This is a genomic window from Sphingobacterium sp. HMA12 (assembly GCF_002933815.1).
Taxonomy (GTDB): Bacteria; Bacteroidota; Bacteroidia; order Sphingobacteriales; family Sphingobacteriaceae; genus Sphingobacterium.
In genome coordinates, this window is sequence record NZ_BEYR01000003.1 from 230687 (window position 1) to 288357 (window position 57671).

Here is a 57671-nt window from a genome sequence, read left to right on the forward strand (position 1 = left end):
TTCATAACGGACTCCACCTTTGAAAATTAGATTTTCGAGGAAATCAATTTTTACCTGGGCATAGGGAGCAATATTGAGCATATTCATATAAGGAATATAAACCCTACCATCGGTCAGATTTTGATCTGTGACATCATTCAGCAAATCAATTCCATAGGTGATATCAGCGTTGGAACCCAATATTTGAAATGGCGTATTGAGATTGATGCGTAATCCTTTTTTCTCTGAGTTGATCTGTGTCTGGCCTGGACCATACCATGCTGATGCTTTCTCCACGTAACGATTCATGGATCGGAATGTGTTATAATAGGCGGATGCAACCAATGAAGTCGATGAAAAAAGATCATTTTTTGTATAGGTTAACATCGCATTGTGGTTGTAGGGAGTGCCGGCTGGTTTACCCGGGTCTTCGCCTTTCACACCGATGGTTGGCGTTTGTCCATAAAGGCCGGTTTGACTTATGTATCTATTGTGCTGGTTGCTTCGATAAAAATTGTACACAGCCGATAGATTTGAGCTGCTATCGATGGTATAACCGAGTTTGAGAAATGCGTTGTATTGATAGGTGTTGGACAGACCGTCGGTTTGACCGAGCGCTGTTCCATCGCCATCGCGTTGAAGACCCACATAATCCGCTGATCCGCTAACGGTGTAATCCCAGCTGTTTTTTCGGCCATACAATGTTTGAACGGCACGATAACCCAGCGTTCCGGCACTGTTTATGGGATTGAAGGTTGTTCTCAGACTGGTAATTCCTTGAATAGGAGCTGAATCTTTTGCGGGTTTGCGTGTGATGTAGTTGATGATCCCGCCAGCTGAGCCATTTCCATAGATGGAGGTTGCTCCTTTGATTACTTCCACGCGTTCGATAACACTAGGGTCGATGGTGCGTAGATCGCGCTGTCCATTCATCAATGGTGTAGATTGTGGGATTCCATCTATTAAAACCAATACAGATCGCCCGCGTAAAGTCTGACCTGAATTGGTTGCTTTATTGGTAGCTGTACCCAACCCCGGAATTGTATTGCCAAGTATGGTCGAAAGATTGGTGCTGATCTGGCTTTGCGCTTCGATCTCTTTTGTTGTTAAAATGGATACCGAGGAAGGGACCGTAGAGATACTTTCGGCTTTACGACTGGCGGTAACAATGATCTCGTCTAAAGTCTGTGTTGCATTTAACTGAAATAGGATAGGACCACGGACCGTATCTAAACGCACCATTTTTTCAAGGGGCGAGAAACCGGTATAGGAAACACGAAATTGAAGCGGGGTATTCGTCGGTACTTTAGGGAGATGAAATTGCCCCTGCTGATTTGAGTAGCCAATGTTTTTTCCATTGAGTTTGATATTGGCTTGGGCCACGGGTTGATTTTCTATATTTTTTACAAGGAGAGATAACTCCTGTGCATGTAACTGAGTCCCGAGAAGGGCAATGGTTCCTGCTGCGAACATCGTATATCGTGTTCTATTCTTCATGGTAGTTTATTTAGATCAAATATAAATTGATGCAAATATAGAATATTTAATTTTTCTTCATCTAAAAAAAGCTGTTTTTTTCGCTTATTAATCTATTATAGTGGGCTATTTCCCTCACACAATCTCCGACGATAAATCGCAATTCAATTTAGAGCGTCTTTCTTGATCACTGTGAATATGGATAAAAAAGTAGTCTATTTTCTTTTCTTTATTTTGAGTATATATTTTGTTTACAATTTATTGATATAGGATGGTTATTTTAGCACTTCATATTTCTATAATCACATAGGTCGATGGCAGCTTCAGAATACAATTTTATACAGTTAAAAACGATTTCTGTATTTCTATTATTATTTTTCTCTGGTTTATCATATGCTAACGTTTTAGCGCAAAGCAATCATGGATTGAAGTTCGAATCTGTAGAAGCCATGCGTGCGTATTTTAGATATGTCAAAGGAAAAAAAATCATCAGCGGTCACCGTGGAACGATAGAAAATGGCCTTCCTGAAAATTCTATTGCGGCATTTGAGGCCGTGTTACGAAAAACTCCGGCAATTTTTGAAATAGATCCGCGCTATACGAAAGATAGTGTTGCGGTACTGCTCCATGATGCAAACTTGGAACGGGTGACTAATGGGACAGGAAAAGTATCAGATTATACTTGGGCTGAACTGCGTAAACTTCGTCTGAAAGATCATGCTGGAAATATTACCGATTATCCTATAAATACCCTAGATGAAGTTATTGAATGGGCAAAGGGAAAAACCATTTTAAATCTCGATAAGAAAGATCTACCGCTGTCGGCAACCGCAGCTATGTTGCGAAAATACAATGCTTATTGTTGGGTTTGGGTAACCGTACATAATGTTGAGCAGGCGGCCTACTATTTGGCTCAGAATCCGGATCAGTATATGTCTATGCATATCAAAGATCAGTCAGCCTTAGCTGAATTTAAAGCTTCGGGATTACCCTATGACAGGATGATTGTCTATATAGGCCCTGAGCTAAAAGAATCGAATGCAGAAATGTACCGCTTTTTTAATGAAAAGGGAGTCATGTGCATGATTTCGTCAGCTTCTACCTACGACAAGCTGACGAGAAAGGATGAACGGCAGCAAAAATATCGGGCCATATTTGCCGAGGGAGCATCTATTCTTGAATCTGATTTACCCATGGAGGTAGCAGATGCAATTGATTAATCTAATTCGACATTATCAGCTAAAAAACGAAAATAGCTTGGTGATTCCTCTTCAAAAATTTCCTTTCCTTCCATCATATATGCTCGGAGCAGATATTCTTGTGCAGATTCGGTATTCGCTGTTTCGAGGTAACACTGCCCTAACCGTAGCATGATAAATGGATTTTCATAAGCATTTTCTATGATATTGCTCTTGGCATTTTCAAAGTGGGTAAGTGCATTTTCGAAGTCGTCCTCCAAGAAATAAGCATCCCCAATAGAGGCTTCGAGCCAAAGACTTTCAGCGTGGACATTTTGTGGGCTAGGGATTAGATTGAGTGCTTCAGTCCATACCCTAATCGCTTCACGAAAATTCTCTTCGTCGCAAAAGGCATTGCCTTCTTCACTCAATTGGTCGATTTTATCTAATGTTTGGTCATCCATGGGATTACTTCTTAATGGTCTTTACGAAGTTATGAAATAAATGGAAAAAAAAACACCTGAAATCTTAAACTTCAGGTGTTCGAACGGTTAAAAAATACTTTTTTATTTATTCCACCATACTTTGGTGTTGATCACATCATCTCCTTGTTGTGCAAGGGCTGCTTGATAATTTGATTTATTTGTACTTTGTTCCTTTAGTGGATATACCAAACGACTTGGTATGGCTTCTCCAACTTCGGGATTAAAGGTATAGGTGACCGGTTTGCCATCGACAGTTCCGCTCCAAGTAACATCTCCTTTTTTTATGAGAAATAATGGATAGCCTGTTCTTCTGATTTCTGACCAAGCTTCTATGCTTTGATTGAAAAGTGCCAGATATTTTTGAGAGAGTACATGCTCTTTGGTGGCGGTTGGAAGTTTGCTGATGTAGCCATTAATATCCTCTTGCGATACCCCCCATTTTTCCAGGGAAGCTCTGGTACCTTTCTCATAATTAGCTTGATCCCAATTGTTGTTTTCTGCTAAGATAAATGTTACTTCGGCGTATTCCAGAAGGACTTCGCCATAGTCAGCCGCATTAATCGCGTCACCAGGTAAAGATATTTTATCTACCGGGAAGAGATTTCCGGCAGATAAGGGCAGTCCGTATGGCTGGCCGAAATAGGTATTTCCTGATGATGTTGGTTTTGCGAATTTAGACAAGCGCGGGTCTGCAATTTTAAAGGGACCGCGTGTACCTTGAAGGGTTTCAATAAGTACATTTGAAACGGCAAAATCTTTCCGGTTGGCCGTCACGGTGGCCCGGAAAAGTGGAGCTTCATTGGGTGAGGTCTTCGAGTATTTAAATACTGCATTGTCATTATTGGAAGTGAAGACTCCTTTTGCGATCGCATCGGCAATATGTGTGGCTGCCAAAGCCGCATCCTTTGATTTAATGCGATTGGCTACCCGCAATCGTAGTGAATTGGCAAATTTTGCCCAGCTAGCATTATATCCTTGGTAGATAATATCTGCGGATCCAAAAGTCTTAACAGTTGGGGATTTAAGAAGCGTATCTGCGGCTTGCTGTAGTTCGTTGAGAATATCTTTATAGATTTTCTCTTGACTTGCATATTTGGGGGTTAAGTTGTCAGGATCTTGTTGTAAGGCTTCAAAATCAGGATCTTTATTTCCGTAAGACTCATAAGGAATATTTCCAAATACATCGGTCAACGATTGAAATGCATAAGATTTAAGAATTCTTACAATCGCGATCTGATTAGCATTGGTGCCAGCTGTTCCTGCCGCTGCGATCGCTTTGGTGCTTTCGTTGGTATTGAGTTTGATAATATCATTTAAGTTGTTCAGGGATTTGTATGTTGCAGTCCAGTAGTTATCAGAATAAGCCGTCGGTATCTGGTAGCGGGACTGATCACTATAGATATTTTGGCTGAAATACTGCGCAAACAGTTGTGCACCGCGAAGACTTACCTCCTCGCTACGTAGCGCATTGACCAATTGTTTTTCAGCTGTAACCAATAAGGTGGGCGTGGGGACCGAAGCTGGACGATTGGGATCGGTATTAATATCAGCAAACTTAGACTTGGAACATGAAGATGCAACAAGGGAAATTCCAATTACTGTTGTATATAGTATATTTAATATTTTCATTTTTTTAGAATTTTAGATTCACATTAAAACCATAGGTAACTGGCAACGGAATTGCTCCGCCTTCGATGCCTTGTACATTACCACCGCTAGATGTGAATTCAGGGTCGATGTATTTACTTTTGGTATAGATATTCCAAAGGTTACGTCCATATGCATTGACGCCAATGTTTTTAACAATTTTTGAATTTGTTAATTTAAAATTATAACCCAAGGTTACTTCTCTTAATTTTACATATGTTGCATCGAAGATTGAAAATGTCGTTGGGCCATTGTACTCATTGCGCGCCCATTGCTGTGCTGTGATATTGGTCGTGTTTTGTTGAACGTTCTCAACGGTATATGTACCATCGCTGTGGAATGTCACATCGCCTTTGACACCATCCAACACAGCACCTGTTTCACGAATGTTATTGGCCGCAGTTTTGTCCAAGATGCCGGAATACATACCAACTTTATAGGTTTGGGAGAAGAATTTTCCACCAACGCGACCTGAGACCAAAAATCCTAAGCTAAAGTTCTTGTAGCGGAAGCTGTTTTGGATACCAAAGGTGAAATCAGGCAGAATGGAACCTAAAGGAACCAATTGTGAGGTTTTCATGTAAGTTCCATCTGCTTGCACAATGCGTTGTCCATTTGCAGCGTACACAAAGTCATAGCCTAAAAATTGTCCATAAGATTCGCCTTCACGTGCTACTAATTCAACTAACGAATTACTTAAACTCAATGTATTTACCTGATCGTCTAATTTGATTACTTTATTTTTGTTTTTGGCCCAGTTAATTGTGGCATCCCAAGTGAAGTTTTCATTTTTGATTGGTGTACCATTAAGAACAATTTCAAGACCTTTATTATTAATTTTTCCAGCATTAAATACTTTGCTTGCGTATCCAAAAGACGAAGATACAGGGACAGGAAGGATTTGATTTCTTGAATTATTGTTGTAGTAGGTTATATCAAATCCTAAACGATTTTTGAACAATTGCAAGTTCAGACCTGTTTCCCAAGAGCTGGTAATTTCGGGTTTTAAATTAGCATTTGGTTTAATGCTCGGCAGGCCATAGGAAGCTTGTCCTTCATACGATTGCTCCGGTTCATAGACCTTATACAGTTGATAAGGATCTGTGTCATTCCCAACTTGAGCCCATCCCAAACGTATCTTTCCGAAACTTAGCCAATCCAATTGTTTAAATGCTTCTAATTGGCTGAAAACAAAACTACTTGTTAAGGACGGATATATAAATGAGTTGTTATCTGTTGGTAATGTTGAAGACCAGTCATTGCGCACTGTTCCATCCAAGTATAGCAAATCATTATAGCCCAAAGAAAAGCTTCCATAGACAGATGCAATGCGTCTGTGATATTTAAAGTTGTCAATTTTGACTGAATTGGCATTTTTTAAATTATAATAATTTGGAATAATCAGACCACCCTGTGTAATGGCGTAGTCTTGCTTGCGCTGTTGATCACGAAGATTGGCTCCGATATTTCCAACCAGAGAGAATTGATTCCAATTTTTTTTGGCAGTAGCTAAAAATTCGTAATTGTATTCGTTCAGTTTATTACTTGTCTCTTCATATTGTGAAGCGCTGCGAGAGTATACAGCGATGCGGTCCTGGGATTGAAACGAATAAATATCGCCATGTACTTTAGCTCCTAAGGAAAGCCAGCTGTTCAAATCATATTGTAATCCAATATTACCATAAAAGCGATCTCTGTTATCCTCCATATATGATTCATAAGCTGACCAATATGGGTTGTCAATAAAACGTGTAGCTTCATCTGTTGGTATATTTTGCCAGCCTGTACGGTTCCAAGCTAAGGGAGTTCCATCCTCACGCTTGTAATTTTCCAATATTTTGTAATCCACTTGCACTGCTCCCCATTGGAATGCCTCGAGAATAATATTTCTGTTGGATGCACCTGTCCATGGGCGGCCTATAGATGCGTTACGGATGTAGTTAAAATTAGAATTAATTTTCAATTTGCCTAGCTGTGTGCCTCCCGAAAAGTTAAACGTATTACGACCTAAGCTAGAATTCGGAGTTGTTCCTTTTACATTTTTGTTGGTATAGGAAAATCGGTAATTTGTATTTCCACTATTTCCGGCGATAGCGAAATTATTGGTATTCGCTACACCAGTCCGAAAGAAATAGCTTACATCATTTTTTGGATAAAGCCATGGCGATGGATTAAGATAATTGGCTTCGTCTTCAGGGTTTAAATTATACCACTGTAGGACAGGTGTACCGTCGAGTTTGGGTCCCCAGCTTTCATCTGCAGCATAGTCTACAATTTTATAGTCTGTGCCATTGATATTTTGAGTTTGAAAAACAGTGGAGTAACCCTGACCGTATAAATGTTGTCTTTTTGGAAGTCGGACAATGTTTTCAAAATCAACGCCGGTATTTAACGATATATCTATCTTCTCCCCCTTTGATGCACGCTTTGTGGTAATTAATATAACACCATTAGCAGCTCTGGAACCATACAAGGCGGCAGCTGACGGACCCTTTAATACGGAGATGTTATCGATATCGTCAGGATTGATATCTTGTATCATATTACCAACATCTTTACCTGCGCTACCATTGATTGTAGATGAAGAGTTTAAATCGGTGTTGTCAATTGGAGTGCCATCAACAACATACAACGGTTGGTTATTGCCCGCAATTGAATTTATACCTCGAAGCAAAACATGAGATGATCCGCCCATGTTACCGCCGGATGTAGTCACTTGAAGACCAGCAACTTTTCCAGAGAGTGCACTGAGCGCATTAGTGGGACGAGTTTGAAGTTCAACAGATTTGACTTCTTGGACTGCATATCCTAATGATTTCTTTTCACGAGAAATACCTAGGGCTGTTACAACAACTTCATCTAGTTGGGAACTTGTCGGTGAAAGTTGAATAGTGGTAAGTCCACCCGGATTGGTTTGAACAGTTTTAGAATCAAAACCAATAAATTGAACTTGGATACTGATGGAACTTCCGTTTGAAGATAATTCAAATAGACCATTTGTATCCGTTTGCACCTGTTTTTTGCTTATTGTTTCTGTAATAGTCGCGCCCTGAATAGGATTATTGTTATTATCGACTACTTTACCTTTTATGGTGGATTGTGCGTATAGTGTGCTAGAGCTTAAACAAAGCGCAGCCATTACGACAAAATCTATGTTATTTTTTGCCATATTAAATAATTAATAATGAGTTATTATTGTCTGGTTGGAAGGGTTATCGGAGACATTTAATAATTACCTGGAAAACATCTCCTTGTGACATTCGTTTTTCAAGCATTGGTAGATAGTTTAGTTTCATGTGTTAAAAAAAGTTAATGCAAATATATAAAATCCACCTGATAACTATACTTTATTTTTCGAATTTTTGTAATAAAAAGGTCAGAATGCTTGAACCGAATTCATAGGCATGGAAAATACATTCAGTATAATGATTGAACACCAGCGAAGTACCATTATTGTATAGGCTACGTATGGATTAAGTATTGACTAAGTATTCCTAAAGTATCTCTATGGCTAGCTTGGGTAGTGAGAAGCTTCTACCTGATTCATGTTAAAATTGTATTCATATGCCCCTTCAACTATGGATAACCCATAATGCAGCGGGATGAAGTGGCCAATCTCTTGCTTCTCAAGGGGGAGAAAAAGTTCCAAAACAAGAACGGGTATCCATCAACGAGATACCCTGTTCTTGTTTAATGATCGATGTTTACCTTATAAATCGCTTCGGCCTCTTTATCATCAAATTTACGCATCTGTGTGACAAGTTTCTTTTTCATCATTTTGAGAACACTTTTATAAGCTGGATCCCGGTATACATTGTGGAGCTCATGGGGATCTTTTTCAAGATCGAAAAGTTCCCAGTTTTCGACACGTTTGTAATAGCGGATCAGTTTATACCGATCATCCCGGACGCCAAAATGAGGACTCACAGCGTGTTCTCCATTTTCAAAATAATGATAAAATAGGTCTTTGCGGTGCTCTTCTTTTGTATTTTTTAGCACGTGAACAAAGGATTCTCCTTGCATATCTTTCGGTTTTTTAACAGATGCGAGTTCCAACAAAGTGGGGGCGATATCGGCGTTGACAACTTTAGCATCGATGGTTGAATGTGCGCGCAATAATGTTGGGTATCGCATGACCATTGGTGTACGAAACGATTCTTCATACATCCAGCGTTTATCAAACCAGCCATGTTCACCCATATAAAACCCTTGATCTGATAGGTAGATAACGATTGTATTTTCACTGAGCGATTTTTGGTCCAGATAATCCAATACTTTACCAATATTGCGATCCATAGACTGTGCAGTATTGAGATAGTCTATCATGTAACGCTTAAACTTCCACTCAGCAAGCTGTTTGCCCGTCAGGTGACGTTGTTTTAGCTGTTCGTAAATTGGTCGGTAATAGATAGTGTAACTGTCTTTTTGTGCTTGATCCATTCGTTTAAAATTATCATCAGTCATCATATCTTCCAATGAGTTGAACATCTTGAGATCATAACCCATTTTCATATCCTTGTCGATTGACATTTCTTGTTGCTTGGCTGCGTCGCGGGTGTCGTAGTTGTCGTAGAAAGTTGATGGTAGATCAAAGCTGATGCTGTCATAAGTGCCGAAATCCTTCGGGTCTGGCATCCATGTTCGATGAGTTGCTTTATGGCCGATGACCAAACAAAAGGGTCTGTTGGAATCTACCGTATCCAACCAGTTAATCGCTTTTTCGGTTACGATATCAGATACATAGCCTTCGGTACGGTTACGTCCCTGTTTACTAATAAAATCCGGATTGAAATAGGTGCCTTGACCTACCAGGATATCATAATAATTGAACCCCTGTAATTTGTCGCCTAGATGGATTTTACCTACCCAAGCCGTATTGTAACCTACATTTTGCAGCTGCTTGACAAAAAGGTCCTGACTAAAGTCGAATTCAGAGGTTTCATTGTCCTTAAACCCATTTTTATGGCTGTATTTACCGGTTAACAACGTTGCGCGGGATGGACCACAGATGGAATTGTTGACAAATGCATTTTTAAATATAGCCCCCTGATCTGCTATGCGGTCTATCTGTGGTGTTTTTCCGTATTCGGAACCATAGGCGCCAATCGCTTGATAGGCGTGGTCGTCCGATATAATAATAAGGATATTGGGTCTTTTCTGCGCTGGAGCATATTTATACAATGACAGCGTAAGTAAAGTGAATAAGAGTTTTTTCAGCATTGACAGATTTATAAGGGTTAGGGTTACCTCATAAAGGTAATGATTATTATGTATTACATAAAATAATTTAATAAAAAACCATAGCCTATACTGAGGTATCCGTAGATGGATCTCTTATTTCTTAAAATAGGAAGAAAGTAGTTTATCCAACAGATTTTTTATATAGAAAAAGCCTTTGGTAATGGTTATCCAGATGCTTGCGCATCGCATTGCGAAAAACCTCAGCATTGCCAACTTTCAGTATATCCACTAATCCGCGGTGTGAGATAAAACTTTTTGATTCACTCGGACTGGTTAATAAGCCACTAATGTGTACATATTGAAAAACAGGTAATAACATGTTCTGGAAATCTTTGAGAATAGTATTACCGGTTATTTCATAGAGCTTTCCATGGAAGGCAACTTCTGTTTCAATATCAAAAATTGTATTATCTGCATTGACGGGTTCTTTTGCTACGATAGCTTCCAGCTCCTCAATATCTTTTTCCTGTATATGTTCAAATAATATATCGGCCATGCCCACCTCTAAAATCATACGCATTTCAAAAAGATCCTGTAAAGTCTTATTCCCCATAATCGTAGGATAAAGGGATTTCCGCAATGGCTTTATAAGATCAGGACTCGTGAGCACCGCACCCCGATGTTTCTTGGAGTCTACTAATCCAACCATACGCAATCTCAGCATCGCTTCACGAACAACTGTACGGCTTACGCCAAGTGTTTCTGCTAATTCGATTTCCTTGGGCAATGCATCCCCAACTTTTAAACCTTGGTTTACAAAGAGATTGATAATCTCTTTCTCTGCACGGTCTACTAAGGAAGAGGTATCGAGCGTGTTAAGATGATCTATGAGTGAAGAGTTTGATTCCATATGTAATTTATGACGCATTAGGCGCCTTTAGACAAAGATAATTAATAAAAATCAATAATATGTAATACATAATTATATTAAAATTTGTTTTTGATGTTTTTTAATCTATATATTTGCATATATGTAATACTTAATACAAAACCAATATGTATTCAAACCTAAAATTACGATCCCTTCTAGCCTTGTCTATATTGACAGGTAATCTGCTCTTGGCGCAAGCACAAGACCATGCGGTAAAAGGGAGAATCACTGATGCCAAGACAGGAGAACTTTTGGGGAAAGTCACTGTTAAAGTCAAAGGAACAAGTCAATCCTTGCAAACAAATGCTGATGGAACGTTCGCTGTTAGCACAAATCCTAACACAGTCTTAATAATTACATCAACAGGTTATAAGTCCTTTGAGGTGAAAGTTGGGCAAACAAATTTACTGGACATTAAATTAGAGCCCAGTACGGAGCTGATGGATGAAGTCGTCGTGGTGGGCTACGGTAAAATGAAAAAATCCAATTTGACTGGTTCTGTAAGTAGGCTAGATAAGAAGGTTCTGGAAACTGGTGTTCGTTCCAATCCTGCCTCTGCTTTAGCCGGTACCGTACCCGGTATCAGGGTGCAACAAACTTCCGGAAGACCGGGGGCTGTTCCTAAGATTGTCTTACGTGGTGGAACAGATTACGATGGTAGTGGTACTCCTTTAGTCATTGTCGATGGTATCATCCGGGATGGGTTTAATGATATCAACCAAAATGATATTGAATCAATAGATGTGCTCAAAGATGCTTCTGCAACGGCTATATATGGTGCAAGAGCTTCAAATGGGGTGATTCTTATCACGACAAAACGTGGAAAAGAGGGGGCATCCAATATTGTTGTTCAGTCAAAAATTGGCATCAATAAACTGAATAACCCTTTTAATTTTCTAAATGCCAAAGATTATCTATACTGGTCTAGAAAAGGAGTGCAAACTTCCGGGATTTACCAGCCAAATCAGCTGAATCAATTGTCAGCTGTGGGGCCTTTTGGAACGGGTAACAAGTTTAAGGATGATCAAGGAAATTATCTTGACGGTAATGTTAGCAGTAATGCCGTATGGAGTACAATGTATCTGGATGATAGCAATCGTGAATTGCTACAGCAGGGCTGGCAGACAATGATTGATCCCATAACAGGTAAAGAGTTGATTTTTAAAAATTTTGACTATGAGGATTATGCGTTACGGAAAAATAGTTTAACGCAAGACTACAATGTTGCTTTACAAGGAGGGACACAAAAGGGGAGTTATTATGCCAGCGTAGGAAAGTATAATGAAAAAGGATTACCAATCAATACGTTTTATGATCGAACAACCTTCGTTTTAAATGGCGACTACAAAATCAAACCTTGGTTGCAATCTAATTCGAATGTGAATTTTGCGTATACAAAATGGAGAGACGCAATCAACGGTGAAGCGAATTATATGACCAGGGCATTGGGGGCTCCTCCCACGATGCGAGGTACCAATATGAACGGAGATTTGTTGGTGGGTCGTGATTGGCAAGATGGTAACCCTCTCGTCAATGATGACAAATTTATTCGCAAGAATATCAATCAAAAACTGACCTTGGGACAGGCTTTCACGGTTGATTTTTTGGATAACCTGAGTTTAAGGGTCAGCGGTAACTGGTTCTTTAATCAAGAAACAAATGAATCGTTTAATAGAGATTATCTGGCGAGCCCCGGCAATTATGTTAGAACGCGCAATTCGGGCGCATCTTATTACAAAAATTTTAATCAAACGTACAACGCGGTATTGAACTACAATACGACGATTGGTGAAGACCACCATATTAATGCAATGTTGGGCTCTGAATTTTTTGATTCGTATCGCACTAGTTTTTCCGCTTCGGGGACAGGCGCGCCAACAGATGATTTTATGGATTTGGGATTGACCAGTCCGGAGGCGAATAAGCGAAGTATAGATTCTTATCATGATCGTCAGCGTATCACATCGTTTTTTGGTCGTGTCAATTATGATTATCAACAAAAATATCTGATGACGTTGACAGCACGCCGCGATGGATATTCCACCCTTTTGAATAACCGATGGGGAACATTCCCGGGAATCTCCGTAGGCTGGAATTTGCATAACGAAGAATTTCTGAAGGATTACATTGGTTCGGGTAAGCCAGTTAATACCTTGAAATTAAAAGCGAGCTATGGTGAAAATGGTAATGTGGATGCTGTATTCAAAGGTCAAACAACAAGAGATTCGTATATTTTACAAGGTGCCTACGGTAGTTCAAAATACGATGGTGCGGTAGGTTATACGATGACATCCTTGTCCATTCCCAACCTGAAATGGGAAAGTTTGAAGACGAAAGAGATCGGTTTGGAAACCAGATTGTTTGACCGTTTGGATCTAACCTTAGCCTATTACCATAGAACGACAAAGGATAAAATTGCGACATTGACCTTGCCACAATCGGCAGGTTTCCGTACAATTCGAACCAATAATGGAGATATGTCCAACCAAGGTGTTGAAGTAGATTTAAATTATCAAATACTACGTAACCATGACTGGAATTTGAGTTTTAATTGGAATATCGCTTATAATAAAAATAAAGTATTAAAGCTTCCTTACAATGGTGTGGCTAATAATCGTCAAGGCGGAATCCAGGTTTATGACCCGGTTTCAAAGGAGTTGACTTGGGTGGGTGGAACCCAGGAAGGTCAAGATCCAAACGTTGCCTATGCTTACGAAGCGGTTGGAATCATTCGGAACCAAGCAGACTTAGATCGTTACGCAGGTCAATTGAAAGATTTGATCGGCGCGAGAACACTGGTTCATCCGGATGCTTATAATGCATTGTCAGAAGATCAGAAGAAACTGTATTATCCGCTTGCGTTGGGTGATGTCATGTGGAAAGATGTCAATGGGGATGGAATAATAAATTCGTATGACCGTGTATATATGGGCAATACTGTACCGCGTTGGACAGGAGGTTTTGGAGCAACACTAAGCTACAAGGACTTTAGCCTATATACACGATTGGATTATGCTCTAGGTTTTGTTGCTTATGATGGGCCTAGAGCCTGGTTTTTGGGCATGATGCAAGGAACCTTTAATACGACAGATGCGGTTTTCGATACCTGGACAGCAGATAATCCAAATGCTAAATATCCAACCTATTATTGGGCGGATCAACTATTCAAGAACAATACCAGCCGTGAAAGCAGTATGTTTTATAATAAGGGGGATTATTTGGCATTGCGTGAGATTTCTGTAGGATATAAACTGCCAAATACCATTGCGCAAAGGATCAAAATGGAGGGAATGCGAGTTTCACTGACAGGCCAAAATCTCCATTATTGGACAAAAAACACACTGTTCTCGGCGGAAAGCGGTAGAGTAGACCAAAACAGCGGTGGATATCCTCTGCCCAAGACGTTTATTTTTAGCCTTCAATTAACCTTTTAATCGTTAAATTATGAAAAAGATATTTTTTTATTGCTGTGTTATCATTGCGGCAATTACATCTTGTAAAGAAATTGATCTGGACATTACCCCGGAAGATTATTTTGCAAATGGAAGTTTCTGGAAAAGTAATGATCAAGTTGCCGGAGCGATGTTAGGACTGCATAGTCAATTGCGTGGCCAACAGCAGAACTTGTGGAGCTTGGGTGAACTGCGGGCTGGAACGTTAAGGGATGGTACCAGTTTTACTGGAACTGCGTCCCTGAACTCGGCCGGGATAATTACGCAAGATATTCGGGAAAGCGCACCTGGTATAACCGGATGGGCGGGCTTATATAGCACGATATTTCAAGTCAATAATTTTATTTATCAGGTAGAGAAAGCTGATTATTTGACTGATGCTCAAAAAGGGTATTATTTGGGGCAGGCTTATGGCATGCGCGCATTTTACTATTTTTATCTGTTCAGAACTTATGGACGGGTACCGCTGGTGACGGAACCTCAAGCTGCGGTAAATACGCCAACATCAGCAGATCAGGCGTATAAAGCGAGGACAGGCACGGAAAAAGAAACCTTTGATTTTATCAAATCAGAGATAGATAAATCTGAAAAATCATTTTCAGGAAATTATGAGACAAAAAATCAAAAAGCGCAATGGTCTCTTGCAGCAACAAAAATGCTGAAAACGGAGGTTTATCTTTGGTCAGCAAAAGTGAGCATAGATGGACAATCTCCAAAAAATACCAATTCAGATTTGCAGCTGGCAAAAGCTGCCGTGGAAGAGGTCATACCTAAATATAATCTGATCAACAATTTTGCTGATCAGTTTAAGTCTGCCAGTATGCCTACGATGAAGGGAAATGCTGAGATGATTTTTGTCATTCGATATTTAAATGGTGAGGCTACTTCCTTTTTTAATAATTTTATTTATGCTGCCAGTGACGATATTACCGGATATATGGATGATAACGGCCAAGTAATTCCTAAAGATCCGCTGCAAACGGGATCCACCGGATTGATCCGTTACGAATATAAAATGGATTTGTACAAATTATATGAAAAGAAGGACAGTAGAGCCAATGCTACATTTCTAAACTTTAATAAAGGAAATACATCGGCAGTTGTATTTATAAAGTTCATGGGGACCTTAATTGATGGAGTACGCAATTATTCGGATGATTATCCTGTTTATCGTGTGGCGGAAGCATATTTATTATTGGCAGAGATCAAGAATAAATTAGGTGAGGATCCCACCGCTGAAATTATGGCGGTTCGAAACCGTGCTTATGGAGGGTTGGCCCCTGCGTTTATCAATGGCGGTTTTGAAGCAAATGAGCTCGCAATTTTCTACGAGCGTACCAAGGAATTTGTGTCGGAAGGTAAACGATGGTTTGATTTAAGGAGAATGCAGGATGGAAATGGACTGCCACTGGTATTTCGTAAAAATCTGAATCTGGTCGGCGTTTTAGATAATAATGATAACCAAAAACATAAAATTTTGTGGCCGATTGATTTACAGACTTTAACAGAGGACCCTCAGTTAAACGATCAGCAAAACCCCGGATATAAAGGAACTTAAACCAATAATGGACCGTCTTAATTTTAAACGGATTAATTGAAGTAAGGTATTTACAACTATTCACATAAATTATCATATGCTAAATCAAAAAATATCGGGATTAATTGCAGCGCCATTTACTCCTTTTGACGAAAACGGTGAGCTGAATCTTGAGCTGATTCCACACTATTATGAAATGCTAAAGAGAAATAGCGTATCGGGTGCGTTTATTTGTGGCTCGACCGGAGAGGGTGTATCACTGACATTTGACGAAAAAGTCTCGGTAATGGCAGCTTGGGCCAAGCTGACAAAGAGAGATCCGGCGTTCACATTAATGATGCTGTTGGGGGGGACGAATATCAAAGAATGTCAACAACTAGCCGAACTTGCCGAGCAGGTAGGCGTAGATGTCGTTTCCTTTACATCGCCGTCGTATTTTAAACCTGCAAACGTGGATCAGCTGGCAAAGTGCTGCATTGAAATCGCGAGCGCTGCACCCAATACTGCTTTCTATTATTATCATATTCCTGTATTGACCGGTGGAAATTTTCAAATGATCGACCTATTGAAAAAAGTACATGGCGTAATACCCAATTTTAGGGGAATTAAATATACCCATGAGGATTTTATGGATTTTCTGACCTGCATGAATTATGCTGATCGACAATATGACATGCTCTGGGGCAGAGACGAGAATATGTTATCTGCGCTAGTATTAGGGAATAAAGGCGCTGTCGGAAGTACGTATAACTATGCCGCACCTTTGTATCTTGATCTCATGGAAGCTTATGATGGGGGGGATTTTGAAAAGGCAAATGCCCTGCAGCAGCAATCAATTGATATGATCGCATTGTTAGGTAAGTATGGGGGGATTTCTGTTGGAAAGGCATATATGAATTTAATCGGTCTAAATTGTGGCAAATTTAGGTTACCTGTAAGCAATATGTCTGCGGAACAAGTTGAAGCTTTCAAAGCTGATGTGAACAAAATTGGTTTTGAAACGTTTTGCGCACATTAATCGCATCATCAGTTTGGTTTCCATCTCGTTTTAAGCACTTTGTTTATAGAGCTGTAAATCCTGTAAGATAGAAATGATGTCAAGAATGAATAGATATGACAAAACAAAATTGGCTAGGAATTATCGTGGGAATGCTGTTTGCAAGTAATGTTAACGGACAGGCAGGTCGTTTGGAATGGCATAGATCCGTCGAGTTGCCATCTCCGCAGGGTGGGAAAGTGCACGCCGGAATCGCTGGTCCCATTGTGGGGCTCTCAAATGGCTATCTGCTGATCGGTGGAGGAGCCAATTTTCCAGATTTACCTCCTTGGAAAGGTGGCGTAAAAAAGATTCAAAAGGAAATCTTCGCTTATGTAAAAGACGGAAAAACACTTCGATGTGTAGCAAAAGATAGCCTTTCTGAGCCGATTGCATATGGTGCGAGCCTAAGCCTGCCAATAGGATTGTTCATTGTGGGTGGAGAGACTTCAAAGGGTAAATCAAATGCTTGTAGGCTGATTCAATGTAATGCTGATACCAAGCAGATTTCAACGGCGAACTATCCGGATCTTCCATGGCCGCTATCCAATACTGGAGCGACATATATCGGAAATAAAATTTTTATTGCAGGGGGCGAAGGACAGGATACTGTATCGGATCGAGTGTTGCAATTGGACCTTGATGATCTTGAAAAAGGATGGATCTGCACGGGGCATCTTCCCTATGCAGTCTCACACGTGCAATTGTTGGCTGACAAACAAGGCAACCTTTATTTGGTCGGCGGAAGGAAAGCGAACAAAGATGAACCTTCGACTTTGTATCAAGGATTATTAAGTTCTTCAGACGGAGGGAAACATTGGCGGAAACTGGAGGATATTCCTTTCAAAGCTGCGGCTGCCGTGGCCTGTATCCTCCCTGACAATGGATTGTGGTTATTGAGTGCAGATCGTGGTGATACCTTTCATCGTGTGGAGACGCTTATTTCAGAAGCAAAAAAGACAACCGATCCACAGAAAGCACAGCAGCTGATCGCATCTAAAAATCAACTCCAAGTAAAACATCCGGGCTTCGGCAGAGCGGTATGGCGCTATGATTTGAAATTGGGGGAATGGAATCGGATGGGAGATCTACCTGCCGAAGGGCCGGTGACTACCACAGCAGTTGTCTGGGATGATATGGTCATTTTACCTAGCGGAGAAATAAAGGCTGGCATTCGTACTCCTGATATTTTAGTGGCAACATTTTCTAAGAAATAGGATGTAGAACAAATAAGAGATAAATAACACACTATAAATCTGACAACATTCGAAATGATATCTTCTTTACGATATAAGTCTTTTTACCCATGGCTCGTTGTAGCCCTTCTTTGGGGGGTAGCCTTACTGAATTATATGGATCGGCAGATGCTGTCGACGATGCGTGATGCCATGCAAATCGATATTCCTGAATTACAGAAGGCCGAAACATTTGGTGTACTAATGGCCGTTTTTCTCTATATCTATGGTGTAATGAGTCCAGTAGCTGGCGTTGTGGCTGATCGCAGTAGCAGAAAATGGCTAATCGTAGGAAGTTTATTTGTCTGGTCAGCAGTAACCTATGGTATGGGGATGGCAAATGGCTATACCACACTATTGATATTAAGGGCTATTATGGGATTTAGTGAAGCCTTATATATTCCTACAGCACTTTCGTTGATCGCAGATTATCATACGGGGAAAAATCGGTCGCTAGCTATTGGGTTGCATATGACGGGACTGTATACCGGACAAGCACTGGGTGGCTTTGGTGCGACTTTGGCCGCTACAAAGGGATGGCATACCGCCTTTCATTGGTTTGGGATAGTGGGTATTTGTTATGCATTCGTCCTCGCTCTGCTGTTGATAGAGAAAAAGCAGGAACCAACAGCAGAAGAGAAAAGCTCGGAAAGTCGACTGTCACTATTCAAAAGTCTATCGCTCATATTTTCCAACCTGGCATTTTGGATTCTGCTGTTTTATTTTGCTGCCCCAAGTTTGCCGGGCTGGGCAATTAAGAATTGGCTACCAACTTTATTTGCGGAAAGCTTGGATATCCCGATGTCAAGTGCGGGGCCTCTTTCGACGATTACGATCGCGCTATCATCCTTCATTGGTGTCATTGTTGGCGGAATCGCAAGTGATCGATGGGTGCAAAAGCATATTCGGGGCCGCATCTATACCAGTGCTCTTGGCCTTGGATTAACGATACCCGCGTTAGTGCTGTTGGGCGTAGGGCAGACGCTGCCAGCAGTATTGGGGGCAGCAATTTGTTTTGGAATTGGTTTCGGAATATTTGATGCCAATAATATGCCTATCCTCTGTCAAATTGTACCCAAAAACTTACGTGCGACAGCCTATGGCTTTATGAATATGGTAGGTGTATTTGCTGGAGCTGCCGTCACTCAATGGTTAGGAAAATTTAAAGATGAAGGGCATTTTGGACTCGGGTTCGCGGTATTGGGCGGAGCCGTATTGTTTGCACTTTTATTACAACTTCTATTTCTTAAACCAAGATCGGCCGCACAGACAGACTGAATTTATGAACACTAACGGGGGCTTATGTATAGCACCTGCTGTATAAAGCATCTACTGAGGTTTTGCTTTTACTTTAGAAATGCATTTGGATCAGGTATAAATAACTGAGGTTAAATAAAAAGTAAAATATAAATCAAATGAATACAACAAATACAGACCAAGGATTGGATATCGTATACTTGAATGAACTGGAAAAATTCTATGAAAATCAACTATTAAATGATACGGTTCCATTTTGGTTTCCCCGCTCAGTTGATCCTGAAAATGGGGGATACCTATTTATGCGTGATCATGATGGTACCTTGATTGACACAGATAAAGCAGTATGGATTCAGGGACGGGCATGCTGGTTGTTGGCTACACTTTACAATACTGTTGAACAAAAAGAAGAATGGTTGGAAGCCGCTCGTATCGGATATGAGTTTTTGAAGAAATATTGTTTTGATGCAAAAGGCAAAATGTATTTTCATGTGGACCGTCTTGGAAATCCAATTCGTATGCGTCGTTATTTCTTTTCCGAGACTTTTGCCGCAATCGCCTTTGCAGCTTATGCAAAAGCCACAGGAGATGCCGATATTGCAGCAGAAGCGCGCGAGCTGTTTAGTATCTGCCTCGCTTATGCGCATGGAGAAAGATTGGTGGAACCAAAATATGAACAGACCAGGCCAATGAAGGGAATCGGTGTGCCCATGATCATGATCAATACAGCACAACAAATTCGTGAGACAATTGGTGACACACGTTGTGATGCCGTTATTAGTGGTTTTATTGCGCAGATTGAGCGCGATTTTGTCAAAGATGACATCCGCTGCGTGATGGAGCAAGTTGGCCCTAAGGGAGAAATAATTGATCATATCGACGGACGTACCCTCAATCCTGGTCATGCTATTGAGGGCGCTTGGTTTATCTTGCATGAAGCGAGATACCGGAACAACGACCCGAAGCTAATTGATCTTGGCTGTCGTATGCTGGATTATATGTGGGAACGCGGTTGGGATAAAGAATATGGCGGTATACTATATTTTAGAGACGTTTATGGGAAGCCAGTACAGGAATACTGGCAGGATATGAAGTTTTGGTGGCCTCAGAATGAAACGATTATAGCCACATTGCTTGCCTATGTCATGACCGGGGATACGAAATATAAGCATTGGCATCAACTAATCAGTCAATACGCCTATGACCATTTTCATGATAAAATCAATGGCGAGTGGTATGGCTATCTGCATCGCGATGGGAAGATTGCGCAAACAGCAAAGGGCAATTTATTTAAAGGGCCTTTCCATCTCCCGCGTCAGGAGTGGTATTGTATGCAAATACTAAAGGAATTCAACAGGATTAAGGGATAAATTTATGCAACAAACCGTGACGATAATTAAGTTCCTCCAAAGACTGATTATTATGATCATGATGATCACTCCGCTATATTGTATGTCCGAAACAATCAGGCCTTTGCTTCCTATGCCCCGGTCGGTGACCTGGAAAGTCGGGTATTATCAGGTCAAAGATGTTGTTCGTGTGGGCATCAAGGGAGAGGTATCAACCTTAGAGAAGCAGACGCTAGTGGGATTGTTAAAAGACTGGAATGTAAGTCAAATAGACTTCGGTAGCGAAAAAAATACAGCTATTGCTATCAACTGCAGTAAAAAAGTGAAACTACCGTCACCTTCTTTGGAAGGCTATCGCATCGTTGTGGACAAAGGTGGGGCGTATATTGAAGCCAGAGACAGCAAAGGGGTTTTCTATGCCTTACAGACCTTGCGTCAACTGGGTGGCAGCGATGGAAGGTTACCCTATTGCTCCATCACCGATTTTCCCTCTTTTCGTTGGCGGGGATATCTGGTAGACGTAGGACGAAATTTTCAGCACATGGATATGCTTAAGGAGCAGATCAATCAGATGGGACGCTATAAACTGAACGTTTTTCATTTTCATTTTACCGAGGATATTGCTTGGCGACTGATCAGTAAAAAATATCCCGGATTGACTGATTCATCGAATATGGATCGCTGGAAGGGAAAATATTATACTGTCGAGGATATGCAGGAGCTGATTCGGTATTGTCATGATCGACATATCCAGCTTGTGCCCGAGATTGATATGCCGGGACATTCAGCTGCATTCCGTCGTTATTTTAAAATAGATATGCAAAGTGACAGCGGATTGACTTTTATAAAAGAACTGGTTAAGGAATTTGCAACGACTTATCCGGGATTGCCTTATTTGCATATTGGTGGGGATGAGGTAAAAATTCATAACCAAGAATTTTTACCGATGATGACAAGATGGACCGAAAGTCTTGGTATGAAAACCATTGGCTGGGAACCCGGCGGCAATCTACAGCCACAGACAATACGCCAGCTCTGGATGGGAGGACCACAGGCAGTTACGGCAGGTTTTCCTTACTCGGTGATTGATTCAAAGCATTTGTATATCAATCATATGGATCCTTTGGAAACTGTGACAACCTTGTTCTATAGACAATTGGGTGGGCAATCTTCTGAAAATAAAAAGTTGATGGGCGCAACGCTATGTTCGTGGCCCGATCGTGCAATTGCGAATCAAAGCGACATATTTCGTCAAAATGGAGTATACCCCGCTTTATTGACATTTGCCGAACGAAGCTGGCGCGGAGGAGGAGATTTTGAATGGCGTAGCAATATCAAAACGGATGCGAAAGGGCTTGCTGAATTTACTGAATTTGAAGAGCGTCTGATCCAACATAAACAGCTGTATTTTAAAAATCTTATTTTTCCTTACTACCGGCAAAATAGGCAGAAATGGGTGTTATATGGACCTGTGGAAAATAAAGGTGATCTAACGATGGCCTTAAGTAACGAAGCCAGCGCTGATTTTCACGCCTTGAAAAAGATTGGTGAATATTATGGTGGTACAGTTGTATTAAGGCATTGGTGGTCTGATATTGTAAAGGGGGCTATTGATCGACCGCTTGAAAATAGTACTGTATATGCAGTAAGCAAAGTGTGGAGTGAAAACGATGGAAACAAAGGCTTTTGGATTGGTTTTAATGATCTTTCACGCTCATATGCCAGCGATTCGCCAAATTTGGGTACCTGGGACGATAGAATGAGCAAACTTTGGGTGAATGGGAATGAAGTGCTCCCTCCGAACTGGCGACATCCAGGAAAAAAGGGAAACTTAGAGTTTCCATTGGTTGATGAAGGCTACAGTTACCGAAGCCCTAGCATTGTCCCACTACAGAAGGGATGGAATACGATTGTGGTAAAACTTCCTGTGGGGAGACTAAAAGGGAAAGATTGGCAAAATCCATTAAAATGGATGTTCACCTGTCTTCCGATTGAAGATGAGTGATCACAGCAACGAATAAGAAAATAAATAGAAGTAACAATAAATTTAAAGAGTTATGAAGAGAATATGGATCATGTTTGCATTTGCGATGCTAGCCGGAATTTGTCAGGCGCAGGAAGTCAATGTATTTGTTTCTGGCGAAGATGGCTATAAAAGCTATCGTATACCCGCTATTGTAAAGGATAAAAGTGGACAATTAATTGCTTTTGCCGAAGGGAGGGTCGACCATGCCGGTGATTTCGGTAATGTAGATATCGTTTATAAAATCAGCGCGGACAATGGTAAAACCTGGGGATCATTGCATATAGCCGTTGACAATGATAATTTGCAAGTTGGAAATCCTGCGCCCGTGGTCGATTTATTGGATCCCAGATATCCTCAGGGGCGTTTATTACTTTTTTATAATACAGGTAACAATCATGAGGGGGAGGTACGTAAGGGCAATGGTTTACGTGAGTGTTGGTCAATTAGTTCGACCGACGCTGGCAAGACATGGTCTCATCCAGAAAATATTACCCTTGAGACCCATCGTCCCAATCAACCTTTAGTAAATACACAGTATAACTTTCAGGAGGACTGGCGAACTTACGCGAATACACCAGGGCATGCGCTTCAATTTGATTCCGGTAAATATAAAGGACGTATTTATATTCCTGCAAATCATTCCGAAGGAAATCCCAAGGCAAATGGCAAAGACTATTTTGCCCATTCGTATTACTCGGACGATCATGGAAAGACATTTAAGATAGGGGCGAGTGTCAAATTTGAGGGATCAAATGAGACAATGGCTGCACAAATATCGAATACAGGACTGTATATGAATTCCCGTAACCAGCAAGGTAATGTAAAATCAAGGATCGTATCGTATTCAAATGATGGTGGCGTTACTTGGGATACAACATATTATGATAAAAATCTGCCGGACCCGGTTAATCAAGGTTCCGTGCTTTCCTGGAGAAGAAAAGGAAGATATCTGTTAGCTGTTTGCAATGCCGCAACAGCTAACAGAAGAGATAATTTGACGCTCCGAATAAGTAGGGATCAAGGAAAAACTTGGTTCTTCAATCAGGTCGTTTCAAAAGCGCCCGAGGGTGTAAAAGGTGACTATGCAGCCTACTCTGATCTAGTGCTTTTGGATAAAAATAGAATCGGTGTTTTATTCGAGAAGGAGAATTATAGCAAGATTGTGTTTGTGCCCGTAAACCTCAAATAGGTATTATTGGTTTAGTACATTATGCCCCTCTTTCTTTCTGGTCTAAGGGAAGAAAGGGGGGCATCTGTTTTCGGTGTCGAGAACTATTTTTTCAGGATAAGTGTTTGCCCATTTTGATAGAGCGTCATCTTATTCTCACTGCGATCAAAAACTATTTTTACACCATATTGAGGCTGCACTAACGTGTTTTTATCCTTTGGTTTCAATTGAAATGTGGGTTGCCCCACAACCTGTCCAAATATTTTGGTGCCATCTCTGGTAATATTGATCTGAATTGGAGGCTGTTCGCTTTTATATTCACCAAGTATGCTTGTGGTTTCCTCATTTGTCAATTGTATTTCTGAAAGGTCAGGAAGAGGAAAAGGCTTTTGATACAGTTCACCAAAGCTGAATTTTAGTATTTCATTATTATTATAATTATTACCGTTACTGATGAGTGCAACAGTATAATTGCCATCATCAAAATGGCTCGCTACAGAAGAATAACCGTCGATACCCCCTGTATGACCGAATCCCTGGCGGTCATAAAATGGCATGGGGAATAGCCCCAATCCATAGCCGCCATTAATTTTTTTCATCTCTTCGAGGCTGGTCGAATTGATCAGTTTATGGTCAAATAAACCATTAAAAAACTTGACCAGATCTGTTGGGGTAGACCATATTGCTCCGGCGCCGAGTGGAATTGAATTATCTGTGTGTGGCTCAAGGCCCCAATCTTGTGTGAATCTGTACGACTCGCTGACATCTTTGGGGCTATTTTGTGGTCGGCCAAATGTTGTCTGTTCCAATTTTAACGGTTGGCAGATCTGCTGGTTCAATAAAAAAGCATAGTCTTTTTTCCAAACTTTTTCTAAGATGTAAGTCAGCAAAATGTAGTTTGAGTTACTATATTCATGTTTACTGCCCGGATCAAACTCAGCTCCACCTTTGATCATACGCTCAACAAGTTCTTTTTCAGTTTGCGCTTTGGTGTTCCATGTTAAATAATCTTTATCATCAGTGACACTGTGTACCCCGCTACTATGATCAAGCAATTGACGTATCGTTATTTTATCAGCATTTGGAATATCTTTATAAAAGGTAGATAGGGCTTGATTCATTTGCAGTTTCCCTAACTCGATTGTTTTTAATACAAGGGTTGCCGTGAAAGTTTTGGAGATGGAACCGATACCATATCGTGTATTGGTCGTGGCATGTTTTTGCTGTGCTCTATCAGCGTAACCTATAGCCTTTTGATAAAGTAATTTATCGCCTTTTGCTATCGCAATACTTCCCATCCAAGCGTTGTTTTTATCCATAGTGGACATTAAGCTATCCATTCGGCTAGGATTAAATTCTTGTGCCCGTAGGACAGGAACGGAAAGGCCGCTTAGTAGGAACAATAAAATTGATGTTCTTTTCATAATTTGTGTCAAGTTAATTTTTTGCGCTTCAGAATCAAATTTGATGAATAATAAATAGGTTATAATCATGATAAAGATCGGAATGAACGATTGACATGGTATATAGTCCGAACTGACATTTTTTTTGATAATGGTTTATGCCGCATATTGCTGCTATAAAAACATTTCCTTTTTGAGTGGAGCCCGGCATTTGCCAATAAATTCTTTATCCATGAACTTAAATATATGACAAAAAATAAAGTAATACAATGAAATCGATATTTCATTCGGCAAAATCAGATGTGAGTCCATAAAAAAATAATTGGATCATACCGAAAGTTTGGGGGGATAGTAAATTTTTTGTACCACCGTGCTGCGCCCTAGTTCATCTCCATCCCAAAATGATCTATTACCGAACCACAGCGATCTATTTGTTACTTAAGTGCAGCTCCCGCCCCTTTTTCTCTTTTAATTTTTAGTTACAGCAAATTAGGATCAAAGCGAGACTAAATTTTAGCTTTTGACAGTACTTGTACAGTGTTTGTTCAGTGCTTACTCAGTGATCACTCAGTGTAAACTGAATAACTAATGACTAATTACTGTCTAAAAATTGATTGAAAATTGTTATTAGGTATAAGTTGGTATTTGGATGTATCAGTTTTAATGTTTATCTTAATTCCTTATAATCAGGAAATTCTGGTAATCATCAGAAATGGGGGCATACCTAAAGTTGGGGGTGAGTGATTTTTTAAGCATAAATTTTCATCACGCTGTGTAAGAAAATGTGGTATTCCTTACCACGTGGAACAGGGTCACTTTATTTACCTTATTCCTTGAGCGTAATGAAATTCGTTCAAGAACAGTAATATTATCTTTGGCCTTGTGCCTTCTAGTTCCAATCATGAAAATTACTGAGATGCTTCTTGTAGTGATCCTGTAGATGCTTGCCATCCATTTTAAAGAATAAACCTACCAAATGAACGCTTAGAGGGTGATGATCCAAATTCTATTGCCATTCGGGCTTCCTCACTACTAGGTTCCAATCTCTTGCGATAATCTGTCCGGTATCCAGCAGGGTTCTACGACGAATATGTAACGTAACTTTCTGTCTTCGGATAGGGAAGTTTGAAATCTCGGTGGAAGACATAAAGCCTTTGACCCCAGCTTGCTATTCTCATAGCCCGCTGGAGCAAGATTAAGCTCTTGTAAATAAATGTCGCGCCTATTGTATACCTGATCGACTTCTAAAATCTGGAAAACATGTCGACCGTCCTTCGGACATCAACAGGAAGAGTAATTTACGTTCGGCGTTTTGTAAGAGATATCGGTCGTAAAGATGCTGAACTAAGAAATTTTTATTACTCCCCCAAAGAATTCTAATTGGTCCGAATAATTATCTAGTTTAGAGCGGGCTCCGAAGAGAAAATACGGAATATAATACCAGCAATAGCGGTCATCCATAAAAAACACCTGAAGCGGGGAACCTCAGGTGTTTAACCTAACCAATTATTAACCTAAATTTATGAAAAGTATACTTTTTAAAGTATAGAAAATTATGTTCAATATTCATGCCATTTCGATTGCTGGTCTTTTGTTATTTTTCTTTTGTGTTATTTTTGTTACTTAAATAATGGCATAGGTTTGTTTTATTTGTATGTATAGGTATACCTGTTGTTTTTTTTACAATTACTAAATATATTGTTTGCTTGTGAACAACTTGTAGATAAAATTTAGGACAAATATACTAGAGAAGACGAGGACGCCAGCATAGGGATGATTATCCTATTGGAAATATAGTTTGAATAACTCAGCCCATTCAGCATCCAGACTACCTGTATGCACCGCTTGTTTGGCTCGATTATACCAATAACGGGCATTCCAGGGGTCTCCTTCTTTGCGGTGTAGATAGGCATGAACATGGGCGGCATCTAATCCGTCGAGCTGATCAATGAGATCATGTGCTGTTTTCCAATCTCCCTTTTTGTCATACCACAATGATTTTTGTATGGCAGACCAATGATGAATAGGACTGTCTAATGATTGAAATTCTTCTATTGTCATCTTGTTAATTTGCTAATTCTTTACTCCAGATTTCATAAATATCATCTCCCTTGGAGCTTTTTCCACTGTGGTGCCATTCGTTATCTTCCAGTTTTCCGGTAAAGTCGAGCTCTTGACCCACTCTCGTATTATCCCTAGAAAAGAAAAGTATTTTTTCTGTGTAAAGATTGTTTTTGAAACTATAATATCCACCTCCTGTTCCATAAAATCCTTTTTGCGCCGGGTTAATGGCAATCCATTGGAAATAACCGTCTACCAAGATCTTTATTGTCTTGCGGTCCGTTTTTGGGATCGTATGCATTTTAGCCTCTTGTTTTCTACCCGTAATCCGCCACAGGTCATCTAAGTCCTGAGCGATGGTTTGCTGTCTGGTGAAAACTTTTTCGGAATATGGGGTCTTTATTTGGATAGAGCCATTCAGTATTTTAAAGTAGAGGTCAGCTGTTTTGCCAATATGAGTTGAATCTTTTGTGTCATATTCGATAGTTATGGTCACATTATTCCCCTGCTGCTGAATTGGGCCGCCCCAGGTATAACCAAAATGCTTATTGCTATCATCATAATTGATGAAGGAGAGGTAATGATTTTTGACCAAAATTAAGTTTTTAGTTGTGCCTGTCTGAGAAATATAGGCCCCATCAGTAAGTTGTGCTTTTGCTTGAAATTGTATAGTTACAAGCGAGAGGCACAATAGAATAATACAGTTTCTCATATCAAATCAAAGCATGTTGTCTTTTAAATATACAAAAATTAAAACCTTGAAAAGAATGCGGAAAATTGTGAATTAGTAAAACGGTCTATTCTTCAACAAAGAATAGACCGTTTTACTAATAAAGAACCTTATTTGAATTTGCTTGCCAGAGCAGCGAGTTTACTCGCCATATCTGTTTCTGGCTCGTGCTGTTTTCGGCCTTCATTTCTCTTATTTTTAGGAAGAACTGACTTTTCTTCTGTCTTCATGGACAGTGCAATACGGTTACGTTTCTCATCTACTTCCGTAACGGTGACTGTGACATGTTGTTGAACCTTAACCACCTCATGTGGATCAGAGATATATCTATTGGACAATTGGCTTAAGTGTACCAACCCATCTTGATGTACACCGATATCGACAAAAGCACCGAAGTTTGTAATGTTGGTAACGATACCGGGAAGTTTCATGCCAATGCGTAGATCGCTAATGCTATTGACGCCTTCAGTAAATGAAAAAGCTTCAAACTTTTCCCGTGGGTCAAGCCCTGGTTTAGCAAGCTCATGCAGGATATCATTTAAAGTTGGTAACCCCACTTCCGAAGAGATATAATTTTTTAATGGGATAGATTTTCTTAATTCAGCATCTGTGAGTAGATCCTCTACCTTTTTACCCAGGTCTTTTGCCATTTGTTCAACAAGGGCATAACGCTCGGGGTGTACTGCTGAAGAATCCAGGGGATTGGATGCATGTCTTATTCGAAGAAAACCTGCGGCCTGTTCGAATGCTTTATCCCCAAGGCGCGGTACTTTTTTCAGTTCGCGACGCGACGCAAAAGGACCATTTTCATTTCTGTATTTGATTATCTGTTGTGCAAGAGACGGCCCTAGTCCAGAAACGTACGATAAAATCTGTTTTGAGGCTGTATTTAGTTCCACACCGACGGCATTTACACAGCTGATGACTGTATCATCCAGAGAAGTCTGTAATTTATTTTGGTCTACATCATGTTGATACTGACCTACGCCAATTGATTTAGGATCAATTTTGACAAGTTCAGCCAGTGGATCCATTAATCTCCTCCCGATTGATACAGCACCACGTACTGTAATATCGTGGTCAGGAAATTCCTCGCGGGCAGTTTCTGATGCTGAATAGATCGAGGCCCCGCTCTCATTGACCATGACGATGGTGACATTATTGAGCCCCAGTTTTTTTACAAAATCTTCAGTCTCACGTCCTGCGGTTCCATTACCGATCGCAATGGCCTGTATATCATGCTTCGAGACTAAATAATTGATTGTCTTCTGAGCTTCTGCAAGTCCATTTGCACCAGTGTGCGGAAAAATAGCTGTATTTTCTTTGAGTTGACCTTGTTCATCCAATACAACTGTTTTACATCCTGTTCGGAAACCGGGATCTATTGCAAGTAGCCTTTTCTGTCCCAATGGTGCTGCTAAAAGCAGTTGGCGAACATTGTCCGCAAAAACTTTGATCGCTTCTTCATCTGCTTTTTGACGGGTCAGCACGCGAATTTCTGTCTCCATGGATGGTTTCAATAATCGCTTATAGCTGTCTGTCAATGCTAATTTTACTTGTGAGGCGGCCTCGTTGGAAGCTTTGATATAAATAGATTCAATGGTTGGAAGAATATCTTCTTCATTGATGTCAATATCCAGATAAAGCAATTCTTCTTTTTCACCACGACGCATCGCCAAAACACGATGGGAGGGAGCATCTTTTAACGACTCTGACCATTCGTAATAATCTTTATATTTAATCGCTGCTTCTTCTTTCCCGGGAACTACTCTTGATACAAATTCTCCTTTTTCCAGGAATATTGCTCTTGATTTAGACCGTACGTTGGCATCTTCAGCAATAATTTCAGCAATGATATCACGTGCTCCAGCTAAAGCCTCTTCCGTATTTTTAACTCCTTTTTCCTCGTCGACCAACGAATTTGCAAGTTCCAGAAAATCTGTCTTGTCTTGGGACAAAAGAAGATCTGCCAAAGGCTGCAATCCTTTTTCGCGGGCAACACTGGCTCTTGTTTTGCGCTTTGGCTTATAGGGTAGATAAATATCTTCCAGATTTGCCATAGTCTCGGCAGCTATGACTTGTTGTTCAAGTTCTGCTGTCAATTTTCCTTGATCATTGATGGATTTTAATACGGCTTCTTTGCGCTTGTCCAGTTCCTTTAACTGTTGAGAACGATCTCTGATATTGGTAATTTGAACTTCATCTAGGCTACCGGTCATTTCTTTTCGATAACGGGAAATAAATGGTACGGTGGCACCCTCGTCTAATAGTTCAATTGTCGTGCGAACTTGTTTTTCGCTTATGGATAGCTCGTTAGCAATAGTAATTTCGTGTGATAATAAGCTCATTATTGGTTTACTTTAAAAAGGAAAGCTGTTGAATAATGATTCAACAGCTCTATTAAATATCTATTTGTAAATTAATGTAATAAGGTTACGCAGGTTTGTTGGTGTTGTCCTGTTCTGAAGGTTTCTTCTCTTCACCTTCGTTATTTTTGCCCTCAGCAAAGTGGTCATTATATCCGTAGGTGATATGAGAAGGTTCTTCTCCGTAATCTAATTGCTTATGTGGATTGTGCTCCACGACTCCTGCCGGAGTTGAAAATTCATATTTTTTCTTTGCTGGTTCAGATTCTGTGTTTTCAGCTGTTTCCAAAGCTTGGGTCTCTTGTTCAGCTTTCGCTTGCTCTTCTGCAACTTTTACTTCATTTGGAACGGTCTCCTCTTTGACTTCTGTCTTAACGTCTATGTCTTTTTCGAAATTATTGATCTGATCTGAAATCTCACGCTTGATGCCTTCTGATGCATCTTTGAATTCACGTATCCCTCTTCCTAAACCTCTGGCCAATTCAGGAAGCTTCTTGCCACCGAAAAGTAACAAGATCGCAAACACGATTAAAATCATCTCCTGTGTTCCGATGTTTAGGAATGTTATTACTGGATTGTACATACTCTTTTCCTCTTCTTTTGATTACTAACTAGATGCTAAGTTACATTTATATTTCTATAGTTCTTAGACTAAGGGGTAAATTTAAGATAATTTTAAGGTATTTGAAACATAAAAATTACTTAACAAAGGGCAGGTACTTGTCGAGTAAATTTTGTTATATTTTTGCTAAATATTTTTTAATATGACGATAGAGCGAAAATATCTTTGTATTTTTGTGCCTATTTTTTGAGGAATTGATTATGTTGGGAAAATTTAAAACATTCAAGCCGTATTATAAAAGTACAATTGTATTGGCAGGGCCGGTTGTCATTTCACAGCTGGGACATACATTGGTACATACCGCCGATAGCGTTATTGTCGGACATTTTGCTGGAACGATTCCATTGGCTGCAGTGTCCTTGGTGAATGCCGTGTTTATGATCGTTATGGTGGTTGGATTAGGAATTGCTTATGGTATCACACCATTGATTGCGCAGGAAAATGGCCGTGATAACAAGAAGGAGTGTGCGGTATTATTATCAAATAGCTTCTGGTTGAATATCATTACAGGAATATTATTGTTCTGTTTAGTTTATTTTGGCTCAATGCTCGCAATAGATCATTTGAACCAGGATCCGGCTGTTGTCAAAGAAGCAAAACCTTATTTGCTTATCTTGAGTCTTTCCATGTTACCTTTAATGGTATTCAGTACATTTAAGCAATTTGCTGAAGGTTTGGGATTTACTAAACAGGCTATGAACGTAACCATATGGGGTAATGTTCTCAATATTATCTTAGCTATCATCTTCGTCAAGGGGATGTTCGGTATTACGCCAATGGGCGTGAAAGGTGTTGGATACAGTACGTTGATTGACCGTATTTTGATGATGTCAGTGATGATGACCTACGTATTGCGCTCAAAGAAGTTCAATGGTTATATACAACATTTTAAAATTACAGTCATAGATCGGGTAAGATTGGGGAAAATATTGCGGATCGGTGCTCCGGTCGCGATGCAATACGTTTTTGAAATCGGTGCGTTTGCCGGAGCGTCATTATTGGCAGGAACAATTAGTGCTACCGCACAGGCTTCTCATCAGGTCGCTATTCAGCTCGCCGCGATGACCTATATGATGGCAAGTGGTATTGCTGCTGCGGCAACAATTAAAGTGGGCAATAGCTATGGGAATAGAAATCTGTTCCGCTTGGAGCGCTTTGCAATCACGTCTTATCAGTTGGTTTTGCTTTTTATGTTGATTACCGCTTCCTTGTTTGCCATTTTTAATAATTACTTGCCATACATTTTTACCTCAGATAAAGCAGTGGTTGTCATCGCAGCTCAATTGCTGATCATTGCTGGTCTTTTTCAGCTATTTGATGGTACACAAGTCGTTGGATTGGGGGTTTTAAGAGGGATGGGCGACGTTAATATTCCAACGATCATCACTTTTATCGCCTATTGGATTATCGGATTGCCTAGTGGTTATGTGATGGGGATACTCTTTGATTGGGGTATTAAGGGCATTTGGTATGGACTTACCTTAGGCTTATTGACTTCGTCACTTTTACTTTATTTACGCTTCCAATTGGTGATCAAGAAAAAGAAACTCCAATTTGAAACTAGTAGGCTATAAAAACGTAACATCGGAGAAGTCTCTACAAGTAGGTGGAGGATACCTAACCTCGAAATATTTGAGGTATAGCTGTCTACAAATAGGTTTAAAGTAGAAAGGTGGCTGCCAAAGGTTTTTGTATAACTTTCGGACAGCCACTTTTTTATAACGACGTTGCCGTCCTTAAATTTCTCTGTTACTATCCCAATTTTCGAGATAGTCCGCAACCCGTTTTAGGAATGTGCCGCCCAAGGCGCCATCTATTGCACGATGATCGTAAGATAGGGAAAGATACATCATGTGTCGGATTCCAATCATATCGCCGTATTCCGTTTCAATCACCGCGGGTTTTTTTGTGATAGTTCCGACTGCCAATATCGCAGCTTGAGGTTGATTGATAATTGGCGTTCCCATAATATTGCCAAAGGCACCTATATTAGTAAATGTAAATGTTCCGTCTTGGGTATCATCAGGTTTTAATTTATTGGCGCGTGAGCGTTGTGCAAGGTCATTAACCGATTTGCTCAGTCCCACTAAACTCAGTTGATCGGCATTTTTTATTACCGGGACAATAAGATTACCATTGGGCAACGCTGCCGCCATACCGATATTGATATTTTTCTTTTTGATAATATTATAACCGTCTATCGATATATTAACCAAAGGGAAGTCTTTTAGCGCCTTGGTAATTGCTTCAATAAACAGTGGTGTGAACGTTATATTTTCTCCCTCACGTTTTTTATAGGCGTCTTTTACCTTATTGCGCCACAGAACGAGGTTAGTTACATCCGCTTCCACAAATGAACAGACATGTGGGGATACTTGAACGCTCTTGACCATGTGGTCAGCGATCAGGCGACGCATACGGTCCATTTCAATAATTTCGTCATGACCATTTACCACCGTATGAACAGTTGTCGTGGAGACAGTTTGTACTGGTTCATTCTTGATAACAGGAGCGTTCTCCGGTTTTGAATAATCTATATTTTGGTGAGTTCCTCGATTGGAGACGTAAGATAGAATGTCCTCTTTCGTCACCCGACCTTCAGCTCCGGTACCTTGGATGCGATCAAGCTCTTCGAGAGATAGTCCTTCGTGACGGGCTATGTTTTTTACCAACGGTGAATAAAAACGAGTCGTGTGCTCGTAATGAACTGGAGTAATGTCTTCTTTAGGATTCTCTAATTGATCTATACCCGGTATTTCCAGATCGGCAGCTTCATCAGAGCCGGTAGCTTGATCCCTTGGATTTTCCTCCGCTTGAACAGCTGACTCACTCGTTTCGTTGTCCCCTTCTACTTCTATAATTGCAACGACATCTCCAACCTGGACGATTTGGTCTGTGCTATAGAGTTGTTCCTTCAAAATACCTTTGACAGGAGAAGGTACTTCCGAATCAACTTTATCTGTTGCGATTTCCAATAAAGTGTCATCTTCTTCAATCAGGTCACCTGGTTGTTTTAACCATTTGGTAATTGTTGCTTCCGATACACTTTCTCCCATTTTTGGAAGTAAGAGTTTATATAAAGCCATATTTTTTAGCAATCTCGTTATAGAAAAACGAAGTTAATTAAATTGTGGTTTACTTTCAACAATTTAAAATATTATTCCTTAAAAAACGATTTTATTGAAATATTATTTTACATTCATCCAATTCTTATACTTCTTCTTTTATAAGCAGTTTCCAAAGTAGGTGAAGGGCATTCATGCGTGTGCGCTCGATATTGACGAGTCTATCATTGTTGAATTGAAACTTCTTTGTGATAATTTCTTTTTTTCCGGCTACTGCAACCCATACAGTTCCCACAGGTTTCTCTGTGGATCCTCCTCCAGGACCTGCTATCCCAGTTGTTGAAATGGCATAATCGGTACTGAATTTTGCTTTTGCTCCAGCTGCCATTTCGATGGCAGTTTGTTCACTGACTGCTCCGAATTGATTTAAAGTCGTTTCTTTGACGCCCAATAATTGTTGTTTTAGCTGATTGGAATAGGGGATAGTACCACCGACGAAAATCTCGCTGCTACCCGGATTGGCAGTTAATGAGGCCGCCAAACTACCTCCTGTACAGCTTTCCGCAGTAGTCAACGTAAGCCCCTGATGCGTAAACTCCTTGATTAGAAATGCTTCAATGCTGGTGTCGTAATCCGCAATAACATATTTTTTTAAGCGATGCAGAAGCTTGCCCTTGAAGAGTTTTACCTCTTGAATAATATCTGCGTTGTTTTTACTTTTTCCGGAAAGCCGTAAGCGGATGAAGGCTAATGTGGGCAAATAAGCTAATTTAATGGTTGAGGGAAGTTCTTCTTCAATATCTTTTATTTCTTCTGCAAGATAGGATTCTCCGATACCACCTACGAGTATCGTCTCGTGGTGGATGAATATATCTTTACTTTGCTGTTCGATCAATGGAAAGACACGTTTTTCCATCAAATGTTTCATTTCAAATGGAACACCGGGCATAAAGATATAGTGTTTTTTTTCTTGCGAAACCAACATGCCCGGAGCTGTGCCGTAGTCGTTGAACAATATTTCACAGTTTGCTAACACATCGGCTTGCTGTCTGTTGATCTCAAGCATTTCCAGGTTACGTGCTTCAAAGAAACTGGTGACATGCTGTAGTACTTTTTCATTGCGAATTAAGGTTGTACCAAAATATTTCGCAGCGGTATTTTTAGTAACATCGTCTTTTGTCGGGCCCAGTCCGCCTGTAATTAAAATCAAATCGGCTCTTGTGGAAGCACTTTTTAATGTATTGAAAATAGCTTCCTCGGTATCTGGAATGGATGTCATCTGGACAATATCAATTTCGAATTTTCCTAATTGTTGTGCAATCCAGCTGGAATTGGTATCGATAATCTGGCCTATAAGAATCTCGTCTCCAATGGTGATAATTTCTGCTTTCATAATATAAACTTACATAAAATTACGGATCAACTACAGGTCAAAATTGTTTTGATATTAAGGATTTGAGGATGAGTCGTTTCGAGAGGTAAAGGATGTGAATCTAGCATAGAAACTTAGACCGGTGAAATAAAAAAAGCGGTTATTTTAAAAATAACCGCCTCCAGAACTTGCTCTTTTTGTCAGTTTGAGGTCTTGCAAGATAGATGCCTTCGCTCGAATAGTGACATTATAACTTCGATATCGCCCGAATGGCATCCAACCGAAGGACATATCCCAACAGTGTAAATCTCGATAGATATTGAATGAAGTCATGACGACTTCCTTTTGTTTGAAATCGTAACCGGATTGAAAGGTGACTTTCCATTTAGGTGTCACACTGAAATCGCCATGCAAATTCAATGTGCTCGTAATCTGATTGTCCATGCGCCTAGTACTTGAATTAAAGAACTTGGACATGTTGAAACTAAATGAAGCAGCCAGATTCCAAGGGATATTAAAATCCACAAAAGCATTCGGATCGGAACTGATCCGGGCTAAAGCCTGTGCCTGCTCCGGAGTCATTCCGGCACCAGACATTTCTTTCCGCAGTGAATCAATATTATTATTACGTGATTTGGCTGCTTTTGGATTTAAACTATAGTCAAAGGACAATCCGAAGTTCGTCAGGCGTGCCAAACTTCCATCTTTGATCGCGTATCTGTTGATACGCACACCATTATCGTCAATAGTGTAAGGATCAAAGGTACCGTTGAAATTGACGTTCATCTTTTGGTCGAAAAACGCAGTCCGGCCGGAAAAAGTTATCGGAGACAGTTTCAATGAATCTGCTACGAAATTGTAATTCCCGCTAAAGGTTAACCCCTGAAGAATAGGAATCTTTTTGAAACCACCGTCGGTGGTGTCCGACTTGCTTTTTATTTTAGCCTCAATATTATTGTCAATCGAGAAGCCTATACCTGCTGATTTTCCGGCCGAAGGCGAACCATACACACCCTGAGCAAAGATAGAGTACACATTACGGTTGCCGTATTGATCATTATAATGTTGATAGAATCCATAGCGTGGGTCGGAGAAATCCGGCCTATAATTCAGATTGATTGACGGGGTAACAACGTGTCTGATCGCTTGAATTTTTCCGATCTTTGGATACATACCATAGATTTTTGTTGAAAGGCCCGTAGATACGGAGTAATCATAAGCACGATTAAATCCCTGTAGCGTATCGAGCCGCTGTTTATAACCTGATGGAGTGTTATCAATACGCTGTCTCGTGCTTTGGAAATACCAGCGCTCAGTATAGTTTACACTTGTGTTGAACTGAAAATATTTAAAAGCATTGAGCGATAAACTGATCGGAATATTGTGCTGGAAGCCATTTTGAAACTTTTTAAAGCCACCTGGCTTAAACAGCATGGTATCAATGGTGTTTACTGTATTTTGCGCTTGAAAACTATAGCCAACATTAATTCGTTGATACCACTTTTGTTCGCCAACGCGATCCTTACTGTCAAAAGGATTGAATGAGGATACGTTTAAACTAATATTTGGTAAGCTTAATTGAATACTTCTCGTTGCCATATCCTGGCTATGGGTTAAACTTGCCGTTAAGTTTACTTTTCCGTCAGCAAATACTTTTCCATAACTGATGGACGAACCCATTCTGTTACGGGCTAAGTTTTCATAACTATTTTGTACACTCCCTGTACCCGTATTTTGGAAGAACGATGTTGTACCAAAGTTTACGCTGGCAGAGAATGATGTTCCAGGATTGGCTTCCTGACGTTGGGTATGGTTCCAGGTAACGTTGAAATCTTTATTTGATCCATAATTATCGGTGCCTTCTATCCCTGTTTTTGTATTCGCATACCGGATATTAAATCCACCGTTATATTTATAATTCACCGTATAACGGGTGTTTATGGACGCTTCCCATGAACCCTTTGAGTATAATGATCCTCTGATTTCGCTATCCCAATAATCGTTGAAGGCTAAATACCAACCAATGTCACGCATGGAAAAGCCTCGTGTATAATCTTCACCAAAAGAAGGAAAGAGAAATCCGGATGCTCTCTTATCGGGCTTCGGAAAAAATGCAAAAGGGAAGGCTACGGGCATAGGTACCCCCATTACTACCAAGTATGCGGGGCCAGAGATAATTTGATTTTTGGTTACGATCCCTTTCGTTATATGTATACCGAAATGGGTATGCGGGTAAGGTAAATTACAGGTACTGTATAGTCCTTTGTAGATTGACATCTCATCATAGATATTCTTTCGGACCGTATTGGCCTGGATAAAGCCTCCATCGACCTCGGTCATTATACCATAGGTGTTTCCCTCCTGCTTTTCATAATCATAATAGAGAGAATCTACTGTTTTGGGTGATTCACCATTGCCCATAATGACAATAGGACGTCCTACATATTTACCGCTTTTATCATATATCCCTGACGCAAAGATCTTTTTCTGATTACGGTCGAGACGGATGTAATCAGCCGAAAGTTCAAAATCCTGATACTTTACTTTTGCTCCGCGATATAAATGACTAATATTCTTTGCGACTTCCGATTTTTGAGAATCAACTGCAATAATGCTGACTTCCGCCTGTAGCCCACTGCCTTTTTTCTTGGTGGTGTCCTGAACAGATTTAGTAGAATCTCCCGGCTTAATTTTTGTTGTATCCTGCAGTTTATTGGTCACCGAGACAGCATCCTTACTTTGAAGTCCGTTCTGTTTTAATGGGATATTGCTCTGAGCCAACGTTGAATTGCTCGTTGCAAGAATGATAAATAGTGTTAAAATGTTGATTAACGACTTCAAAATTAAAGACAAATGTTATTTTTGTGAAATAATGTTAAACTTCGAAGGACAAAATTAGTCAAAAAACAAATAGAAAATATGTTAAATATCGTTATCTATTAAAGAAATAATATTGACTCATTTTGTTTCGTTTATAGTAGAGCAAATAATTATTCAATGAAATCAGATTTAAGAATTAGAAAATGGTGTAGCATTATAGTTGCTACTTTGGGATTTTTTTTATTGAATTCTTTCAAATTAAACAACGGTCAACCCGAGCCACCCGACTATCAGATCAAGACTATTGTTATTGATGCCGGACATGGCGGGAAAGATACCGGAGCACAGGGAAGGCGATCCCTTGAAAAGAATGTAGCTTTGGATGTCGCGCTAAAACTCGGAAGGCAAATTCAAAAAGATATTCCGGGGGTTAAGATTATTTATACTCGGACTACTGATGAATTTGTGGAATTGTATAAACGTATTCGTTTGGCAAATGCCAATAAAGCAGATTTATTTATTTCTATACACTGTAATTCAAGTGGAGCAAGTGCCCACGGTACCGAAACATTGGTGTCGGGCTCGCATCGTTTAGGACAACAAGATGCTGCAGTACGTGAAAACGCTTCGCTATTACTGGAATCAAACTATAAGGAAAACTATCAAGGTTTTGATCCCAAGGATCCTGAAAGCGCAATTATTTTTTCTTTGATGAAAAACAGATTCCGTGAGAAAAGCATTCGTTTGGCACAGATGATCGAAGGAGAATATGTTAAAGCCGGGAGATACAGCCGTGGATTTTGGGAAAAGGGTCTAGCGGTACTTGCGGAGGCTGGAATGCCAGCTGTTCTGACAGAAATTGGATTTATCAGCAATAGGGAAGAAGAGAGCTATCTATTGTCAGAGGAAGGACAACAGGAAATTGTCGATAATTTGGTTTCAGCTTTAAAAATTTATAAAAATTCAGTAGAACGCTAAACAGATTTGCTTTTGTACTGTTTTAAACTTATATTAATGATGCATTACAAAAGAAATAATCTGTGAAAATATCAAACGAAACAAAAGTCGGCATATTAGCAAGCGTTGCAATCGCGCTATTATTTATAGGATACAGTTTTCTAAAAGGAAACGACGTTTTCAGTAGCGATAATACATTTTATACGACTTATAGCACAGTCGATGGATTGACACCTTCCAAACCGGTTCTAGTAAATGGTTATCAAATCGGTAGGGTATCAAAAATGACCTTGCAGCCAGATGGTAAAATAAAAACGGAATTTAAGATCCATTCCCATTATCATATTCCTAAAAATACCATCGCCCGGATTTCAAGCACAGATTTATTGGGTAGCAAAGCGATTGTATTTGAAATGGGGAATAGCACTGATATGGCTAAGGATGGTGATTTTCTTAATTCGGGTGTGCAGCCCAATATTATGGACAAAGTTGAGCCAATTCAAAAGCGTATAGAGACCATTACGATTAAGTTGGATTCTACCCTTTCCGTGGTAAATACCGTTCTGGATAAGCAATTTCAGGACGATTTTAAAAGCAGTATCCATAGCATTTCAACATCGTTGAAGAATGTCGAGGGTATTACAAAAGATGTGGAAGGCTTGGTTGGAAATGAGAAAGGACGATTGAATAGGATCATGGCAAACCTGGAATCCATCACATCCAATTTCTCGCAAAATGGCGAAAAGATCAATTCGATAATGGCTAATCTCAACAATATAACAGATAAGGCCGCACGATTGGATTTTGAACAAACCATGAATAAGGTGAATGCAACGATGTCTGATTTTCAAAATATTACCAGTAAGATTAACAGTGGTAAGGGATCTATAGGTCTATTGCTCAATGATGAGGAGTTATATAACAATTTGAATAATGCCTCTAAAGAAATGGATAATCTGATGAAGGATGTCAAAGAGAAACCCGGAAAATATATTAAGCTTTCTATTTTTGGAAAAAAGGGCGAAAAATAGTTTTTAAAACGGGTTGTACTTATAACAACAGAAAGCCTGCTATACACATAGCAGGCTTTCTGTTGTTATAAGGTTTCTTTAAGCCAGGTAAAGAATTCTCTTTGCCAAACCTGAGCATTCTGTCCGGACAGCACCCAGTGGTTTTCGTCAGGCAGATAAACCAGTCTACTTTTTATCTTCTTTAACTGCGCCAGTTGAAAGGCGGCCAAACCTTGGCCAATAGGGACACGGTAATCTTTTCCGCCTTGAAAAATCAGAATAGGCGTGTGCCAGTTATTTGCTTTTTCAATCGGATTAAATTCAGTATAGGATTTTTCATTTTTGTTATCCCAATATGCTCCGCCTAATTCATGATTTGCAAAGAATAGCTCTTCAGTGGTGCCATACCAACTTCTCATATCGAACAAACCATTGTGTGCAATGAAAGTTTTAAAACGGTTTTGATGTACGCCGGCCAATTGATAAACCGAATAACCACCGTAACTGGCTCCGATTGCTGCACGGCGAGCTGTGTCAACATAAGACTCCTTGGAAATATCGTCTATCGCGGCTAAATAATCCCTGATCGGCTGACCGCCCCAGTCCTGGGAGATGGCTTCATTCCATTTGACTCCCCAGCCTGGCATACCTCTACGATTTGGTGCGATAACAATGTAACCTTGGGATGCGATCAACTGTAGATTCCAGCGAAAAGAATAAAACTGGGTCAGTGCCGATTGTGGACCGCCTTCACAGTAAAGTATTGTTGGGTATTTTTTTGCAGGATCAAAATTTGGCGGATAGATTACCCATGAAAATAAATCTGCGCCATCAGATGCTTTTGTAATTCGTTTCTCAATTTTGTTTTCAGCAACTGTTGCATACTTGTCATCATTGACCTTGGTGACGGCTGTCAGGGACTTGTTTTTGAGATCGAAGCTGAAAATTTCAGTCGCACGTGTAAACTTTGTCAACGTAACGATAAGTTTATCCCCAGTTTGCCCTACAATACCTGTAATATCAAAATCTCCCGTTGAAATTTGCTGGATCTTTGGAAGGCTTTTTGATTTGACATTCGAAGGTACTTCCAGTTCGAATAACTGTACGGTGCCTTTGGTTGCAGCAGTAAAGTAAATTTTACGATTGTCGTTGCTCCAGATAAAACTGTTGACTGTGCCGTCCCAATGTGAAGTCAGATTTAAACGGATAGCGTTGTTTTTATCAAATAAGATGATGTCATTTTTATCAGATTCGTAGCCATCGGTTTTCATGCTGAGCCAAGTCAGACTTTTTCCGTCCGGAGAATAAGCTGGTGCAATGTCATAACCATTCATGCCCTCGGTGAGGTTAGTCGTGGCTCCGGAAGAAATCTCATAGCGGTAGATATCCGTATTCGTGCTCACGGCATAATCTGTTCCGAAGTTTTTCTTACAAACATACAATACCGCTTTGCTGTCAGGAGACCAGATGAAATCTTCTGCACCGCCGAAAGGAGCCTGTGGACTATAATAGGGCTGATCTTTTAATAAGTCTATCGGTTCTCCTATTTCACCGTCGCTGTAACTAGCAATAAAAGGATGATTGAATTTACCATCATTGAAGGTATCCCAATGACGGTAATCTAAATTATCATAGATATAGGCATCGGACTTCGGTAATTCTGGATATTTGTCGGTACTATGGTATTTTTTGATCAATACAGGCCGGCTAAAAAGAATATGCGTTCCATCTGGAGAAAATTTAACATTCTCCAAGGTCAACTCACCGGATGTCAGTTGTACTGCTTCGCCTTTGGTCAGATTCTTTTTCCACAAATGACCTTTTGATAGGTAGATCACATCGCCATTGTTTTCGATTTGAACCACAGTTTCCCCTCCCTTTTGATCAGTTAATTGGTTAGCTGTACCATTGGTCAATGAAACTGTAAAAAGATTCTTCTCACTTGCATTGCTCTCCAGGTTGTAATTGGATACACCGTATACCAACGTTTTACCGTCTGAGGAAAGTCCTTCAGCAGATACCCGTCCGAGATCCCAAAGCTTACTGGGGGTAATAGGTTGTGGGTTTTCTGTAACCATTTTAAAACTGGATTTTCCACCTTTGCTTTCTTGTGCATTGCTAAGGTTGCATGCCATAATCGCTAATGTAAATATTGTAAGTTTTTTCATATATATAATGCTGAAAAATATGCCTGCAAGTTACAGATTTTGCTAATAAATGCTGCTTAAAGCATAAAAATAGCCGCCTGATTTGTGAAAAGGCAGCTATTAGGAACGCTATGTTTATTTTTTGATTAATATTCGGATAATAACCCAGTAGATTTTGAGATGTTGTCTATTGATCAGCATGATTATTGTCAAATTGATACCAGTTAATTTTTGTAGAAACACGCATCAGGATTGCCAGAATGATGAAAATACCAATTGTTCCAGCAATAAGTGAGTAGTCCCGAAGTTGCATAAGCACGTAGATGAACAGATAAAAAGTGCTTAAGATAGCTCCGAACAAAAGGGCTGTTTTACGATCTTTGGTAATCGCCTTGATAAAACTTCCTATGAGCAATACAGTTGCGATCGAAGCAATTAGATAGGCCAGATTAAATCCAATGTGCTCTGATAATGCTAACAATAGGGTATAAAAGAGTACCATGGCGGCTCCGATTAATACATATTGAATAATATGTATTCTTTTTTTCTTGATTATTTCAGTGAATAGAAGTGAAGTAAAGGTCAATAGGATGATCAATATACCATATTTAGCAACTCTGGTTGTTTTTTGGTAATTGTTGATGTCTGGTAAAAAATTTATAGTAATCATATCCGAATTCACCAAGATGTCGCTGGGTATAATGGTGTCGGATGTAGTACTCGTAGCCGCTTGCGTAAGTTCGACTTCATCTGTTAAACTTCCTTTATTTTTTTCGAAATGATAGATCGGAAGGATATCCCCTGACCACTGTTGTGGTAACTTTCGGCTAAAAGAAGGAATTTCCCAAGATGCAGAGAAATTAGTTTTGTCAATCGTTCGTTTGCTTGGTAAGAACGCGCCGGCAAAGCTTGGATTAGCCCAATTCCCTTTGGCTGAAATATTTGTTTGATCGCCAAGCGGGACAAAATTCAATGATTTAGATCCTTTGAGGTTTAGTGTGATTTTGAAGTGGTTTTCATTTTCCTTGGGGCTGACAGAAACAGGGCAAACTAAATTTTGACTGAATAGTTTGAGGTTATTAAAATCAGGATCAAAAGTCGAATCTTGTCCATTCCAAGTGAGGAGAGGGCGTTTGCCCAGTCCTTTAAAATCCTGTATGCCAAATACAATCCGGCTTCCTGTCCAATCTATCCTTTCGGCGGGGATTTCCAGTTTTGTTACATCAATTTTATTGAAACGGCCATCTATCGAAATACTGCTATTATAGACGACAGAATTATAGATACCACGTGATAATTGTTGTGGGCTGATGTCCGTGCTGATATTAGCACTTTGGGGGAGGATAAAGATCCATTTCGTCTGTTTGTATTCTAATGCCGTAGCATCATTAACTTTTTCAGCGGGCTTCTGAATAGTTTCGCTGTAAGGGATTGCTAAGACAGGGCCGGAAATAACCTGTTCTTGTCCCCAGTTAAGAGCGATGTCCTCGGACACGTTTTGTTCCCGCGTTTTGCGTTCCTCAATCAGGTCACTGATTAGTGTCAGCGGTATGAGCAGGAGGAGCGAAAGAAATAGAATGACAAATAACTTTAGGACAGTTGAGTTGCTAATTTTATCAAATAGCGAATTTTGCGCTGTACTGAATGACGTGTTAGAACTATTTTGATTTTCCATGATATCATTTGTTTAAGTTTATTTGAATATTTTTACTATATAATGCGATTTGGAATTCAGTAAGTTGGTAATGAAGTATGGCCTTGAATTCTATATGGTGAAATTTTTGTAAGGACCGCCCTTTGTGAAAAGTTTTTTTGTAATATTTGAAATGTTCCGGAAAAAGGATGCCTCCGATAACGATCATTCCGATCAGATAAAAGCTTATTTTTCCATTTCCCAATAAAAGGAATTGCATGGCAATTTCATCTTGTATTTCGGTTCCTGTTTCCGTTATAATATGAAACACATCGTGATTTTCCAATTTAGCCATAACATCAAATCCCTTACTCGCGTAAAAGAGACCTAAACCATGACCGATGCTACCGATCGGATAGGCTAAAAATTCTTCTTTGCTAATTCCCCATGCTTTTTTGTTCCATTTAAAAATATCTGCATACACCCTGGAAGACCAGTTGTAGAGATGGAGCATAAGTTTTAATCGAATTCCTTTCATTTTTTCTTTTTTAAAAGTACTTTGGTTTTCAAAGTGATTGGATAAAAAAATTATTTGTATTGTTGTTTTATTAAATTTTCTAATGCAATAAGATGATTTTCAAATGCTTTTAGTCCTTTTGTCGTTCTTTTATATCGGGTATTGGGTTTGCGGTCAACAAAACTTTTCTCCACGATAATATATTCTTCTTTCTCCAATGTTTTAAGGTTAGAAGCTAGATTACCATCGGTTACATCTAATAATTCTTTGAGAGAATTGAAGTCGTATTCTTCATTCGCTGCGAGAACACTCATAATCTGTAAGCGGACTCTGTTTTCAAATACTTTGTCATATAAAGAAAGATCCAATTTCACGATTCGTACTTTTTGTAAACGATAAAACCATAGATGATATGTAGCCCACCAAACCCCAATCCCCAAAATAGCAGTCCGTGGTCAGGAAGATACAATGCCAATAGTCCTAAGCATATTTCAAGTATGCCTAACCATCTCACCTCAGTAAAGGTATAAATGCTACCAGCAGCCAAAGCTACCCCATAGAAAATAAGCAGCATCCCTGCAATCAAATGATAATAACCCTGAGCAAGTAGGATTAGCGCTAACAGGCCTCCAGTTACTAATGGGATTGAAACTGCAAATAAAAGAGATTTGCTCGTAATGTTCCAAATAGACTGCCGACTTTTCTTCGCTTTTTTACGTGCCATGAGCCATCCCGTCAATAGTGAGAGCACAAGAATGAGAATAGCAAGTATTAGAAAAATATTTAACAGCGTTAGATCGCCCGAGAATTGATTGTTCAAGACTTCAGTATTGGTAGTAATGTAGTAGCCAAGTAAAGTGCCTAATAATGCATAACAGCCAATGAGTACACCCGACAATCCGCTTATAGAAACAAATTTGGAGGATTTTTCCATCAATGATCTAATCTGTCCAAGCTCTTTAAATAAATCTTTCTGTTCCATAAAAGTACTTTGATATTCAAAGTAAATGAATAATAATGAATTATGCAAGAGGAGAAGAGAATATTGAAAAAAAATAAAAAAAAGAGCATAAAATACTTGCAAGATATAGGTTTGGTTTCTATCTTTGTGGCATCAAAAGAAATCCTAATGCGGAAGTGGCGTAATTGGTAGCCGCACCAGACTTAGGATCTGGCGCCGCAAGGCGTGGGGGTTCGAGTCCCTTCTTCCGCACTTGATGTCCTCCCGAACTTAAAACCTCGGGAGGATTTTTTTATGAATGCGATATAGCTAAAAAGAGTATGAATATTTCACACGAGAATGTAGATGCAATCAATGCGGTAATCAACGTCGCATTAGCACCTGAAGATTATAATCCTCAAGTCGACAAAGAGATTAAAGCGCAAGCTAAAAAGGCAAAATTACCAGGTTTCCGTCCAGGTCAAGTTCCTGTGGGACATATCAGACGTACCTATGGTAAATCCATCTTATTTGATGAGATCAATAAATTGGTGAACGATAAAATCACGAATTATATTTCAGAAAATAAACTAGAGGTTTTGGGTCAGCCACTTCCTTTGGAAGATGATGCGCAATATAGCTGGGATTATAAAGACAACTTCAATTTTAAATATGAGATTGGTTTAGCTCCTGCTTTTGATTTGCCTTTTACAGCTGAGACTGAGTTTGCTGTTTACGATATCAAAGCTGACCAAGAGACTTTGGCGGATCGTATCAAAAACTTACGTCGTAGCTATGGAAAAATGACCAACCCAGAAGTATCAGAAGAAGGTGATGTATTGTATGCAACCTTAAAACAAGATAAAGAGGAAGGTCTTGAAAAAACAACTTCAATCCGTACGGATATCGTTGAAGATGCAAAAATCAAAAAATCTTTGGTAGGTCTTAAAAAAGACGATACAGTTAAAATTGATGTTAAGAAAGCTTTCAAAGCTGAAGATTTAGCACGTATTTTAGGCATTACTGAAGAAGAAGCTACAGCTTTGGATGTAACTAAATTTGAGTTGACTGTTAAAAATATTAACCGTTTAGAAGAAGCTGATCTTAACCAAGAGTTTTTCGATAAATTATTTGCTGAAGGTGAAGTCACTGAAGAAGCTCAATTTACCGAAAAAGTAAAGGAAGAAGTGGAAAACTTATTTAAGCAAAACTCAGATCAAAAATTACGTAATGATATGTATACTTTTGGTATGGAGAAAGTAGACGTTGCATTCCCTGAAGAGTTCTTGAAAAGATGGTTGAAAGCTACTAACCCTAGCATTTCTGAAGAAGAGCTTAACGAAGGTTTTGCTGATTTCTTGAATAACTTGAAATGGACAATCATTGAAAACCGTGTTGTTACTGAAAACGGTCTTGAAGTTAAATATGATGAAGTAATCAATTTAGCGAAAGAACGTATCTACGCACAAATTAAAATGTACAATATCAACGAGGAACCTTCTGATGAGCAATTGAACCAATTTGCAATTCAATTGTTGCAAGACAGAGAGCAGGGTAATCGTTTGTTTGAAGAAGCTAAAGCTTTAAAAGTATTTGATCACTTAAAAGGTTTGGTGAAATTGAACAGCAGTGATATCGAATATAAAGAATTCGAAAAATTAGCGTAAGCAATTTTTAATCATAGAAAAAGCCTTCCAAGATATTTGGATGGCTTTTTTTGTGCAGCAAATCTATTTTTGTCTCATACATCGCTTTTGCCTTATCTTTTCGGATCTCAATTGAATTTGATTGATGGGGTGATATTCTGTAAATCACTCCTATATTTTGTCGCTTTTCCATGTAATAGGACAGACTTGTTACTACTTTTATTTTAATTCTCTGCTGCTAGTTTGGTTGACTTTTCTTTACTTCTGTTTGTTCTGTTTGGGCAGGAACAATGCTATTATTTTTCTTTCCTAAAGGAAACAGCCGCTTTAGAAATTCGGAGAATGAGTTAAACTCTTGCCGATATAACAATCCAAAGGCGCTGATATATTCCCCATCATTTGGACTGAGAAGAAAATTTCTTGTATTTAAGCGGTTTGATGCTCGAAGGACGAGACGACCATCTTTGCGTAGGTAAAACATCGCCTCTGCATCAGTGGAGACACGGTCTGAGAATACATTCAAGTCAGTTAGGGCCTGACTTCGACGGTCCGAAATACCGCCTGTAAGAACCAGTCTGTCATTAAACAAACGAAGCGAAGCGGATGCATCATTCAGTGACTTGATATTGATATCAAAGAAATTGATATTGAGTGATTGCGCGATAATATTATTGATTTGATTGAACGCAATTTCGGTTCCTGCAGATAGTAATGTGTTATTTACCTCTTTTCCAAAATCACTTTGTGTGCCAGGAGTGAAGCTACGCCTGACAATCAAACTGAGTGCTTGCTGGTTAACATTGTTGGCATCAGAAAAATACCCCTGCAACTCATCCTTGACACCTGGGTTTTGTGGGAAATTGATGTCAAATGTAATATCTGGCTGACTCAACTGCCCTTTTAAAATCATATCTGCCTGCGCCAATACACGCTCAGGGTTTTCCTCCCTTCCCGCGGCATTATATAGGGGGGCTAAGCTTGTTCTTTGTTGGTAAATTGCATTGATATTGATATTCGCCTCAGCCGGGTTCCCTGCCCATCGTACGGTACCACCCTCCTTTAAATCAAAAATTTTGTTGATATAATCCTGCGCTGTGAAATTGAACTTCCCGCTATTAATAATGAAGTCGCCGAACATTTCAAAATCCCCAAGCGAAGATATCCGCATATTGAGGTTACTATTTCCTTTTCCAGATAATTCACCCATACTAGAAAAAAGGTTGATTTCGGCATTTGGTGTGATCAATAGGTCCATGTTCATTGTCAGACCTTCAAAATCGCGTTTCTTTTGATTTTTCTTGATCTTGGTAGAGTCTTTTTCAATGAAATAGATAAAATCACTATCCGAGATTGTACTGGCACTATTAAAGGGAATATTGATAACGGTGTTTTCTTCTGACTTAGCACGGATGTTGATATTCATTGCAGATGTAAGTCCCTTGAACTGGAAATTTCCGGAAGCATATGCGGTACCATAATAGATGTTATTATCTTTTATGGTTGTATTTAATACCATGAAGTTTTTTGCTTCAGCAGTTACATCTATATCAGGATCACTTAGCTTATTGAGGTCAACAACACCGTCGATTGTGGCTACATTATTTTTCTGATCATATATTTTGAGCCCCGTAAGGAATATTCTATTGTTGGTCACATTGATTTCATCGGAAAGGCGATAAGGCGTCTTTAGGTAATTGATAACCATTGACGCATTGTCAAGCTTTCCGGTTCCGCTAATTTTAGGATTTAGGATATCGCCCTCAATCGCTAAGTCTGCATTTACTTTGCCCTTAATATTTGACACCAAGCTTCGTAGAAATGGTTGAAAAACGAATACGTCTGTATTTACTAAAGTAGCTTTAAGGTCAAGCTTATTACTTTCGCTTAAATGGTTGTAAGATCCAGTGAGTTGAATTAGTTTATCACCTTCCTCTATTTTACTGTCGAGTTTGACGAGCTGGTTCTCTGGATCGTAATTGGCACTGAGCGCTAATGCGCCAATTGGAATGTTGTTATAAAGGATAGGAGAGGTCGCAATGTTGGCGACGACAAACGGGGATTTAAAAACTGAATTAACTTCGATCTTTCCATTTAAGTTACCTGATAAATTAATCCCGTGGGGCTTCGTAATGCCATTTAGGGAGGTGAGATTGAAGTCCTGGAATTTTAAATTGATTTGATCTGAAATGTCATTTGAGAGAATACCATCTATATGTACTTTTTGCTCTGCATGGCTTAATGTGAGTTTCTCAAAATACCATTTCCCCTTTGAAATTTTCAATTGTGCATCGTTATTTACAAGCCATTGTTCTTTGTTTATTAGTATATTAGATGGATAAAAATTGATGAAGGCTGGCTTTGCATGTGCAAACCGGATAACACCATTTAGATCTAAACTATTGCTTGCTTCCAATTCTGACATCTTAATGTTGAACTGTAAGCTGTCATTGACCAAGGTGTTTGAAATATTAACATTCTTAATATATGTGCTATCGGTAAAATTGATCTGATCTATGGACGTTTGTAACTCCATATTATTTAAATTGGCGTTTTGGTCGATGATGAGATGGGTGAGGCGAATGCCGTTATATTTGAATTCTGGGGCATAAAAATTAAAATTTGCAGTTTGCTTTTCACTGGCAAATTTGGCATTCAACGTAGCTCCACTATCCAGAGAGATATCTTTCCTAAAGAATGTCGCAATGGGTCTAAATGATTTGATATTGACATTCAGGTCAAAATCCTGACGATTGAACTCGCTCTTTTCAAATCCTATTGCCGGAGCGTAGCGCATGGCGAGTGCTTTAAAATATGGGACGATCGTATTTAGATCTATTCTCCCCTTGAGATCTATATGTCCAATAGCGGATTGTAGCGTAAGCGACCGTGCCTCTTGATCTCCTTCTGCAAGGAAATTAATATTTTTAATCGCAAATTTACCTTTGGAGGAAGTGAAACTTACACTGTCAGATTTAAATTCCCCTGTAATGTTATTGATGTTGTCTCCAATTAAGCTCGTGTGGAATTTAGTATCAATAATATTGATTGAGTCGCCATGGAAGAAATTGAGCTTTTTTAAATTAGCCTGTTGGATATCAGCATCCAGATGATAGTCCGGACGGCTGGACCAATCTATGTCAGTGGTGAACTTTAACCTGAGGTTTGGGTCGTTTACTTCCCCTGAGCCAAGAAATAATTGTTTGTCTATATTTCCATTTACTCGTATTTGCTGATAGGTATATTGCTTAAAATCGAAATTAGTGAGATTGCCGGCGACATTCAGCTTTAGGTGCTTGGGATCGGTACCTACTCCATCAAGCTGTAGGTCGAAGCCCGAACTGCCGAGATCTTTTACTTTTGTTATTTTACCAAGATCAAATGTTGGTGATTGAAACTTACCAGCATATTTTATTTCTTTACGTAGATCCAATCTTCCGTCAGCTGTAACATCGCCGATAGCTGTGGTGAAGCTTCCTTTTGTTTTAAAATTGTTATACTGACCATTTAGACTGCCTCTGAACGCGAATTTATTGAAAAGGGTAACCACTTCAGGAAGTTTGAAGTTTTTTAAATGGCCAAGCTCGCGGATAACATTTTCAAGATCGCTATATTCAGAGGCAATTAAAACTTTCGGAACAATAAACTCTGTTTTGTCAATATCAGGTAGACCGATAATGCTGAGATTACCGGCTAACTTCGTGTTTTTCCCGATGGTCAAATCTACCTGTGAAGCATTTATAGCTGATACGGTACCTTCCAGATTAGATTTTTTAATCTTTACATCAAACTTGACCTGGTGTATGGGTGAAGAAAAGAAAGCAATATCTTCAGAGTGAATGTGTGAGTCGCGCGCCTGTATCTTTACGTTGACTTTGTGAATAAAGTCCGAAAAATCTGAAAAATTAGCATAGCTTAACTTTAAATAGTTCTTGAATGTGGAACGATTGGTTGTAAGCATAAGGTCAGTCAGCTCAATGCTTTTGGTGCTGACTGACGCATGGGCCAGGAGCCCTTTGATAACCAAACCTTTTTTCTCGTTAAGATTGAATGTTTTGATATCCGCTGAGATTTGATTGGAATCAATTTTTATATTCTTAAAGTGTGCATTGAGTTTGGATATGCCTAAATCACCAAAGTCTACGACTTTATTGTAATGTTTTTGTTTGTGATTAACGTAGTTGAAGGAATTATTGTTGATGATAAGCTCTTTAATATCAAAAATTATCTTTTTTGAGCTTTTCTTTTTTTCCTTTTTTGGTGGATTGAAATAACGGATTAAAAATGAGATGTTGCTGCTGTCCTTAAATTGTTCGAAATTACTTTCTGTATTTTCTATTTTCAATTTGTTGATGACTACTTTATTTAATTCTATCAGTTGCGATAGATTGACACTAGCTTCTATTTTTTCGGACTTTATTATTTTTTTGCCTTCCGGTGTATGGATTTCGAAACCTTCTATAACAAGGGATTTAAAGGGTTTAAAATAGATGCTTTTTAAATTGATTTTGGTATCGAGCTCGTTGGATAAATAGTTGACAGCCTTTTGTGCAACAAAGTTTTGTACGGGCTTTAGCTGTAGTGATAATGCCAATGCAAGCAGTATAATGAATATACTACCCAGGACTATTGACATTATTTTAATTATTTTTTTGATACTTTTGTATTCTAATTTATTACCTCTAGCTATGGCTATTATTTTAGGAATTGAATCCTCTTGTGATGAAACCTCCGCTTCTATTTGTATTAACGGTGAAATTCATTCAAATGTTATCGCTACTCAGGCAATCCACGCAAAATATGGTGGAGTTGTTCCCGAGTTAGCTTCACGTGCCCATCAACAAAATATTATTCCTACGGTGGACGAAGCCATTCGTCAAGCAAAAATAAGCAAAAATCAAATAGATGCAGTGAGTTTTACACGTGGACCCGGATTATTAGGTGCGCTTTTGGTCGGAACTTCTTTTGCCAAATCATTTGCACTTGCGCAGAATGTACCGTTAATCGATATAAATCACATGCAGGCGCATATTTTGGCCCATTTTATCGAGGAGCCGAAGCCGAGTTTTCCATTTTTATGCCTCACTGTTTCAGGTGGACATACACAGATTGTTCTGGTAAAAGATTATTTCGAAATGGAATTATTAGGTGAGACGCTCGACGACGCGGCAGGGGAGGCCTTTGATAAAACGGCTAAGATCTTAAATCTTCCTTATCCCGGAGGTCCTCTTATTGATAAATTTGCAAAGGAAGGTAATCCCAGTTCCTATAAATTGCCCGAACCGCAGATACCTGGACTCAATTTTAGTTTTTCAGGATTAAAGACAGCTATACTTTACCTTGTTCAGGACCAGTTAAAACTAAATCCTGACTTCTTAAGCGAAAATATGGCAGATTTATGTGCGAGTGTGCAATCCCGTATTGTCTCTATCTTGCTGAACAAGTTGAAGAAGGCCGCGAAACAAACTGGGGTAAAGGATATTGCCATAGCGGGTGGCGTTTCAGCAAATTCAGGGTTAAGGAAGGGATTGATCGAAATGGGGGAGCAATATCATTGGAATGTTTTTATCCCAAAATTTGAGTATTGTACAGATAATGCAGCGATGATTGCCATAGCTGGATATTATAAATTTCTGAAAGGAGAGTTTGTCGGGCAGGATGTTGCTCCGATGGCTAGGATGCATCTTTAGAATAAGGTATTGTTCCTCTAATAGATGTGATTAGTGGAACAATACCTTAATTTTATAATGTTATAATGGGGAGCTATAGCCATAGGCTTGTGCAGCCGAACTAAATCTATCTTTTTTTGGTTGATAGAAGTTTAATTCGTAACCTTCAGCGCCCCAAAAGATGCTCACAAAACTAACACCTATTTCTGATCTTAGTACGGTGAGAATCTGAAAAGCCTCATTATCAAATTGCCCACCATCATCAACTCGCCAAGTACTAATATCATCATAGGTGGCCGGAAAATCCAAATTAATCAACTGATCTTCTTTTACGTAAGAAAATACCGCTAATGCCGAGTCCTGCTGATTTTCAAAAACTGTTAGATTGAATTCAGCTTTATCTTTTAGCACAGCGATGGTTGTACTTTTATTTATTTTCCTATTATATTTTTTCTCAAGTTTTTCCTTCACTTCCGGGCTTGTCTCATGCTGAACTTTTGTAAAAGGTTCAATTTTATATTGATTTATGAACGCCTGATTGACGAGCATTCCGAAATCGCCCGACTTAATTTCATTTTTTATCCTAAACAATGAACCTTCACTATTTGCAAAGTTCTGGGCTGTTTGTCTGCCATTACTCTCTTTATTATCCGTTTTGTTCTGTATAAATTCAAGTGGACTAACTTGATTTTCGATAATGACGTAATTGTATTTTTCGGGACTTTCCATGGCTTGATCCATAGGAAGTGCAATTAATGAATCTTTTTGTTGATTCAAAAAGCCAAAATAAGGTGAAATTAACTGTTCTTTATTTTCACTCTTAACCGATGGTTTGGTTTGGTTTTGACTGTTGCCACAACCATATAATGTTAGTAGAAGAATAGCTAAAAAAAGTGATTTCATAAGAGTGTGCAAAATTTTTATGAAATATAAGGGTTTCGCGCATCATAATGAAAAGATTTAAGCTTTAATGTTATGATGAACTCAAAATTGAATATCTATCGCAAAGAATGGCTGGATGTTATCTTTGCAGGCCGCAACAAAATGTACGGCGCTTATGAATTGCGGAATTTGTCAAATCGAGCAACCAATGTTGGGCTGGCCATCGTTGTTTCTTTTGCGTTCCTTTTGATTATGGGGTCTTATGGCTATAGCAGATACTTTAAGAAAGCTATACCTGAAACAATTACTACAATTGAAGATCTAACTCCGGAGGATCTCAATGATATTCAGAAGGAGGCCGATAAAAAAGAGGAGGTGAAAGAAGAGCGTATCCTAATGCAGGAGAAAGCGCCGCAACAGATAGCACAGGATCTTTCGAAGTTTGATTTGGTGCGTATGCCCGAGCCGAAGATTACAAAAGCAAGTAAAGTGACAGAGGATGTTGCTACACAGGATGAGCTGAATAGACCCAATACAATGACCGCTCGTATTACATTAAAGGCGAATGCTGCCGGGACACATATTGCACGAGGTGAATTTGGTCCGTCTAAAAAGGATGGCGGAATTACCGGGCATAAAATAGGGCCCGTGTCGGGAGGGGGTACAGATGGAGATGCAGACCAACCTTTTATTACGGTGGAAATCATGCCTACTCCGGTAGGTGGGCTCCCAGCTTTTATGAAGTGGGTCTCAGAAAACTATAGTTTTCCGCAGTCAGCTTTGGATCAAGGTGTATCAGGAATAATCGAGGTCTCTTTTGTTGTGGAACGAGACGGATCATTGACCGATATCGCTATAAAACGCGATATGAAGTTTGGAACAGGGGAGGCTGCAATTAACTTGTTGAGAAAAGCGAGGAAGTGGAAGCCAGGTGTTCAGAACGGACGTGCTGTGCGGGTGGCCTATACGTTACCTATCCGTTTAAGCGCAGTATCTCAATAAGATCTTTCTTAACTTTATTTAACAGATGAGGTTTTAAACTTTTGGTGGTCAAGAACACTCTTATAAATAAATAGGTTGAAAAGATGACCTGTTAAATTGAAAGATTGTTGATTTATAAAAATAGAGAGATGAAAAAATTGATGTTAAGTTTGGCGTTATCCGGATTAATGTTAACAGGTTTCGCACAGGAGAAAAAGGATCTTAAATCAGATACCAAAGAAATGAATGCACCGATACACAAGCATTCGAAAGATAGAAAGCATGATGGCTTAAAAAATAAAAACCCTGAAGAATTGGCTAAGATCAAAACAGATCGCATGGACCAAAAGTTGAAGTTTACAGATCAACAACGCAAGGAGGTGTATGCATTTCATTTGAAGCAAGCACAGGAGCATAAAAAAATAGCAGCAGAGCGTAAGCTATATCGCGAAAAAATGAGAAAGCAACGTGCTGCTGATCAAGAAAAAATGATGGGTTTATTGACTCCGGAGCAGCAAAAGACATTGAAAGATTCTTACGCTGAGAACCATAAAATGCATAAAGAAAATTGGAAAAAACATCGACAAATGCGAAAAGGAGATCTTAAGAAAGGTGAGGTCGAAAAAGCAGTTGATGCCGAAGCAAAAACAACATAAGGTTAATAAAAAGGATAGTTTTCATATTAATAATTGGTGAGTGTTAGTAAAAAAGGGGATCTATGATCCCCTTTTTTATGTTAATACTATCTGGTGTACGCTGAATCTCGGCTATCGAGCAGTTAGTTATTTAACGAATAAACCTTCGTGTAATCGAATTACTGTCAAAAAGCTTTGTTACCAAATAGCTTAAACCAAAACTCAGTAGCGCAATCGAAAGAATTTTTAGGGAAGCCGGAAGAGAGGTGATAGTTAAAAATGTATCTGTCAAAGCCTGTACAATAATAAAATGACATAAATAGATTCCAAATGTTGCTCCGGATATATTTTTTATCCATTTAGATTCGCGAATGTTTAGCTTTTGTACAACAAGAAATACCGCAACGGTCATCATTGCAACGTTGATATTACAGAAATACCACACGATCTCTAAATTAGCATAATTTCCGGGATAATATTTTTGGGTTATTAGAAAGCCAGAAAAGGTAATGATAAAGCCAATAGCGAATAATGGAGTAGCAACCAAGATAGTTTTTATCAGTGACCATTGAATGGGATATTTTACAAGATAATAGGCCAGTATAATATAACCTAAGAAGCCTGAGAAATAATAGAATGTCCCAAATTCATTCCAGTTACAGACGCCCCATATGCCCTGTTGTCCGTAGTTGCCCAAATACCCCAAACTCGGCGCGGCCATTTTGATGTATGGTGCCAGCAGCGTAATCCCCCAAAAAGACAGAAAATATAGTATGTCTTTTTTACTGGCTTGATTTAGCCAACTTCCGATTATCGGGATAATGAGGTATAAGCCGATCAGCATATACATATACCATAAAGGTGTTGTATCATAATTAAAGTTGAAGATCGCCGTATAGATTTTTATCCCTGTTGCCTGCGCTGTAAAATTATTCATGTCTATTAAAGCGCTTGAACTACTCTTAATAAAATTTAGATAAACAAAAAAAGCAATGGGCAGGGCGATCGACCAAAAAATTAATGGGATAAGTATTCGGCCTATTCTCTTTTTATAGAAAGTGGCAACATCGGTTTGAACAGGAAATAGTAATATACCGGACATCATTGCGAATAAGGGAACACATGCGCGAACAATGCTACCCCAGAAGACGCCTTGATGAAATGCGCTGCTATTGTCAAATGTGCCAACAAACGCGTCGCAGCTGTGCGATATCAAAACCATGAAGCAAGCTAAAATGCGCAGAAAGTCAATCCAAGGAAGGTACGTTTTTTTGGTAGTCATTAACAGTAGGTTTGGAGCGAAGTTATTCTTTGTTCTTTTGCTGCTCTTTCCATTGTTTAGAAAAGGATTTTTCCGCTAGCTTGGGCAATTCCCGTTGATCGCCCCAGGTTTTCTTAAAAAACTTTTTAAGGAAAAAGTTCTTGAATTTTCCGCCAAAAAAATCAATTAGTTTTCGACGTTGTATTCCGTATGTGAACCAACTCCAGACTTTTTGTTCCGTTTTTGTCGATAAGCCCTGTTCCACCGAATCCTTTCGGTTAACAAGAAGCATGCGTTGAATATCGATGCCTACAGGACAAACTTCAGTACATTTACCACAGAGGGTGGATGCATAGCTTAAATGCTTAAATTCCTTCATCCCATTTAAATGAGGTGAAATTAAAGACCCGATTGGTCCCTGATAAGTTGTTTCATACGTATGGCCGCCGATATTTTGATAAATAGGACATACATTCAAACAGGCTCCACAGCGGATACAATAAAGGCCCTGACGTTGTTCTTTCTGCGCAAGGAGATTACTGCGTCCATTGTCAAGCAGGATAACATACATTTCTTCGGGGCCATCAGATTCATAAGGCTGTTTTGGCCCTGTGAGTAGCGTGTTATAAACTGTTAAGTTTTGGCCTGTGCCGTGAGTGGATAAAAGTGGCCAAAATACTTCCAGATCCTGTAGCGTAGGGATGATTTTCTCGATACCCACCACAGCAATATGTGTTTTTGGAAAAGTAGAGGTCAGACGCGCATTCCCTTCGTTTTCTGTAATCGCTATACTCCCTGTTTCAGCAACTAAGAAATTAGCTCCTGTAATGCCGACTTCTGCTGCTAAATATTTGTCTCTTAATAATTCGCGGGCTTTTAGTGTTAACTGTTCTGCAGATGCATCTAAGGGAGTATCAAATTTTTCGTGAAAAAGCTTAGCGATGTCTTCCAGGCTTAAATGCATGGCTGGTGTGACAAAATGATACGGTTTCTGGTCTAGTAACTGAATAATATATTCTC

Annotated in this window: 39 protein-coding genes and 1 tRNA gene (2 of these 40 running past the window's edge); 17 read left to right on the plus strand and 23 right to left on the minus strand. The window is 39.4% G+C overall.

From position 1 onward, the window contains the following. Positions 1 to 1476, minus strand: partial view of a TonB-dependent receptor gene (locus tag HMAT_RS17835; protein ID WP_104384212.1) — the 5' portion only. 855 nt of this gene lie to the left of the window's left edge; only the first 1476 of its 2331 coding nucleotides appear in the window; it begins with the start codon at positions 1474 to 1476; its stop codon lies beyond the left edge, outside the window. 293 nt (positions 1477 to 1769) lie between these two features. On the opposite strand from HMAT_RS17835, the gene HMAT_RS17840 reads away from it, so the two are divergent. Next, the gene (locus HMAT_RS17840; protein ID WP_104384213.1) at positions 1770 to 2675 is read left to right on the plus strand and encodes a glycerophosphodiester phosphodiesterase family protein; all 906 of its coding nucleotides are present in this window, start codon (positions 1770 to 1772) and stop codon (positions 2673 to 2675) included. On the opposite strand, the gene HMAT_RS17845 is transcribed toward HMAT_RS17840, so the two are convergent. The 5 genes from HMAT_RS17845 to HMAT_RS17865 form a co-directional block, all read right to left on the minus strand. Then, positions 2672 to 3097: a tetratricopeptide repeat protein gene (locus tag HMAT_RS17845; RefSeq protein ID WP_104384214.1), complete on the minus strand. Its 426-nt coding sequence runs from the start codon at positions 3095 to 3097 to the stop codon at positions 2672 to 2674. The two genes, HMAT_RS17840 and HMAT_RS17845, sit on opposite strands and share 4 nt — an antisense overlap. A gap of 102 nt (positions 3098 to 3199) precedes the next feature. After that, positions 3200 to 4747 (minus strand): SusD/RagB family nutrient-binding outer membrane lipoprotein, encoded by a 1548-nt coding sequence (locus HMAT_RS17850; RefSeq protein ID WP_104384215.1) that lies wholly within the window; start codon positions 4745 to 4747, stop codon positions 3200 to 3202. Between the two features lie 4 nt (positions 4748 to 4751). Next, on the minus strand, positions 4752 to 7934 hold the full coding sequence (locus HMAT_RS17855) for a SusC/RagA family TonB-linked outer membrane protein (RefSeq protein WP_104384216.1): 3183 nt from the start codon (positions 7932 to 7934) through the stop codon (positions 4752 to 4754). 521 nt (positions 7935 to 8455) lie between these two features. After that, on the minus strand, positions 8456 to 9985 hold the full coding sequence (locus HMAT_RS17860) for a sulfatase (protein WP_104384217.1): 1530 nt from the start codon (positions 9983 to 9985) through the stop codon (positions 8456 to 8458). A 142-nt stretch (positions 9986 to 10127) separates the two neighbouring features. Further along, a complete protein-coding gene (locus tag HMAT_RS17865) occupies positions 10128 to 10874 on the minus strand; it encodes a FadR/GntR family transcriptional regulator (RefSeq protein WP_233789435.1) in 747 nt (248 codons plus the stop codon). Between the two features lie 128 nt (positions 10875 to 11002). Between HMAT_RS17865 and HMAT_RS17870 the strand changes: the two genes are divergently transcribed. The 8 genes from HMAT_RS17870 (at position 11003) to HMAT_RS17905 (ending at position 23958) form a co-directional block, all read left to right on the plus strand. Then, positions 11003 to 14311, plus strand: coding sequence for a TonB-dependent receptor (locus tag HMAT_RS17870; RefSeq protein ID WP_104384218.1), 3309 nt, complete (start codon positions 11003 to 11005; stop codon positions 14309 to 14311). 10 nt (positions 14312 to 14321) lie between these two features. Then, positions 14322 to 15887: a RagB/SusD family nutrient uptake outer membrane protein gene (locus tag HMAT_RS17875; RefSeq protein ID WP_104384219.1), complete on the plus strand. Its 1566-nt coding sequence runs from the start codon at positions 14322 to 14324 to the stop codon at positions 15885 to 15887. A gap of 76 nt (positions 15888 to 15963) precedes the next feature. After that, positions 15964 to 16884, plus strand: a complete 921-nt coding sequence (locus HMAT_RS17880; protein ID WP_104384220.1) for a dihydrodipicolinate synthase family protein — start codon at positions 15964 to 15966, stop codon at positions 16882 to 16884. 95 nt (positions 16885 to 16979) lie between these two features. Next, positions 16980 to 18119, plus strand: a complete 1140-nt coding sequence (locus HMAT_RS17885) for a hypothetical protein (RefSeq protein ID WP_104384221.1) — start codon at positions 16980 to 16982, stop codon at positions 18117 to 18119. A 54-nt stretch (positions 18120 to 18173) separates the two neighbouring features. Beyond that, complete coding sequence (locus HMAT_RS17890) at positions 18174 to 19415, plus strand: MFS transporter (protein WP_104384222.1); 1242 nt, start codon at positions 18174 to 18176, stop codon at positions 19413 to 19415. 137 nt (positions 19416 to 19552) lie between these two features. Further along, the gene (locus HMAT_RS17895) at positions 19553 to 20764 is read left to right on the plus strand and encodes an AGE family epimerase/isomerase (protein WP_104384223.1); all 1212 of its coding nucleotides are present in this window, start codon (positions 19553 to 19555) and stop codon (positions 20762 to 20764) included. Positions 20765 to 20816: 52 nt separating this feature from the next. Continuing rightward, a complete protein-coding gene (locus HMAT_RS17900; protein ID WP_158655980.1) occupies positions 20817 to 22748 on the plus strand; it encodes a family 20 glycosylhydrolase in 1932 nt (643 codons plus the stop codon). Between the two features lie 52 nt (positions 22749 to 22800). Continuing rightward, positions 22801 to 23958: an exo-alpha-sialidase gene (locus tag HMAT_RS17905; protein ID WP_104384225.1), complete on the plus strand. Its 1158-nt coding sequence runs from the start codon at positions 22801 to 22803 to the stop codon at positions 23956 to 23958. 83 nt (positions 23959 to 24041) lie between these two features. Here HMAT_RS17905 and HMAT_RS17910 read toward each other — a convergent pair whose 3' ends face one another. The 5 genes from HMAT_RS17910 to HMAT_RS27625 form a co-directional block, all read right to left on the minus strand. Beyond that, positions 24042 to 25361, minus strand: coding sequence for a serine hydrolase (locus HMAT_RS17910; protein ID WP_158655981.1), 1320 nt, complete (start codon positions 25359 to 25361; stop codon positions 24042 to 24044). A gap of 1761 nt (positions 25362 to 27122) precedes the next feature. Continuing rightward, on the minus strand, positions 27123 to 27401 hold the full coding sequence (locus HMAT_RS17920; protein WP_104384227.1) for a hypothetical protein: 279 nt from the start codon (positions 27399 to 27401) through the stop codon (positions 27123 to 27125). Between the two features lie 4 nt (positions 27402 to 27405). Continuing rightward, positions 27406 to 28113: a hypothetical protein gene (locus tag HMAT_RS17925; protein ID WP_104384228.1), complete on the minus strand. Its 708-nt coding sequence runs from the start codon at positions 28111 to 28113 to the stop codon at positions 27406 to 27408. A gap of 128 nt (positions 28114 to 28241) precedes the next feature. After that, a complete protein-coding gene (locus HMAT_RS17930; RefSeq protein ID WP_104384229.1) occupies positions 28242 to 30479 on the minus strand; it encodes a Tex family protein in 2238 nt (745 codons plus the stop codon). An 85-nt stretch (positions 30480 to 30564) separates the two neighbouring features. Further along, a complete protein-coding gene (locus tag HMAT_RS27625; RefSeq protein WP_104384230.1) occupies positions 30565 to 31080 on the minus strand; it encodes a twin-arginine translocase TatA/TatE family subunit in 516 nt (171 codons plus the stop codon). 239 nt (positions 31081 to 31319) lie between these two features. On the opposite strand from HMAT_RS27625, the gene HMAT_RS17940 reads away from it, so the two are divergent. Then, positions 31320 to 32693, plus strand: coding sequence for an MATE family efflux transporter (locus HMAT_RS17940; protein ID WP_104384231.1), 1374 nt, complete (start codon positions 31320 to 31322; stop codon positions 32691 to 32693). A 162-nt stretch (positions 32694 to 32855) separates the two neighbouring features. On the opposite strand, the gene HMAT_RS17945 is transcribed toward HMAT_RS17940, so the two are convergent. From HMAT_RS17945 to HMAT_RS17955, 3 genes are all read right to left on the minus strand, one after another. Continuing rightward, the gene (locus tag HMAT_RS17945; RefSeq protein WP_104384232.1) at positions 32856 to 34205 is read right to left on the minus strand and encodes a dihydrolipoamide acetyltransferase family protein; all 1350 of its coding nucleotides are present in this window, start codon (positions 34203 to 34205) and stop codon (positions 32856 to 32858) included. A 124-nt stretch (positions 34206 to 34329) separates the two neighbouring features. After that, positions 34330 to 35577, minus strand: coding sequence for a competence/damage-inducible protein A (locus tag HMAT_RS17950; RefSeq protein ID WP_104384233.1), 1248 nt, complete (start codon positions 35575 to 35577; stop codon positions 34330 to 34332). 144 nt (positions 35578 to 35721) lie between these two features. Next, on the minus strand, positions 35722 to 38397 hold the full coding sequence (locus HMAT_RS17955; protein WP_233789436.1) for a putative LPS assembly protein LptD: 2676 nt from the start codon (positions 38395 to 38397) through the stop codon (positions 35722 to 35724). A 156-nt stretch (positions 38398 to 38553) separates the two neighbouring features. Here HMAT_RS17955 and HMAT_RS17960 point away from each other — a divergent pair, with 156 nt between their 5' ends. Both HMAT_RS17960 and HMAT_RS17965 read left to right on the plus strand, forming a co-directional pair. After that, entirely contained in the window at positions 38554 to 39354 is an 801-nt protein-coding gene (locus tag HMAT_RS17960; RefSeq protein ID WP_104384235.1) for an N-acetylmuramoyl-L-alanine amidase, read from the plus strand. A gap of 62 nt (positions 39355 to 39416) precedes the next feature. Further along, positions 39417 to 40364, plus strand: a complete 948-nt coding sequence (locus tag HMAT_RS17965) for an MlaD family protein (RefSeq protein WP_104384236.1) — start codon at positions 39417 to 39419, stop codon at positions 40362 to 40364. A gap of 65 nt (positions 40365 to 40429) precedes the next feature. Here HMAT_RS17965 and HMAT_RS17970 read toward each other — a convergent pair whose 3' ends face one another. From HMAT_RS17970 to HMAT_RS17990, 5 genes are all read right to left on the minus strand, one after another. Beyond that, positions 40430 to 42511, minus strand: coding sequence for a S9 family peptidase (locus HMAT_RS17970; protein ID WP_104384237.1), 2082 nt, complete (start codon positions 42509 to 42511; stop codon positions 40430 to 40432). Between the two features lie 166 nt (positions 42512 to 42677). Continuing rightward, complete coding sequence (gene creD / locus HMAT_RS17975; protein ID WP_104384238.1) at positions 42678 to 44165, minus strand: cell envelope integrity protein CreD; 1488 nt, start codon at positions 44163 to 44165, stop codon at positions 42678 to 42680. A gap of 4 nt (positions 44166 to 44169) precedes the next feature. Then, positions 44170 to 44661, minus strand: a complete 492-nt coding sequence (locus HMAT_RS17980) for a hypothetical protein (RefSeq protein WP_104384239.1) — start codon at positions 44659 to 44661, stop codon at positions 44170 to 44172. Positions 44662 to 44711: 50 nt separating this feature from the next. Further along, positions 44712 to 45014: a transcriptional regulator gene (locus tag HMAT_RS17985; RefSeq protein WP_104384240.1), complete on the minus strand. Its 303-nt coding sequence runs from the start codon at positions 45012 to 45014 to the stop codon at positions 44712 to 44714. Next, positions 45011 to 45622: a hypothetical protein gene (locus HMAT_RS17990; protein WP_104384241.1), complete on the minus strand. Its 612-nt coding sequence runs from the start codon at positions 45620 to 45622 to the stop codon at positions 45011 to 45013. Before HMAT_RS17990 ends, HMAT_RS17985 begins: the two co-directional genes overlap by 4 nt. Positions 45623 to 45771: 149 nt before the next feature. Between HMAT_RS17990 and HMAT_RS17995 the strand changes: the two genes are divergently transcribed. Both HMAT_RS17995 and HMAT_RS18000 read left to right on the plus strand, forming a co-directional pair. Continuing rightward, positions 45772 to 45853 (plus strand) — tRNA-Leu (locus tag HMAT_RS17995). Between the two features lie 68 nt (positions 45854 to 45921). Continuing rightward, positions 45922 to 47247: a trigger factor gene (locus HMAT_RS18000; protein WP_104384242.1), complete on the plus strand. Its 1326-nt coding sequence runs from the start codon at positions 45922 to 45924 to the stop codon at positions 47245 to 47247. A 217-nt stretch (positions 47248 to 47464) separates the two neighbouring features. Here HMAT_RS18000 and HMAT_RS18005 read toward each other — a convergent pair whose 3' ends face one another. Next, positions 47465 to 51859 (minus strand): translocation/assembly module TamB domain-containing protein, encoded by a 4395-nt coding sequence (locus HMAT_RS18005; RefSeq protein WP_104384243.1) that lies wholly within the window; start codon positions 51857 to 51859, stop codon positions 47465 to 47467. Positions 51860 to 51911: 52 nt separating this feature from the next. Between HMAT_RS18005 and tsaD the strand changes: the two genes are divergently transcribed. Then, positions 51912 to 52913, plus strand: a complete 1002-nt coding sequence (gene tsaD, locus HMAT_RS18010) for a tRNA (adenosine(37)-N6)-threonylcarbamoyltransferase complex transferase subunit TsaD (protein WP_104384244.1) — start codon at positions 51912 to 51914, stop codon at positions 52911 to 52913. A 60-nt stretch (positions 52914 to 52973) separates the two neighbouring features. On the opposite strand, the gene HMAT_RS18015 is transcribed toward tsaD, so the two are convergent. After that, positions 52974 to 53795, minus strand: coding sequence for a hypothetical protein (locus HMAT_RS18015; RefSeq protein WP_104384245.1), 822 nt, complete (start codon positions 53793 to 53795; stop codon positions 52974 to 52976). A gap of 72 nt (positions 53796 to 53867) precedes the next feature. On the opposite strand from HMAT_RS18015, the gene HMAT_RS18020 reads away from it, so the two are divergent. Then, positions 53868 to 54776 carry an energy transducer TonB gene (locus HMAT_RS18020; RefSeq protein WP_104384246.1) on the plus strand — a complete coding sequence of 303 codons (909 nt, stop codon included), beginning with the start codon at positions 53868 to 53870 and terminating at the stop codon, positions 54774 to 54776. A 128-nt stretch (positions 54777 to 54904) separates the two neighbouring features. Next, positions 54905 to 55411, plus strand: a complete 507-nt coding sequence (locus tag HMAT_RS18025) for a hypothetical protein (RefSeq protein ID WP_104384247.1) — start codon at positions 54905 to 54907, stop codon at positions 55409 to 55411. A gap of 130 nt (positions 55412 to 55541) precedes the next feature. Here HMAT_RS18025 and HMAT_RS18030 read toward each other — a convergent pair whose 3' ends face one another. Next, a complete protein-coding gene (locus HMAT_RS18030) occupies positions 55542 to 56672 on the minus strand; it encodes an acyltransferase (RefSeq protein WP_104384248.1) in 1131 nt (376 codons plus the stop codon). A 22-nt stretch (positions 56673 to 56694) separates the two neighbouring features. After that, positions 56695 to 57671, minus strand: partial view of a LutB/LldF family L-lactate oxidation iron-sulfur protein gene (locus HMAT_RS18035; RefSeq protein ID WP_104384249.1) — the 3' portion only. 412 nt of this gene lie beyond the right edge of the window; 977 of the gene's 1389 nt are visible here — the last part of the coding sequence; its start codon lies off the right edge, out of view — the gene reads right to left on this strand; it ends in the stop codon at positions 56695 to 56697.

Bases quoted from the DNA above. Each gene is read 5' to 3' on its own strand.
- HMAT_RS17945 (WP_104384232.1), bottom strand. From the start codon at position 34,205: ATGGCTTTATATAAACTCTTACTTCCAAAAATGGGAGAAAGTGTATCG.
- tsaD (WP_104384244.1), top strand. From the start codon at position 51,912: ATGGCTATTATTTTAGGAATTGAATCCTCTTGTGATGAAACCTCCGCT.
- HMAT_RS17925 (WP_104384228.1), bottom strand. From the start codon at position 28,113: ATGAGAAACTGTATTATTCTATTGTGCCTCTCGCTTGTAACTATACAA.
- HMAT_RS18030 (WP_104384248.1), bottom strand. From the start codon at position 56,672: ATGACTACCAAAAAAACGTACCTTCCTTGGATTGACTTTCTGCGCATT.
- HMAT_RS17875 (WP_104384219.1), top strand. From the start codon at position 14,322: ATGAAAAAGATATTTTTTTATTGCTGTGTTATCATTGCGGCAATTACA.
- HMAT_RS17860 (WP_104384217.1), bottom strand. From the start codon at position 9,985: ATGCTGAAAAAACTCTTATTCACTTTACTTACGCTGTCATTGTATAAA.
- HMAT_RS17950 (WP_104384233.1), bottom strand. From the start codon at position 35,577: ATGAAAGCAGAAATTATCACCATTGGAGACGAGATTCTTATAGGCCAG.
- creD (WP_104384238.1), bottom strand. From the start codon at position 44,165: ATGGAAAATCAAAATAGTTCTAACACGTCATTCAGTACAGCGCAAAAT.
- HMAT_RS18005 (WP_104384243.1), bottom strand. From the start codon at position 51,859: ATGTCAATAGTCCTGGGTAGTATATTCATTATACTGCTTGCATTGGCA.
- HMAT_RS17940 (WP_104384231.1), top strand. From the start codon at position 31,320: ATGTTGGGAAAATTTAAAACATTCAAGCCGTATTATAAAAGTACAATT.
- HMAT_RS17890 (WP_104384222.1), top strand. From the start codon at position 18,174: ATGATATCTTCTTTACGATATAAGTCTTTTTACCCATGGCTCGTTGTA.
- HMAT_RS17910 (WP_158655981.1), bottom strand. From the start codon at position 25,361: ATGAAAAGAACATCAATTTTATTGTTCCTACTAAGCGGCCTTTCCGTT.
- HMAT_RS17980 (WP_104384239.1), bottom strand. From the start codon at position 44,661: ATGAAAGGAATTCGATTAAAACTTATGCTCCATCTCTACAACTGGTCT.
- HMAT_RS17850 (WP_104384215.1), bottom strand. From the start codon at position 4,747: ATGAAAATATTAAATATACTATATACAACAGTAATTGGAATTTCCCTT.
- HMAT_RS17855 (WP_104384216.1), bottom strand. From the start codon at position 7,934: ATGGCAAAAAATAACATAGATTTTGTCGTAATGGCTGCGCTTTGTTTA.
- HMAT_RS17960 (WP_104384235.1), top strand. From the start codon at position 38,554: ATGAAATCAGATTTAAGAATTAGAAAATGGTGTAGCATTATAGTTGCT.
- HMAT_RS17970 (WP_104384237.1), bottom strand. From the start codon at position 42,511: ATGAAAAAACTTACAATATTTACATTAGCGATTATGGCATGCAACCTT.
- HMAT_RS17870 (WP_104384218.1), top strand. From the start codon at position 11,003: ATGTATTCAAACCTAAAATTACGATCCCTTCTAGCCTTGTCTATATTG.
- HMAT_RS17865 (WP_233789435.1), bottom strand. From the start codon at position 10,874: ATGCGTCATAAATTACATATGGAATCAAACTCTTCACTCATAGATCAT.
- HMAT_RS17845 (WP_104384214.1), bottom strand. From the start codon at position 3,097: ATGGATGACCAAACATTAGATAAAATCGACCAATTGAGTGAAGAAGGC.
- HMAT_RS18020 (WP_104384246.1), top strand. From the start codon at position 53,868: ATGATGAACTCAAAATTGAATATCTATCGCAAAGAATGGCTGGATGTT.
- HMAT_RS17840 (WP_104384213.1), top strand. From the start codon at position 1,770: ATGGCAGCTTCAGAATACAATTTTATACAGTTAAAAACGATTTCTGTA.
- HMAT_RS17905 (WP_104384225.1), top strand. From the start codon at position 22,801: ATGAAGAGAATATGGATCATGTTTGCATTTGCGATGCTAGCCGGAATT.
- HMAT_RS18000 (WP_104384242.1), top strand. From the start codon at position 45,922: ATGAATATTTCACACGAGAATGTAGATGCAATCAATGCGGTAATCAAC.
- HMAT_RS17885 (WP_104384221.1), top strand. From the start codon at position 16,980: ATGACAAAACAAAATTGGCTAGGAATTATCGTGGGAATGCTGTTTGCA.
- HMAT_RS18015 (WP_104384245.1), bottom strand. From the start codon at position 53,795: ATGAAATCACTTTTTTTAGCTATTCTTCTACTAACATTATATGGTTGT.
- HMAT_RS17990 (WP_104384241.1), bottom strand. From the start codon at position 45,622: ATGGAACAGAAAGATTTATTTAAAGAGCTTGGACAGATTAGATCATTG.
- HMAT_RS17930 (WP_104384229.1), bottom strand. From the start codon at position 30,479: ATGAGCTTATTATCACACGAAATTACTATTGCTAACGAGCTATCCATA.
- HMAT_RS17920 (WP_104384227.1), bottom strand. From the start codon at position 27,401: ATGACAATAGAAGAATTTCAATCATTAGACAGTCCTATTCATCATTGG.
- HMAT_RS18025 (WP_104384247.1), top strand. From the start codon at position 54,905: ATGAAAAAATTGATGTTAAGTTTGGCGTTATCCGGATTAATGTTAACA.
- HMAT_RS17900 (WP_158655980.1), top strand. From the start codon at position 20,817: ATGATCATGATGATCACTCCGCTATATTGTATGTCCGAAACAATCAGG.
- HMAT_RS17895 (WP_104384223.1), top strand. From the start codon at position 19,553: ATGAATACAACAAATACAGACCAAGGATTGGATATCGTATACTTGAAT.
- HMAT_RS17880 (WP_104384220.1), top strand. From the start codon at position 15,964: ATGCTAAATCAAAAAATATCGGGATTAATTGCAGCGCCATTTACTCCT.
- HMAT_RS27625 (WP_104384230.1), bottom strand. From the start codon at position 31,080: ATGTACAATCCAGTAATAACATTCCTAAACATCGGAACACAGGAGATG.